This window comes from Sphingobium cloacae (genome assembly GCF_002355855.1).
GTDB classification, from domain to species: Bacteria; Pseudomonadota; Alphaproteobacteria; order Sphingomonadales; family Sphingomonadaceae; genus Sphingobium; species Sphingobium cloacae.
Map to the genome: position 1 here is coordinate 3173792 of NZ_AP017655.1, position 55607 is coordinate 3229398.

The 55607-nt window shown below is 65.4% G+C and carries 58 protein-coding genes (2 of these 58 running past the window's edge); 36 read left to right on the forward strand and 22 right to left on the reverse strand.

The annotated features are described in order from the left end of the window. The 7 genes from SCLO_RS15540 to phoB all read left to right on the forward strand — a co-directional run. A protein-coding gene (locus tag SCLO_RS15540; protein ID WP_066519625.1) for an ATP-binding protein crosses the window boundary here: on the forward strand, positions 1–997 show its 3' portion. Its footprint begins 266 nt before the window's first position; the window shows 997 of its 1263 coding nt (coding positions 267–1263); its start codon lies off the left edge, out of view; it ends in the stop codon at positions 995–997. A gap of 185 nt (positions 998–1182) precedes the next feature. Beyond that, positions 1183–2241, forward strand: a complete 1059-nt coding sequence (locus SCLO_RS15545; protein WP_066519777.1) for a substrate-binding domain-containing protein — start codon at positions 1183–1185, stop codon at positions 2239–2241. Between the two features lie 10 nt (positions 2242–2251). Further along, positions 2252–3646, forward strand: a complete 1395-nt coding sequence (pstC, locus tag SCLO_RS15550) for a phosphate ABC transporter permease subunit PstC (RefSeq protein WP_066519622.1) — start codon at positions 2252–2254, stop codon at positions 3644–3646. Next, entirely contained in the window at positions 3643–4887 is a 1245-nt protein-coding gene (gene pstA / locus SCLO_RS15555) for a phosphate ABC transporter permease PstA (RefSeq protein ID WP_066519619.1), read from the forward strand. Before pstC ends, pstA begins: the two co-directional genes overlap by 4 nt. A 5-nt stretch (positions 4888–4892) precedes the next feature. Next, positions 4893–5681, forward strand: coding sequence for a phosphate ABC transporter ATP-binding protein PstB (pstB, locus tag SCLO_RS15560; RefSeq protein ID WP_096362238.1), 789 nt, complete (start codon positions 4893–4895; stop codon positions 5679–5681). 23 nt (positions 5682–5704) lie between these two features. Beyond that, on the forward strand, positions 5705–6400 hold the full coding sequence (gene phoU / locus SCLO_RS15565; RefSeq protein ID WP_066519613.1) for a phosphate signaling complex protein PhoU: 696 nt from the start codon (positions 5705–5707) through the stop codon (positions 6398–6400). A 5-nt stretch (positions 6401–6405) separates the two neighbouring features. Further along, a complete protein-coding gene (gene phoB, locus SCLO_RS15570) occupies positions 6406–7107 on the forward strand; it encodes a phosphate regulon transcriptional regulator PhoB (protein WP_066519610.1) in 702 nt (233 codons plus the stop codon). A gap of 51 nt (positions 7108–7158) precedes the next feature. Here the strand turns inward: phoB and SCLO_RS15575 are convergent, their stop codons facing one another. The 4 genes from SCLO_RS15575 to SCLO_RS15595 form a co-directional block, all read right to left on the reverse strand. Then, positions 7159–7446, reverse strand: coding sequence for an excalibur calcium-binding domain-containing protein (locus tag SCLO_RS15575; RefSeq protein ID WP_083949137.1), 288 nt, complete (start codon positions 7444–7446; stop codon positions 7159–7161). A 77-nt stretch (positions 7447–7523) separates the two neighbouring features. Beyond that, positions 7524–8057, reverse strand: a complete 534-nt coding sequence (gene def / locus SCLO_RS15580) for a peptide deformylase (protein ID WP_066519604.1) — start codon at positions 8055–8057, stop codon at positions 7524–7526. A gap of 31 nt (positions 8058–8088) precedes the next feature. After that, positions 8089–8685, reverse strand: a complete 597-nt coding sequence (gene recR, locus SCLO_RS15585; RefSeq protein WP_066519602.1) for a recombination mediator RecR — start codon at positions 8683–8685, stop codon at positions 8089–8091. Positions 8686–9013: 328 nt separating this feature from the next. After that, positions 9014–10093: a fatty acid desaturase family protein gene (locus SCLO_RS15595; protein WP_066521053.1), complete on the reverse strand. Its 1080-nt coding sequence runs from the start codon at positions 10091–10093 to the stop codon at positions 9014–9016. A gap of 146 nt (positions 10094–10239) precedes the next feature. On the opposite strand from SCLO_RS15595, the gene SCLO_RS15600 reads away from it, so the two are divergent. The 4 genes from SCLO_RS15600 (at position 10240) to SCLO_RS15615 (ending at position 14075) form a co-directional block, all read left to right on the forward strand. Next, on the forward strand, positions 10240–11397 hold the full coding sequence (locus SCLO_RS15600; protein WP_066521050.1) for a hypothetical protein: 1158 nt from the start codon (positions 10240–10242) through the stop codon (positions 11395–11397). Positions 11398–11550: 153 nt separating this feature from the next. Continuing rightward, on the forward strand, positions 11551–12828 hold the full coding sequence (locus SCLO_RS15605) for a glycosyltransferase family 4 protein (RefSeq protein WP_231923258.1): 1278 nt from the start codon (positions 11551–11553) through the stop codon (positions 12826–12828). Between the two features lie 7 nt (positions 12829–12835). Further along, positions 12836–13369 carry a sigma-70 family RNA polymerase sigma factor gene (locus SCLO_RS15610; RefSeq protein WP_066521047.1) on the forward strand — a complete coding sequence of 178 codons (534 nt, stop codon included), beginning with the start codon at positions 12836–12838 and terminating at the stop codon, positions 13367–13369. After that, entirely contained in the window at positions 13362–14075 is a 714-nt protein-coding gene (locus SCLO_RS15615) for an anti-sigma factor family protein (protein WP_066521045.1), read from the forward strand. Before SCLO_RS15610 ends, SCLO_RS15615 begins: the two co-directional genes overlap by 8 nt. 18 nt (positions 14076–14093) lie before the next feature. Here the strand turns inward: SCLO_RS15615 and SCLO_RS15620 are convergent, their stop codons facing one another. From SCLO_RS15620 to SCLO_RS15650, 7 genes are all read right to left on the reverse strand, one after another. Next, positions 14094–14615: a DUF2239 family protein gene (locus SCLO_RS15620; protein WP_066521063.1), complete on the reverse strand. Its 522-nt coding sequence runs from the start codon at positions 14613–14615 to the stop codon at positions 14094–14096. 230 nt (positions 14616–14845) lie between these two features. Further along, positions 14846–15619, reverse strand: a complete 774-nt coding sequence (gene xth, locus SCLO_RS15625) for an exodeoxyribonuclease III (RefSeq protein ID WP_066521043.1) — start codon at positions 15617–15619, stop codon at positions 14846–14848. 50 nt (positions 15620–15669) lie between these two features. Then, a complete protein-coding gene (locus SCLO_RS15630) occupies positions 15670–15996 on the reverse strand; it encodes a HesB/IscA family protein (protein WP_066521035.1) in 327 nt (108 codons plus the stop codon). Between the two features lie 79 nt (positions 15997–16075). Next, positions 16076–16804 (reverse strand): M23 family metallopeptidase, encoded by a 729-nt coding sequence (locus SCLO_RS15635; RefSeq protein WP_066521032.1) that lies wholly within the window; start codon positions 16802–16804, stop codon positions 16076–16078. Between the two features lie 105 nt (positions 16805–16909). Beyond that, positions 16910–17719, reverse strand: a complete 810-nt coding sequence (locus tag SCLO_RS15640; protein ID WP_066521029.1) for a ferritin-like domain-containing protein — start codon at positions 17717–17719, stop codon at positions 16910–16912. Then, positions 17716–18177, reverse strand: coding sequence for a thioredoxin-dependent thiol peroxidase (gene bcp / locus SCLO_RS15645; protein WP_066521060.1), 462 nt, complete (start codon positions 18175–18177; stop codon positions 17716–17718). Before bcp ends, SCLO_RS15640 begins: the two co-directional genes overlap by 4 nt. Then, positions 18177–20867 (reverse strand): bifunctional [glutamine synthetase] adenylyltransferase/[glutamine synthetase]-adenylyl-L-tyrosine phosphorylase, encoded by a 2691-nt coding sequence (locus SCLO_RS15650; RefSeq protein WP_066521026.1) that lies wholly within the window; start codon positions 20865–20867, stop codon positions 18177–18179. Before SCLO_RS15650 ends, bcp begins: the two co-directional genes overlap by 1 nt. An 89-nt stretch (positions 20868–20956) precedes the next feature. Between SCLO_RS15650 and SCLO_RS15655 the strand changes: the two genes are divergently transcribed. Beyond that, complete coding sequence (locus SCLO_RS15655) at positions 20957–21145, forward strand: NepR family anti-sigma factor (protein ID WP_231923259.1); 189 nt, start codon at positions 20957–20959, stop codon at positions 21143–21145. A gap of 84 nt (positions 21146–21229) precedes the next feature. Next, positions 21230–21577, forward strand: a complete 348-nt coding sequence (locus SCLO_RS15660; RefSeq protein ID WP_231923260.1) for a hypothetical protein — start codon at positions 21230–21232, stop codon at positions 21575–21577. Here SCLO_RS15660 and ypfJ read toward each other — a convergent pair. Further along, positions 21574–22473 (reverse strand): KPN_02809 family neutral zinc metallopeptidase, encoded by a 900-nt coding sequence (ypfJ, locus tag SCLO_RS15665; RefSeq protein ID WP_066521019.1) that lies wholly within the window; start codon positions 22471–22473, stop codon positions 21574–21576. The two genes, SCLO_RS15660 and ypfJ, sit on opposite strands and share 4 nt — an antisense overlap. 165 nt (positions 22474–22638) lie before the next feature. On the opposite strand from ypfJ, the gene SCLO_RS15670 reads away from it, so the two are divergent. The 3 genes from SCLO_RS15670 (at position 22639) to glmS (ending at position 26600) form a co-directional block, all read left to right on the forward strand. Next, positions 22639–23832 (forward strand): DUF3734 domain-containing protein, encoded by a 1194-nt coding sequence (locus tag SCLO_RS15670; RefSeq protein ID WP_066521017.1) that lies wholly within the window; start codon positions 22639–22641, stop codon positions 23830–23832. Further along, positions 23829–24620, forward strand: a complete 792-nt coding sequence (locus SCLO_RS15675; protein WP_066521014.1) for a 3-hydroxybutyrate dehydrogenase — start codon at positions 23829–23831, stop codon at positions 24618–24620. The genes SCLO_RS15670 and SCLO_RS15675 overlap by 4 nt, the downstream gene beginning before the upstream one ends. A 156-nt stretch (positions 24621–24776) precedes the next feature. Continuing rightward, positions 24777–26600 (forward strand): glutamine--fructose-6-phosphate transaminase (isomerizing), encoded by a 1824-nt coding sequence (gene glmS / locus SCLO_RS15680; protein WP_066521012.1) that lies wholly within the window; start codon positions 24777–24779, stop codon positions 26598–26600. On the opposite strand, the gene SCLO_RS15685 is transcribed toward glmS, so the two are convergent. Beyond that, positions 26587–26850, reverse strand: a complete 264-nt coding sequence (locus SCLO_RS15685; protein ID WP_231923261.1) for a KTSC domain-containing protein — start codon at positions 26848–26850, stop codon at positions 26587–26589. The genes glmS and SCLO_RS15685 overlap by 14 nt on opposite strands. Between SCLO_RS15685 and SCLO_RS15690 the strand changes: the two genes are divergently transcribed. Continuing rightward, positions 26849–28072 (forward strand): FAD-dependent oxidoreductase, encoded by a 1224-nt coding sequence (locus SCLO_RS15690; protein WP_066521011.1) that lies wholly within the window; start codon positions 26849–26851, stop codon positions 28070–28072. The genes SCLO_RS15685 and SCLO_RS15690 overlap by 2 nt on opposite strands. On the opposite strand, the gene SCLO_RS15695 is transcribed toward SCLO_RS15690, so the two are convergent. After that, complete coding sequence (locus tag SCLO_RS15695) at positions 28069–29682, reverse strand: bifunctional GNAT family N-acetyltransferase/carbon-nitrogen hydrolase family protein (RefSeq protein WP_066521009.1); 1614 nt, start codon at positions 29680–29682, stop codon at positions 28069–28071. The genes SCLO_RS15690 and SCLO_RS15695 overlap by 4 nt on opposite strands. Positions 29683–29777: 95 nt before the next feature. Further along, positions 29778–30998, reverse strand: coding sequence for an NADP-dependent isocitrate dehydrogenase (locus tag SCLO_RS15700; RefSeq protein ID WP_066521006.1), 1221 nt, complete (start codon positions 30996–30998; stop codon positions 29778–29780). A 173-nt stretch (positions 30999–31171) separates the two neighbouring features. Here SCLO_RS15700 and SCLO_RS15705 point away from each other — a divergent pair, with 173 nt between their 5' ends. Together SCLO_RS15705 and SCLO_RS15710 are read left to right on the forward strand one after the other, a co-directional pair. Beyond that, positions 31172–31906, forward strand: a complete 735-nt coding sequence (locus SCLO_RS15705; RefSeq protein ID WP_066521004.1) for a phosphatidylserine decarboxylase — start codon at positions 31172–31174, stop codon at positions 31904–31906. 50 nt (positions 31907–31956) lie between these two features. Further along, complete coding sequence (locus tag SCLO_RS15710) at positions 31957–32679, forward strand: CDP-alcohol phosphatidyltransferase family protein (protein WP_066521056.1); 723 nt, start codon at positions 31957–31959, stop codon at positions 32677–32679. 3 nt (positions 32680–32682) lie between these two features. Here the strand turns inward: SCLO_RS15710 and SCLO_RS15715 are convergent, their stop codons facing one another. Beyond that, entirely contained in the window at positions 32683–32910 is a 228-nt protein-coding gene (locus SCLO_RS15715) for a hypothetical protein (protein WP_066521002.1), read from the reverse strand. A 247-nt stretch (positions 32911–33157) separates the two neighbouring features. Between SCLO_RS15715 and rpsB the strand changes: the two genes are divergently transcribed. Both rpsB and tsf read left to right on the forward strand, forming a co-directional pair. Beyond that, a complete protein-coding gene (rpsB, locus tag SCLO_RS15720; RefSeq protein ID WP_066521000.1) occupies positions 33158–33916 on the forward strand; it encodes a 30S ribosomal protein S2 in 759 nt (252 codons plus the stop codon). Positions 33917–34014: 98 nt separating this feature from the next. After that, positions 34015–34944, forward strand: a complete 930-nt coding sequence (gene tsf, locus SCLO_RS15725; RefSeq protein WP_066520997.1) for a translation elongation factor Ts — start codon at positions 34015–34017, stop codon at positions 34942–34944. 92 nt (positions 34945–35036) lie between these two features. On the opposite strand, the gene SCLO_RS15730 is transcribed toward tsf, so the two are convergent. Continuing rightward, the gene (locus SCLO_RS15730; protein ID WP_066522499.1) at positions 35037–36107 is read right to left on the reverse strand and encodes an IS630 family transposase; all 1071 of its coding nucleotides are present in this window, start codon (positions 36105–36107) and stop codon (positions 35037–35039) included. A gap of 137 nt (positions 36108–36244) precedes the next feature. Here SCLO_RS15730 and pyrH point away from each other — a divergent pair, with 137 nt between their 5' ends. The 10 genes from pyrH to rpmE all read left to right on the forward strand — a co-directional run bounded on the left by pyrH (position 36245) and on the right by rpmE (position 45655). After that, entirely contained in the window at positions 36245–36970 is a 726-nt protein-coding gene (gene pyrH, locus SCLO_RS15735; RefSeq protein WP_066520567.1) for a UMP kinase, read from the forward strand. A 6-nt stretch (positions 36971–36976) separates the two neighbouring features. Further along, positions 36977–37534, forward strand: a complete 558-nt coding sequence (frr, locus tag SCLO_RS15740) for a ribosome recycling factor (RefSeq protein ID WP_066520565.1) — start codon at positions 36977–36979, stop codon at positions 37532–37534. A gap of 46 nt (positions 37535–37580) precedes the next feature. Continuing rightward, positions 37581–38321, forward strand: a complete 741-nt coding sequence (uppS, locus tag SCLO_RS15745) for a polyprenyl diphosphate synthase (protein WP_066520561.1) — start codon at positions 37581–37583, stop codon at positions 38319–38321. Between the two features lie 4 nt (positions 38322–38325). Further along, on the forward strand, positions 38326–39102 hold the full coding sequence (locus SCLO_RS15750) for a phosphatidate cytidylyltransferase (protein ID WP_066520560.1): 777 nt from the start codon (positions 38326–38328) through the stop codon (positions 39100–39102). Then, the gene (locus SCLO_RS15755; RefSeq protein WP_066520558.1) at positions 39102–40259 is read left to right on the forward strand and encodes a 1-deoxy-D-xylulose-5-phosphate reductoisomerase; all 1158 of its coding nucleotides are present in this window, start codon (positions 39102–39104) and stop codon (positions 40257–40259) included. Before SCLO_RS15750 ends, SCLO_RS15755 begins: the two co-directional genes overlap by 1 nt. After that, positions 40256–41389: an RIP metalloprotease RseP gene (rseP, locus tag SCLO_RS15760; protein WP_066520557.1), complete on the forward strand. Its 1134-nt coding sequence runs from the start codon at positions 40256–40258 to the stop codon at positions 41387–41389. The genes SCLO_RS15755 and rseP overlap by 4 nt, the downstream gene beginning before the upstream one ends. A 90-nt stretch (positions 41390–41479) precedes the next feature. Then, positions 41480–44134, forward strand: coding sequence for an outer membrane protein assembly factor BamA (gene bamA / locus SCLO_RS15765; RefSeq protein ID WP_066520549.1), 2655 nt, complete (start codon positions 41480–41482; stop codon positions 44132–44134). Continuing rightward, the gene (locus SCLO_RS15770) at positions 44134–44796 is read left to right on the forward strand and encodes an OmpH family outer membrane protein (protein WP_066520547.1); all 663 of its coding nucleotides are present in this window, start codon (positions 44134–44136) and stop codon (positions 44794–44796) included. Before bamA ends, SCLO_RS15770 begins: the two co-directional genes overlap by 1 nt. 6 nt (positions 44797–44802) lie before the next feature. Then, positions 44803–45285, forward strand: coding sequence for a 3-hydroxyacyl-ACP dehydratase FabZ (gene fabZ, locus SCLO_RS15775; protein WP_066520545.1), 483 nt, complete (start codon positions 44803–44805; stop codon positions 45283–45285). A gap of 145 nt (positions 45286–45430) precedes the next feature. Then, entirely contained in the window at positions 45431–45655 is a 225-nt protein-coding gene (gene rpmE / locus SCLO_RS15780) for a 50S ribosomal protein L31 (protein ID WP_066520544.1), read from the forward strand. Between the two features lie 241 nt (positions 45656–45896). Here rpmE and polA read toward each other — a convergent pair whose 3' ends face one another. The 5 genes from polA to aroQ form a co-directional block, all read right to left on the reverse strand. Further along, positions 45897–48683: a DNA polymerase I gene (gene polA / locus SCLO_RS15785; RefSeq protein ID WP_066520542.1), complete on the reverse strand. Its 2787-nt coding sequence runs from the start codon at positions 48681–48683 to the stop codon at positions 45897–45899. Between the two features lie 152 nt (positions 48684–48835). Continuing rightward, positions 48836–49180 carry an arsenate reductase (glutaredoxin) gene (gene arsC / locus SCLO_RS15790; RefSeq protein WP_066520541.1) on the reverse strand — a complete coding sequence of 115 codons (345 nt, stop codon included), beginning with the start codon at positions 49178–49180 and terminating at the stop codon, positions 48836–48838. Beyond that, complete coding sequence (gene accC / locus SCLO_RS15795) at positions 49177–50529, reverse strand: acetyl-CoA carboxylase biotin carboxylase subunit (protein WP_066520540.1); 1353 nt, start codon at positions 50527–50529, stop codon at positions 49177–49179. The genes arsC and accC overlap by 4 nt, the downstream gene beginning before the upstream one ends. Positions 50530–50543: 14 nt before the next feature. Next, positions 50544–51029 carry an acetyl-CoA carboxylase biotin carboxyl carrier protein gene (gene accB, locus SCLO_RS15800; protein WP_066520539.1) on the reverse strand — a complete coding sequence of 162 codons (486 nt, stop codon included), beginning with the start codon at positions 51027–51029 and terminating at the stop codon, positions 50544–50546. 70 nt (positions 51030–51099) lie between these two features. Continuing rightward, positions 51100–51540 (reverse strand): type II 3-dehydroquinate dehydratase, encoded by a 441-nt coding sequence (aroQ, locus tag SCLO_RS15805; RefSeq protein WP_066520538.1) that lies wholly within the window; start codon positions 51538–51540, stop codon positions 51100–51102. A gap of 155 nt (positions 51541–51695) precedes the next feature. Between aroQ and thiS the strand changes: the two genes are divergently transcribed. The 5 genes from thiS to SCLO_RS15830 form a co-directional block, all read left to right on the forward strand. After that, complete coding sequence (gene thiS / locus SCLO_RS15810; RefSeq protein ID WP_083949176.1) at positions 51696–52700, forward strand: sulfur carrier protein ThiS; 1005 nt, start codon at positions 51696–51698, stop codon at positions 52698–52700. A gap of 80 nt (positions 52701–52780) precedes the next feature. Continuing rightward, positions 52781–53491 carry a CoA transferase subunit A gene (locus tag SCLO_RS15815; RefSeq protein WP_066520535.1) on the forward strand — a complete coding sequence of 237 codons (711 nt, stop codon included), beginning with the start codon at positions 52781–52783 and terminating at the stop codon, positions 53489–53491. After that, positions 53491–54126 (forward strand): CoA transferase subunit B, encoded by a 636-nt coding sequence (locus tag SCLO_RS15820; protein ID WP_066520532.1) that lies wholly within the window; start codon positions 53491–53493, stop codon positions 54124–54126. Before SCLO_RS15815 ends, SCLO_RS15820 begins: the two co-directional genes overlap by 1 nt. Positions 54127–54137: 11 nt before the next feature. Further along, a complete protein-coding gene (locus tag SCLO_RS15825) occupies positions 54138–54578 on the forward strand; it encodes an HIT family protein (RefSeq protein WP_066520530.1) in 441 nt (146 codons plus the stop codon). Positions 54579–54614: 36 nt separating this feature from the next. Beyond that, positions 54615–55607, forward strand: the 5' portion of a protein-coding gene (locus tag SCLO_RS15830; protein WP_066520528.1) for a glycosyltransferase family 4 protein. It continues 303 nt past the right edge of the window; 993 of the gene's 1296 nt are visible here — the first part of the coding sequence; it begins with the start codon at positions 54615–54617; its stop codon lies beyond the right edge, outside the window.

Consider the following 55607-nt stretch of genomic DNA (forward strand, 5'->3'; position numbering starts at 1 on the left):
GGAAAAGGGGCGCATCCTGCACGCCAATCGCGCCGCGCGGCTGTTGCTGGGCGCGCATATCGAAGGGGAGGACGCCCGCATCGCCATCCGCCATCCCGCCGCCGCCGAAAGATTGACCGACATGTCGGCCATGACGAAGGCGGACATGGTGGAACTGGTGGGGCTGGGCACGCGGGACCAGCGTTGGCAGATGCGGATCGCTCCGCTGGGCGCGACGGAGGAGATGCGGCGGCTGGTCCATCTGGTCGACCATAGCGGGGCCTATGCGGCGGAGCGGATGCGGGTCGATTTCGTCGCCAATGCCAGCCATGAGCTGCGCACGCCGCTCGCAGGCATATTGGGCTTCATCGAGACGCTGGTCGATCCGGAACTGGGCAAGGACGGCGAGACGCGGCAGCGCTTCCTGAAGATCATGGACGGCGAAGCGCGGCGGATGCAGCGGCTGATCGACGACCTCATATCCTTGTCGCGGATCGAGGCGGACAAATATCGCGCGCCCGACAGCGCGGTCGATCTTTCCGCGCTGGTGGCCGAAGTGGCGGGCGTGTTCCGCACCAGCCACGGGGAACGCGGGGCGGAGGTGGAGGCGCGCATCGATCCCGGCCTGCCGCCGGTGCGGGGGGACAGGGCGCAGCTTTCCCAGCTGCTCCACAACCTGATCGGCAATTCGGCCAAATATGGGCGGCCCGGCACGCCGATCCGCGTGACGCTGGGCGAAGGGCCGAGCGGGATGGCGCGGCTGACCGTGGAGGATGAGGGGGAAGGGATTCCGCCCGGCCACCTGCCGCGGCTGACGGAGCGCTTCTATCGCGTCGATTCGGGGCGCAGCCGCGCCATGGGGGGAACGGGGCTGGGACTGGCCATCGTCAAGCATATCGTGGAGCGGCATCGCGGGCGGATGGATATCGTCAGCACGGTGGGCAAGGGGACGAGCATATCGGTGCTGCTGCCCAAGGTTCCCGCTGGCGAAACCATGAACGAGATGGCGAGGGGATAGCGTTTTCCGGAAAGTCCTATCCTATCCTATTTTCGCGGGCTCCCGATGTTTTCGCGAGCTCCCGATGCCGTTGTCATGAAAATGAAACCTGCGTGTCACAAAGGCGCGATGAACCGCAGCTAGGCGCAGACCCATCGGGGGGCGGCGACCAGCGAATCGCGGCCTTTGCAATGACGGAGGTTTTCGTGAAGCATCTCGCTCTTTTCGCCGCGACGGCCGTGGCCGCGCTGACACTTTCGGGCTGCGGCGACCAGGGCGCCGGCGGCGGCGCGGGCGCCACCCGCGACCAGATCCGCGCGGTGGGTTCGTCCACCGTCTATCCCTTCGCCACGGCGGTCGCCGAGCTGTTCGTGCAGGGCAATCCGGGCATGAAGTCGCCCATCGTCGAATCGACCGGCACCGGCGGCGGCATGAAGCTGTTCTGCGCGGGCGTGGGCGCGCAATATCCCGACATCGCCGACGCGTCGCGCCGGATGAAGAAGGCCGAGTTCGAGATGTGCCAGCAGAACGGCGTCAAGGAGATCGTGGAGATCCAGGTCGGCGTCGACGGCCTTGCCTTCGCCGAATCGAAGAAGGGTCCGGGCTTCAAGCTGACGCCCAGGATCGTCTATGAGGCGCTGGCCGCCAATCCCTATGGCAAGGGCCCGAACAAGACGCAAAGCTGGAAGGATGTGGACCCCAGCCTGCCCGCCATCCCGATTTCCGTCTTCGGCCCGCCATCGACCAGCGGCACCCGCGACTCGCTCGCCGAGCTGATCCTGGAGAAGGGATGCCAGAGCGACGAGGCGATGAAGGCGCTCAAGGAAAAGAATGAGGACGAATACAAGGCCACCTGCACCCGCATCCGCGAGGACGGCAAATATGTGGATTCGGGCGAGAACGACAATCTGATCGTGCAGAAGCTGGGCGCGAATCCCAATGCGCTGGGCATTTTCGGCTTCAGCTTCCTGGAGGAGAACAAGGATACGCTGAAGGACGTGCCGATCAACGGCGTCGAGGCGACCTATGAGACGGTCTCGTCCGGCCAGTATCCGGGCGCCCGTCCGCTCTATATCTATGTCAAGAAGGCGCATATGCAGGCGGTTCCGGGCTTGCAGGCCTATCTGAACGCCTTCGCCGCGAACTGGGACCCCGATGGCGTGCTGACGAAGCGCGGCATGGTCGCATCACCCGAAGACGTGCGCAAGGCGAGCGGGGAAGCGGTGAAATCGCTGCCCACGCTGGACGGCGCGGCGCTGAAATAAGCGGACCCCCATGACCGGACCTGCAATCTTCCTGCTGCTGGCCGGCCTTGGCGCGATCGCCTGGGTCAGCGCCCGCGCCCGCGCGCTGCGGCTGCAAACCGTGGCGCGGGCGTCGGGGCGGCGCGACGCCGTGCATAGCCTGCCGGGCTATCATGGCTGGTATGTGGCGCTGTGGACGCTGATCCCGGCGGGCATCTTCCTCGCGATCTGGGCCAATGTGGCGCCCGGCCTCGTCACCCAGACGGTGCTGGCCGATCCGGCGGCGCAGAGCCTGCCCGCCGACGCCTTTTCCCGGTCCGCCCTGCTGGGCGAGGCGCGGAACATCGCGTCGGGGGCGCAGGCGGCGGCCTTCAACCCCGCCGCGCAGGCGCTGGTCGAACCCTATCGCGCGGCGATCCGCGAATATGGCATCATCGGCGTGGTGCTGGCGCTGGTGCTGGCCTTTGCGGGCGGCGCCTATGCCTTCACCCGGGTACGGCCCGATTTCCGGGCGCGCACGCGGGTCGAGCGGCTGGTGATGGCGACATTGCTGATCGCGTCGCTGCTGGCGATCGTGACCACGCTGGGCATCGTCGTGTCGCTGCTGTGGGAATCGATCCGCTTCTTTTCGATGGTGAACCCGATCGACTTCCTGTTCGGAACCAAGTGGAGCCCGCAATCGGCGGCGCTGGGCTATGGCAACAAGGATGCGTTCGGGGCGGTGCCGCTGTTCTGGGGCACGATCTTCATCGGCGCGATCATTGCCATGATCGTCGCGATCCCGCTCGGCCTGATGAGCGCCATCTATCTAACGCAATATGCGAGGCCCCAGGTCCGCAAGTGGATGAAACCCATCCTGGAGGTGCTGGCAGGCGTTCCGACCGTGGTCTACGGCTATTTCGCGGCGCTCACCATCGCGCCCGCCCTGCGCGACTTTGCCGTCGCCATCGGCATCCATGGCGCGAGTTCGGAAAGCGCGCTGGCGGCGGGGCTGGTGATGGGCGTGATGATCATTCCGTTCGTCTCCTCCATGGCGGACGACAGCATCGCCGCCGTGCCGCAATCCATGCGCGACGGCAGCCTGGCCATGGGCGCGACGACGAGCGAGACGATCCGCAAGGTGCTGATCCCCGCCGCGCTGCCCGGCGTGGTCGGCGGCGTCCTGCTGGCCGTCAGCCGCGCCATCGGCGAGACGATGATCGTGGTGATGGCGGCGGGGCTGGCGGCGAACCTGACGCTCAATCCCTTTGCCAGCGTGACGACGGTGACGACGCAGATCGTCCAGTTGCTGACCGGCGACCAGGAGTTCGACAGCGCCAAGACGCTGGCGGCCTTCGCGCTGGGGCTGGTGCTGTTCATCGTCACCCTGCTGCTCAACATCGTGGCCCTGCGGGTCGTGAAGAAATATCGCGAGGCTTACGAATGACCGTTGAACGCCTTCCCACCGACTGGAAGTCGGACGCGATGCAGAAGCGGATCGCGCGGCGCTATGCGGCCGAGCGGCGCTTCAAGTTCGCCGGCCTGTTCGCCGTGGCGCTGTCCGCCGCGTTCCTGGCCTTCCTGCTCTTCACCATGCTGGGGAACGGGTTGCGCGGGTTCACGCGGACGGAGATCGCCTTGCAGGTCGATTTCCCGGCATCGCCGCTGCTGCTCGATCCGGCCAATATCACCGATCAGGGGCTCGCCGGCGCGAACCTGCCCATGGTGACGAGCGAGGCCGCGAAGAAGGCGTTGGGGCCGGATGCCGACGCGCTGATCGCGCCGACCGCCTGGACGGCGGTCCGTAACGCGATCAAGGCCGATCCCAGGATTCTTGGCCGGACGGAGACGGTCCGCCTGCCCGCATCGACCGCCATCGACCTGGCCGCCAAGAGCAAGGGCACGCCCGAAGCCGAGGCCGCCGTGGCGCGGTTGAAGCAGCAGGGCGTGCTGTCGACGGGCTTCAACATGGGCTTCCTGACGGGGAGCGACGGCACCGATCCGACGCAGGTCGGTATCTGGGGCGCGTTCAAGGGGTCGCTGCTGACCATGCTGGTGACGCTGCTGCTGAGCTTTCCGGTGGGGGTCGCGACGGCGCTCTATCTGGAGGAATATGCGCGCAAGAACTGGATGACCGACATCATCGAGGTGTCGATCAACAATCTGGCCGCCGTGCCTTCGATCATCTTCGGCCTGCTGGGGCTGTCGATCTTCCTCAACTTCCTGCATCTGCCGCGATCGGCCGCTCTGGTGGGCGGCATGACGCTGGCGCTGATGACCATGCCGGTCATCGTCATCGCCGGGCGCAACGCGATCAAGTCCGTGCCGCCCAGCATCCGCGACGCGGCATTGGGCATCGGGGCCAGCCCCGTGCAGGTGGTGTTCCAGCATGTGCTGCCGCTGGCGCTGCCGGGCATCCTCACCGGCACGATCATCGGCATGGCGCGCGCGCTGGGCGAGACGGCGCCGCTGCTGATGATCGGGATGCGCGCCTTCATCGCGACGCCGCCGGGCGGGATATCCGATCCGGCGACGGTGCTGCCGGTGCAGATCTTCCTGTGGTCCGATGAAGTCTCCAAGGGCTTTGTCGAAAAAACCTCCGCCGCCATCATCGTGCTGCTGATATTCCTGCTCGCGATGAACGGCCTCGCCATCTACCTGCGCAACAAGTTCGAAAAACGGTGGTAAACATGATGCACGAACCGCAAACGCTGACCCCCGCCACCGAAACCAAGATGACGGCGCGCGACGTCAAGGTCTTCTATGGCGACAAGCAGGCTATCAAGGGCGTCTCCATCGACGTCGACATGGACCATGTGACCGCCTTCATCGGCCCGTCGGGCTGCGGCAAGTCCACTTTCCTGCGGACATTGAACCGCATGAACGACACGGTGGCGAGCGCCCGCGTCGAAGGCGCGATCACGCTGGACGGGGAGGACATCTATGCCCCCTCGATGGACGTGGTGCAGCTGCGCGCGCGGGTGGGGATGGTGTTCCAGAAGCCCAATCCCTTCCCCAAGTCGATCTATGAGAATATCGCCTATGGGCCGCGCATCCACGGGCTGGCGGCGGGCAAGGCCGACCTCGACGTGATCGTCGAGAAGTCGCTGCGGCGCGCGGGGCTGTGGGACGAGGTGAAGGACCGGCTGCATGACAGCGGGACGGCGCTTTCGGGGGGGCAGCAGCAGCGGCTCTGCATCGGGCGGGCCATCGCGGTGGAGCCGGAAGTGATCCTGATGGACGAGCCCTGCTCCGCGCTCGATCCCATCGCGACGGCGAAGATCGAGGAGCTGATCCACGAACTGCGCGGGCGCTACGCCATCGTGATCGTGACGCACAATATGCAGCAGGCGGCGCGCGTGTCGCAGCGGACGGCCTTCTTCCACCTGGGCGAACTGGTGGAATATGGCGTGACGTCCGACATCTTCACCAATCCGCGGCAGGAACGGACCAAGGATTACATCACCGGGCGTTATGGCTGACCGGCGCGGAAGAGAGACGAGACATGGCTGAACATACGATCAAGGCGTTCGACGAGGAAATCGACAAGCTGCGCGGCCTCATCGCCGAAATGGGCGGGCGCGCGGAAGCGGCCATCGAGAATGCGATGCTGGCGCTGCAACGGCACGACAAGGCGCTGGCCGCGCAGGTGGTCGCCGACGACAAGCGGATCGACGCCATCGAGGCGGAGGTGGAGAAGCTGGTGATCCAGGTCATTGCCCTGCGCGCCCCGATGGCGAACGACCTGCGCGACGTGATCGCCGCCTTGAAGATCGTGAGCGTGGTGGAGCGGATCGGCGACTATGCCAAGAACATCGCCAAGCGCGTGCCCTCCGTCGCCGCCAACAAGCGGACGCTGGAGCCGATCTCCCTCCTCCCTTCCATGGGGCAGGTCGCGGGCGAGATGGTGCATGATGCGCTGAACGCCTTCGCCGCGCGCGACGCCGACCTCGCCCTCGCGGTGATCGAGCGGGACACGGTGGTGGACGATTTCTACGACAGCGTGTTCCGCACGCTCGTCACCTACATGGTCGAAAATCCCAAGACGATCAGCGAATGCGCCCATCTGCTCTTCATCGCGAAGAATATCGAGCGGATCGGCGACCATGCCACCAACGTGGCCGAGATGGTCTATTACGCCGCGACCGGCCAGACCCTGCCCGACCGCGAACGCGGCGGCGCGCAGACGGCGGAGGACTGACCGGCATGGCAAGGGCCAAGATGCTGCTGGTCGAGGATGACGCTGCGCTCGCGGAACTGCTGATCTGGCATTTCAAGCGGGAGGATTTCGAGGTCGCCCATACCGTCGACGGCGAGGAAGCGCTGCTGATGGCGCAGGAGAATGTGCCGGACATCGTGCTGCTCGACTGGATGGTGGAAAGCCTGTCGGGGATCGAGGTGTGCCGCCGCCTGCGCCGCATGAACGGCACGGCCAACGTGCCCATCATCATGCTGACCGCCCGCGGCGAGGAAGAGGATCGCGTCCGGGGCCTGGAGACGGGCGCGGACGATTATGTGACCAAGCCCTTCTCCCCCCGCGAACTGGTGGCGCGGGTGGGCGCGGTGCTGCGGCGGGTGCGGCCCGCGCTGGCCGGCGAGACGCTGACCTTCGCGGATGTCGAGATGGACACGGTGGGGCACAAGGTCCGGCGCAGCGGGCAGGTGGTGCCGCTGGGGCCGACGGAGTTCCGCCTTTTGAAGCATTTCCTGGAGCATCCCGGCTGGGTCTTCTCGCGCGAGCGGCTGCTCGACAGCGTATGGGGGCAGGACAGCGACATCGAACTGCGGACCGTGGATGTGCATATCCGGCGGCTGCGCAAGGCGATCAACGGCGACGGAAAATATCAGGACATCATCCGCACGGTGCGCTCGGCGGGCTATGCGCTGGATACGGAAGGGGTCGGTTAGCTACCCTATCCATGGCAATGCAGACTGAGCGCCGTCCTGACCGCTCAATGCTTAGTGATAAGGTTCGCAAGCGATGCCGTCATCATCGCCATCCATATCGCTGCGATATCCCGGTTCACCACGATAGATAGGCGAGGTGCCTGCTGCGCGAGCATCGTTGCACCCGCCCCAACTGTCGCCGGGCTCAGGGGGCCTTGCCCGCGCCATCCCCGTGGCAACAGCAGCTTCATTGGCCTTCATTCCCATTGTCTGACGGCCATCCGCCGATAGCGCGACTGACCCGACACCTGCGGCCAACCCTATCACCATCGCTCCACCCAACAATAGACGAATATCCATAAAGCCCCGGCAAACTCCTTTGCCTGAAGCCTATGCGGTGGAAAGTTAAGTTCCGGTTGAAGGAAGGGTCCGAGCGGTCAGGCCGCCGCCTTCCGCGCCTTGTTCAGCTTCTTCATCAGCATGTCGCGTTTCAGGCGCGAAAGGTGGTCGATGAAGAGGACACCCTGCAAATGGTCCATCTCATGCTGGAGGCAGGTGGCGAGGAGGCCCTCAAGCCGTTCCTCGTGGATGCGGCCGTCGCGGTCCATCCAGCTGGCGCGGATGGAGGCGGGGCGCTCCACCTCGGCATATTGGTCGGGGACCGAGAGGCAGCCCTCATTGTAGATCGACAGGTCTTCCGAGCCTTCGAGGATTTCGGGGTTGATGAAGACCAGCGGCTTCTTGACCCCCGGCGCGCCTTCCTCGTCCGATTCGGGTTCCTGGAGGTCGATCACCAGCACGCGCTTGGGCATGCCGACCTGGATCGCGGCGAGGCCGATGCCCGGCGCATCGTACATCGTGTCGAACATGTCGTCGATCAGGCGCTGCAAATCGTCGTCGATCGCCTCCACGGGCGTCGAAATGGTACGCAGGCGCGGATCGGGCGCCTCAAGGATCGGAAGAATGGCCATGGGTCCAAAATAGTCGGATCGGCGGGCTTTTTCAAGCGACCGGACGGCGCGCGCGCAACGCCTGCGCCAATGTGCCTTCGTCGAGATAGTCCAGCTCTCCGCCGACCGGCACGCCATGGGCCAGTTGGGTGAGGCGGACGGGGAAGCGCTCCAGCCGTTCGGCGAGATAATGGGCGGTCGTCTGCCCTTCCAGCGTGGCGTTCATGGCGAGGACGACCTCATCGATGCTGCCCGCCTCCACGCGGGCGACGAGGGCGTCGATGCCGAGGTCTTCGGGGCGGATGCCTTCCAGCGCGGAGAGGCGGCCGCCCAGCACATGGAAGCGGCCGGGGAAGAGGCGCGACTTGTCGAGCGCCCAGAGGTCCGCCACATCCTCCACCACGCAGAGCGCGCGGGCGTCGCGGCGCGGATCGGCGCAGATGCCGCAGGGGTCCACCGTGTCGACATTGCCGCAGACATGGCATGTCACCAGCCGGTCGTTCACCGCGCCCAGCGCGCGCAACAGCGGTTCGAGCGCGGTTTCGCGCTTCTTGAGGAGGTGCAGCACGGCGCGGCGCGCGGAACGGGGACCAAGGCCCGGCAGGCGGGAAAGCGCCTGCGTCAGCGCATCGATCTCGGGAGAAGCCATGGAACGGAGATAAGGGCTTGCAAGTCGTGCAGACAAGAGGTTTGAGAGGCGTCCCTGGAAATGCGCGTAAAAGCGGGTTTGGGATGGCGGGTTCCGGCCAGGGGCGGACATTCCTTCATCCGTTCCGGCTGAGCGAAGTCGAAGCCTTCCACTGAGCGGAGCGAAGTGGCCTCCCTACGGTCGGCCGTGCCCTTCGACTTCGCTCAGCCCGAACGGAATGAAGAAAGCGGACCGTCGCCAATCCACCCAAAATGCGCTTCAGGCATCGCGCTCATCGCATGAAAAGGGCCGGAGCATCGCCCGGCCTTTCTCCTGTCCCGAGGATCGTTCAGCGCGCCATGGTGCTCCGGGCGATCTTGCCGACCAGCGGCAGCATCCCCCGGTAGTTGCCGCGATGATAGGGCGAATCGGTGTCCAGGGTCGCGATCAGGCGGCGGTGCGCCTGGCCCAGCGCATGATAGGGGACGCTGGGCAACAGGTGGTGCAGCGCGTGATAGCGCAGGCCCACCGGCGCCCAGATCGCCGCGAAAGGCGAGGGCGGCGGTACGTTCACCGAATCGAGATATTGCGCCGTCACGGTCATCGCCTCGCCCTCATTCTCCCAGAGATGGGCGACCAGCGTGCGAAGCTGGTTGAGGACGGTCATGCCCGAATGGACGGCCATGTAGACCAGCAGCGGCTTCCATCCCAGCAGGAACACGCTTCCGACCAGGGCCAGCGCAAAGACGCAGGCGCCCGCTTCCTGCCAGGCCCAGCGACGCGCGAAATCGCCTTCGGGCGCGCGGCGGCGATAGGCGGGGTTGATCGACAGCGCCGAATAACGCTCCCGCACCGCCCGGCGCAGCGGCGGGATGAGCAGCGACAGCGGCGTCAGCACGCCGAAACGCAGGATCAGCCCGACCGGCGCCAGCGCCGCGACGACGATGAACAGCGGGAGCGACCATGGCTTCATCAGCGCGAGCGGCAGATATTCCGGATCGTTCGCCGTGCCGTAGCGGGTGCGGGCATGGTGCTGGGTATGCACTTCCTCATACATGAAGGACGGGATCATCAGGGGAATGCCGACCAGCAGGTTCCATGCGGCATAAAAGCCCGGCAGCGCGCCTTCGCGCATATGCGTCAGTTCATGGATGAAGCTTGCCGCGCGATAGAGCGCCAGCATCGCGACGACGCCCGAAACCGCCGCCAGCGCTCCGTTGTCGAGCAGGATCGCGCCCGCCAGCGCGGCATAGCCCAGCAGCGCGGAAGCGAGGAAGTCGGGCCAGTAGATGGCGGGATTGGCGGTCGAAAGAGTGCGGGTCAATTCGGCGGCGGCGCGCAGCATCGCCGCGTCGTCCGCGATCGGCTTGCGGGCGTGCTTTTCCGCGGGGCGGTGCGCGGCGGCAAGGACGGGATCATGCACAGTCATGCGGATGTTCCTAAAGGGCAATTGCGCTGAGATCGTGGCAGCAACGTGACATATCCGCCCAGTTGCGGCTACCGCGCGACGTCCGGATTGACAATCGCCGTCCAAGCGCCGAACTGCTCCCTTCCTTTCAGCGAAAGCGGTCGGCCGTGGCATCTCATGATCTGGTGATTTCCCCCGTTTCTTCCAAGAGCGAATTGAAGGCTTTCGTCGACCTGCCGTGGCGGCTTTACGCCGACGATCCCCATTGGGTGCCGCCGCTCAAGAGCGAGGTCTACGGGATCATCACGCCGGGCAAGAATCCCTTTTTCGAACATGCCGAGGCGCAATATTTCCTCGCGCGGCGCGGGCAGAAGGTGGTCGGCCGCATTTCCGCCCATTTCGACCGGCTGGCGCTGGCCATGCCCGCCGAGCAGGGCATGGGGCCGGGCACGGGCAATTTCGGGCTGTTCGAGGCGGAAGATGCGGAGGTCGGCGCGGCCTTGATCCGCGCGGCGGAAGGCTGGCTGAAGGCGAAGGGCATGACCCGCGTGGTGGGGCCGCTCTCGCTGTCGATCTGGGAGGAGCCGGGGCTGCTGATCGAGGGATTCGATCATGCGCCGACCGTCATGATGGGGCATAACAGCCCCGCCTATCGGGGGATGATCGAGGGCGCGGGCTACAGTCCGGTCAAGCAGCTCAAGACCTATGAGCTCGACATCACGCAGGAATTTCCGCCGCTGATCCAGCGGATCGTGAGTTCCGGCGAGAAGAATGCGCGCATCCGCATCCGCAAGGTCGACAAGTCCAAATTCGACGAGGAAGCCGCGATCATCCTGCGCATCCTGAACGACGCCTGGGGGAATAATTGGGGCTTCGTGCCGATCACCGACCATGAGGTCGAGCATTTCGGCAAGCAGTTGAAGCCGATCGTGCGCGAAGACCTGATCATGATCGCCGAGCTGGAGGGGGAGCCGGTGGCGTTCATGATCACGCTCCCCGATCTCAACGAAGCGATCCGGCCGCTGAACGGCAAGCTGTTTCCGTTCGGCTGGGCCAAGCTGCTCTGGTGGCTGCGCCATCCCAGGGTCCGCACGATGCGCGTGCCCTTGATGGGCGTGGTGCAGAGGTTGCAGGCATCGCGCCTCGCCAGCCAGCTCGCCTTCATGATGATCGAATATATCCGCCGCAACGCGATCGCGCATTATGGCGCGAGCCGGGGCGAGATCGGCTGGGTGCTGGACGACAATCAGGGCATGAACGCGATCGCCGACGCCATCGAAAGCCGGGTGAACAAGGTCTATCAGATTTACGAAAAAGGGTTGTGACGGCTGATTTCGGGCGGGAGCGGGCATTCCATCTCCGTTCGGGCTGAGCCCTTCGACTTCGCTCAGGGTGAACGGAATGAGGAAAGCGGACTGTCCGCTATCCACCCGAGCCACCCGTGCAAAGCTTCATGACCGGAGGAACCGGGGGAATAAATGCCGCGCGCCAGCCATATGCGGGGCATGACGACCCCTTATGCCGACATCTATGCCGACATGCGTTCCTTCCATCGTTCCGGCTGCGCCGTCGCCCTTCGCGGGGCGCTGGGGCGGCCGTTGCGGGTGGCGCTGTTCTCGGGCAATTATGATTGCGTGCGTGATGGGGCCAATCAGGCGCTCAACAGGCTCGTCGCCTATCTGCTGGACAGGGTGGGCGCGCAGGTCCGCATCTATTCCCCCACAGCGCCGCGCAAGGCGTTCGCATCCGTCGGAGACATCCATTCGGTGCGCTCGCTCAGCATACCGGGCAGGCCGGAATATCGGCTCGCGCTGGGGCTGACCCGGGCCGCGCGCCATGATCTGGACGCCTTCGCGCCGGATGTGATCCATCTTTCAGCGCCCGATCTGCTGGGACGGCAGGTGCAGAAATATGCGCGGCGTCAGGGCATTCCGGTGGTCGCCAGCCTGCATACGCGGTTCGAAACCTATCTCGACTATTACCGGCTCGGCCTGTTGCGGCCCACGGTCATGCGCTATCTGGACCGCTTCTATGGCGAGAGCGACCGGATATTGGCGCCGACCCCGCCGATCGCGCAGGACATGGCGGCGCGCTTCGGCGACGGGAAGGTGACGATCTGGGGCCGGGGAGTCGACCCCGGCTCGTTCCGGCCGGGCCTGCGCGATGAAGGATTCCGGTCCGCCCGCGGCTATGCGCCGGAGGATGTGGTGCCGCTGTTCTTCGGGCGGCTGGTGCTGGAGAAGGGGCTGGGCGTTTTCGCCGGGGCCGTCGCGGAAATCCGCGCGCGGGGCCACGCCGTGCGGCCTCTGATCGTCGGGGAAGGACCGGCGCGCGGCTGGCTGGCGGAGCAGATGCCCAACGCCACCTTCATGGGCCATCTGGCGGGCGAGGCGTTGGGACGGGCCGTGGCGAGCGCCGACCTGCTGATCAATCCCAGCGTCACCGAAGCCTTCGGCAACGTCAATCTGGAGGCGATGGCGTCGGGCCTCTGCGTGGTTTCCGCCGATGTGCCCAGCGCGTCCGCGCTCATCGATCATGGCCGGACCGGATTGCTGGTCCCCGCCGCGCAGGTCAATGGCTATGTGGAGGCCGCCATCAGCCTGATGACGGACCCGGACAGGCGGCGCGCGATCGGAAGCGCTGCGGCGGAGGCGGCGGCGCGCCACCGCTGGGAGGATGTGCTGGAGGATGTCGCGGGCGCTTATTGCCATGTCCTTCACATCCCGCTTGCCGTGCCGGTGGAACAGGCGGCATGAAGGGCCCATGAGGAACAGGAGAAGCGACCATCCCGAAATGGCCGACGATCTGCGGGCCATGCGGCGCTATGCGCGGTCGCTGACCCGTGACGATCAGGATGCCGACGATGTGGTGCAGGACGCGCTGGTCCGCGCCATCGAACGGAGCGCGACCTATCAGCCCGAACGCCGCCGCCGCCCCTGGCTGCTCGCCATCGTCCACAATGTCTTCCTCTCGGCCAAGCGGCGCGAGGCGGCGGAGGCGCGGCGGGACAGCCGCTTTGCCGAGACGATGGTGGACCGGGTCGAGCCGGCGCAGGAGGAACATGCGCGGCTGGCGGAAATCGCCCGCGACTTCGCCGCGCTGCCGGAGGCGCACCGCGCGGTGCTGCACCTGATCGCGGTGGAAGGCCTCAGCTATCAGGAAGCGGCGGACGCGCTGGGGGTGCCGCTGGGCACGGTGATGTCGCGGCTCTGGCGGGCGCGGGCGGCGCTGCGGCAGGGCAGGGGAAGGCAGGACGGCTCGCCCGGCCTGCGGCTGGTTGGAGGACAGGATGGCTGACGATCCCACCGATCCGGAGATCAACGCCTATGTCGACGGTCAACTCGACCTGCCGCGGCGGTTCGCGGTGGAAACGCATCTGTCCCGGCATCCGGGGCGCGCGGCGCAGGTGATGGACGACCTGAGCGTCCGCAGCGCGCTCGCCCTGCTGATGCATGACGCCCGTCCCGTGGAGAGCGGGGAAGGCCGGACGAACGCGCGCCGCAGGCCGCTGTGGCGCCGCGCCATGCCGCTCGGCGCATCGGTCGCCGGGATCGCGGCGGCGGCGGCCGGCTTCATCGCCGCGACCGACAACCCGCCGGGCTATGTGAATTATGCCGTCACGTCCCACCGGATCGCCATGATGCGGGCGGTCATGGCGTCGCAGAACGAAACCCCGCATTTCGATTCGCAGGAGATCGCGCTGCGCACGCAGATCGCGATGCCCAAATTCCCGCAGGACTGGCATGTGACCGACGTGCAGCTTTTCCCCACGGACAAGGGCCCCGCCCTGCTGGTCGCGGTAAGGACCGATGGAGGCCAGACGCTTTCCGTCTTCGCCGTGCGGGAAAAGACCGACGCGCCCGAACGCCCCGATGCCATCCGCGAAGGCGAGCAGTCCGTCGCCTATTGGCGGCGCGGCGAGATGTCCTATGCCCTGACCGGCGAGGAGGAGCCCGGCGCGATCGACGCGACGGCCGAGGCGCTGGCGCGTCATTGGTCCTGACGAACGGGGCGGGGCTGCTCAGGCGCTGAACGCCGCCTCCGCCAGCGCCGCGCCATGGTCGCGGATGGCGCGGGGCCATGAGGCGCATTCGGTTTCGAACGCCTGCCGGTCCCTGGCATAGAGCGCGCGCATCGCCGCCTCATAGCCGGGCCGGTCGCCCGCCATCACGGTGAGGAAATGATAGGCCGCGTCCATGGCGGCGCGGGGCGACGGCCTGTCGACGCCGTCCTTGCGCGCCGTTTCCACCAGCCGCCGCAACGTGGCGGAGGCGCCGCCCGGTTGCGACGCCAGCCAGTCCCAGTGGCGGGGGAGCAGGGTCACTTCGCGCGGCTGCACACCCAGTTTCGGGCGGCCGCGCCCCCTGGGAGGCTCGACGGACGGGCCGCGCAGGTCGATGTCCACCTGCCGTCCGGTAGCATCGTCGAACAGCAGGATGTTCTGCGCGTTCTCGCCCATGGCGTTGAGCGCGGCGCGGATTTCCTCCTCTTCGCCGGTCGCGATCCATGTGTCGCCCGCAAAGGCCGTGAATGTGCGTGTCATGCCGAAAATCTCCTTCGGCACGCTATTTATTATCCGGGTTTAATTGAGTCAATATGATCCGGGTAAAATTATGTGATGGAGCAGGTTGATTAGGAGGTTGTCCCTGAGACCTTAGCTATGCTCCTGCCTTCAGGAGCATGATGCACTTGCTGATCGAAGTCGAAGGGCTCAGCCCGAACGGGGTGAGGGAATGGCAACAACGGGCCGAAAACCGCTATCTCCTCACCCGATCAGCCGCGCAACTCCACCCAGGTCGGGGCGTGGTCGCTGGCTTTTTCCCGGCCGCGGAATTCCTTGTCCACCTGCGCGTCGATCAGGCGATCGGCGGCGGCGGGGCTGAGCAGCAGATGGTCGATGCGGAAACCCGCGTCGCGGGGCCAGGCGTTCATCTGATAGTCCCAATAGGTCCACACGCCTCCGTCGGGATGGCGGCTGAGAATCGCGTCTGTCCATCCGTCGCCCAGCAGGCGGCGATAGGCGGCGCGGCTTTCCGGCTGCATCAGGGCGTCGTCGGCCATGGCCTTCACGGAATAGACGTCGCGGTCGCGGGGAATGACATTATAGTCGCCCGCGAGGATGGCGGGCACTTCCTCCGCCCAGATTTGCGCGGCGCGATCGCGCAGGCGCTTCATCCAGCGCAGCTTATAGTCGAATTTCGGGCCGGGCTGCGGATTGCCGTTGGGCAGGTAGAGGCTGGCGACCCGAACGCCCTTCACATCGGCTTCGATATAGCGGCTATGTTCGTCTTCCGGTTCGCCTTCCAGGCCGCGCCGGACCTCCACGGGTTTTTCCCCGCGCGCGAGGATCGCGACGCCGTTGAACCCCTTCTGACCGTGCCAGATGGCGCCATAGCCCGCGTCCTCGATGTCCTTGGCCGGGAAGGTCTCGTCGGAGGTCTTGATCTCCTGGAGGCAGGCGATGTCGGGCCGCGTTTCGTCCAGCCACTCCAGCAGGCGCGGCAGGCGCGCCTTGATCCCGTTGATGTTGAATGTGGCGATGCGCATGGGCGTGACTCCTCGCCAGCCTCCCTAGAGAGAAGGGACGCGCTTGGCTATCAGATCGAGAAACTGGTGCCGCAGCCGCAACCGGCGGTGGCGTTGGGATTGGTCACCTTGAACGCCGCGCCGCCAAGATCCGATACGAAATCGACCGCCGAACCGCGCACCAGGTCGATGCTGACATCGTCGACGACCAGCGTCACGCCGTCCCGCTCGGCCGTCACGTCGCCGGTCTCCACCATATCGGCGAGGCCGAAGCGATACTGGAAGCCGGAACAGCCGCCGCCTTCCACCGCAAGGCGCAGGATGGCGGGCTTGCCCTGTTTCGCGGCAATGGCGGCCACGCGGGCGGCGGCGGAAGACGTGAGATCGATGTCGGCCATGGGGTGTAGATAGGATCAAGCAAAAGGCCCGGCAAGTCGGGAGACGCCGGGCCTTGGGAAAGGGTCTGCGAAAGCGCGATCAGTCGGCCGCTTTTTCCTGCGCCTTGGTCGGGCCGCCCATGGCGATGGGAGGCTTGGTGTTCATCGCGATCAGATAGTCGGGACCGGCGACGAAGGGGATGGGATTGATGGCCTGTCCGTCGACGCGGACTTCATAATGGAGATGGCTGCCGGTCGAGCGGCCGGTCGAACCCATGAGGCCGATGACCTGGCCGCGCCGCACATAGCTGTTCGCGGCGACCAGCAGCTTCGACATATGGCCGTAGCGGGTTTCCATGCCCTGCCCGTGCGAGATCTGGACGAGATTGCCGTAACCGCTGGCCCAGCCGGACCGGCTGACGATACCGTCGGCGGTCGCATAGATCGGCGTGCCGATCGGACCGGGGATATCGATGCCCTTGTGCATCCGCGCGCGGCTGTTGAACGGATCGGAACGGACGCCGAAATTGGAGGTCAGCGACAGCTTCTCGACGGGACGGCCGGAGGGGATGTAGGCGGTGGACTTGGCATTGCCGTCCATCCGCTCGAGGCTGGCGAAGATGTTGGAGAAACCGACATCCGACGGGCCGAGCGGGCTGGTGTTGATTTCCGATGCGTCGCCATAGGGATCGTCATCGTTCGACGATGCGTGAGCCGGGGCGGCGGCGCACAGCGCGCCTGCGATGCCAGCTCCTCCCAGAAATTTCACTGCCCTGGCGGCAGATTGGAACAAACGCGATCCACGATCATTATTTGAACGAATTGACATGCCGACCCCGACTTTTCCCGGAGGCTTATTTGCCTCTCGGCCCTCTCCGTTTGATTTCAAGCGAACTCAATCACCCCGCGACGGATGCACAGTGCCCATCCCGGCTCATGTTGCAAGCGCGTCATAAAAATCCCGCGTTAAACCGGCTTGCCGCCGCGCCGAGTCGTTGAACGGTGGCTTAACGGGGCCACGAAAATGCCTTTTCACAAGGATTTGGTAATGATGGGCGGGGGATAACCCCATTCCTTCCGTCGTGGCGCAAAACCATTTCGTCCCGGCGGCGACATGGCGAATCTCATCTGTCATGATTCGCCCCAACATGCGCGCCGACGCAGAATCGCCGACGCTTTCGAAGCGTTCGATGGTGGCGGGGGTGATGTCGAGCGCGCGGGCTTCGAGCACCATGGGCACGATCGCGAGCCGGGCGAGGGCGTCGCCCGCCGTTTCGGTCGCCGCCTGCCACAGGCCGTCATGGGCCGGAAGCGCGCCATAGAAGCTGCCCATCTGCCGCAGCCGCCGGTCGAGCAGGGCGAAATGCATCGCTTCTTCCGCGCCAATCCGCATCCAGTCGCTTGTGAAGTCCGTCGGGAACGGCCCGCCGAAGCGGCCGATCAGGTCGAAGGCGAGGTCGATGGCGACGAATTCGATATGGGCGAGGGCATGGAGCATCGCGATCCGCGCGCGCTCAGACCCGATCTTTCCGCGCCGGGGCATTTTGTTGGGCGGGAGCAATTCGGGTGCGTCCGGGCGCGCGGGCCGGTCCGGCATGGGCGTGTCGAAGCGGTGCGTCAGCCTGCCGAGCCGCCATGCCCGCGCCACGGCCCGCGCCGCCATCAGCTTGCCGCGCGGATCGGGCGTCAGCAGCACATGGGCGCAGGCCGCGCCCACGCTGTCGATGGCGGCGGGCAGGATCAAAGCGCCTTCGCGGCCTCCAGCACCTCGGCGGCGTGGCCCTTCACCTTCACCTTGGGCCAGACGCGGGCGATCCTGCCGTCCGCGCCGATCAGGAAGGTGGACCGTTCGATCCCCATATATTTGCGGCCATAGAGCGATTTTTCGACCCATGTGCCGAAGGCTTCGCAGGCCGCGCCCGGCTCATCGGAGGCGAGGGTGACGGTCAGGCCATATTTGTCGGCGAACTTCCTGAGCTTGGCGGGCTTGTCCTTGGAAATGCCCACGATGGGCACGCCGAGCTTGCTGAAATCCGCGCCCAATTCGGTGAAATCCTTCGCCTCGCTGGTGCAGCCGGGCGTGTCCGCCTTGGGATAGAAATAGACGACCGCGGGCTTGCCCCGGTAGCGGGCGAGCGTGAAATCCGCGCCGTCCGCGTCCTTGAGCGCCACGTCGGGCGCGCTGTCGCCTTGTTCCAGCATCATGGCTTCTCCTCATATGGCGCGGCGAGCGCCTCCCATGCGTCGCGGACGCTTTGCCGCGCATGGGCGTAGCTGTCCAGCAGCGCGTCCCAGCTTTCCATGCCGCAGGCGCGCGCGACCAGCGCCCGGCTCGCCTCGCGCGGTTCGGTCGATTGGGGCGAGACGAGCCGCGACACGACCAGATAGCGGGTGATGAGGTCATGCGCGCCGATCAGGTCGCGGGGCAGATGCCCGGCCTCCACCAGTTCCGCGAGCGCCTTGCCCAGATCGGGGTTGAACGCCATGCCGTAGCGGAATTGCGAGATGTGGATCAGGAATTCGAGGTCCACAAGGCCGCCGGGCACCAGCTTCACGTCCATCTCGCCGACGGGGGGTTTATGCTTCGCGATGTCGGTGCGCATCTTCACCGCATGGCGCGCCAGATCGTCGAAATCGCGGGGGCGCTCCAGCGTTTCGGCGAGGATGGCGTTAAGCGCCGCCCGCGCTTGCGGCGACCCGAAGACGGGCCGCGCGCGGGTGAGGGCCAGATGCTCCCAATCCCACGCATCCTCCCGCTGATATTTGGCGAAGCTGTCGAGACTGACCGCCAGCAACCCCTGCGCGCCCGAAGGCCGCAGCCGCGTGTCCACCTCGTAAAGCGGGCCGGCGGCGGTGGCGACGGAAAGGGCGTTGGTGATCCGCTGACCCAGGCGATTGAAATATTGCGTCGCGCCCAGAGGCTTGGGACCGTCCGATTCCGCCATGAAATCGCCGGTGAAAAGATAGACGAGATCGAGGTCCGACGCATGGGTCAGCACGCCGCCGCCCATGCGGCCCAGCGCCAGGATGACCAGTTCGCCGCCCGGCACCTTGCCATGCTGTGCCTCGAACGCCGCGACGGTGGCCGCGCCCAGCGCGTCGATGGCGGCCTCCGCCACGCGGGCATAGCCGCGCCCGACCTCCAGCGGATCGCTGCCCCGCACGATCTGCGCGCCCAGCGCGAAGCGTCGGTCGTTAACACGCTGGCGCACCCGGTCGAGCAGGGTCTGGTAATCCTCGCCCGGTTCCAGATGCGCGAATTGCGCCGCCAATATGGCCGGTGGCGGCGGCGGATCGAAGGCGGTCGAATCGATGAGGCCGTCGAGCAGTTCCGCCCGCCGCCCGAGCGCGTCGGCGAGCGTGGGCGCGTGACTCAATATCTCCGCCAGCAATTCGACGAGGGCGGGGCGCGCGGCCAGCAGCTTGAAGAAGTTGATCGCGCTCGGCAGCCGCCCGATCATGTCGTCCAGCCGGTTGAGCGCCCGGTCCGGGTCCGGCGCCAGCGCCAGCGCGCGCATCAGGCCGGGCAGCAGTTCCTCCAGCGCCTCGCGCGCCGGGGCGCTGCGGAGCGCGCGGACGGTGCCGCCGCGCCAGCGGGTGACGCGGGCGAAGGGCGTTTCGACATCGGCAAAGCCCATTTCGGCAAGTTGCGCCTTCAACCGCTCCTCGTCATGGGACAGGCCCGCATCCTCCTGTTCCGGGGTCAGCCGGTCGTAATTGCGTCCGACCCACTCGACGTCCGGGCGCAGCAGGTCCAGCAGGGCTTCGCCGTTGGCAACGCCATGCAGCCGCGCCACATTGTCGAGCGCATCGGCCTGTTTGGGCAATTCATGGGTCTGGCGGTCCTCCACCATCTGCAACCGATGCTCGATGGTGCGGAAGAGGACATAGGCCTGATCCAGCCGCGCCGAGACTTCCGGATCGAACACGCCCTCCTGCGCCAGCGCCGCCAGCGCCTCCCGCGTGTTGCCGGACCGCAGCGCCGGATTGCGGCCGCCATGGATCAATTGATGCACCTGCGCGAAAAACTCCACCTCGCGGATGCCGCCGCGCCCGCGCTTGAGGTCATAGCCCGGACCGAAAGCCTGTCCCTGCGCATAATGGTCGCGGATGCGGCGCGAAATGTCGGTGATCGCGTCGATGGCCCCGAAATCGAGGCTCCGCCGCCAGACGAAGGGGCGGATCGCCTGCATGAAATAATCGCCCAGCGCGATGTCGCCCGCCGCCGGGCGCGCGCGGATGAAGGCGGCCTGTTCCCACCCCAGCGCGGTCGATTCATAATAGCCGATGGCCGCGTCCACCGGCAGCGCGATGGGCGTGGCTTCAGGCGAGGGACGCAGGCGCAGGTCGACGCGGAAGACATAGCCGTCGCCGTCGCGCGCCGTCAGCAATTCGCTTATCCGCCGCCCGATGCGGACGGCGGCGTCGGCCACATCCTCCCGCTCGCCATGGGGCAGGGTGGCGGGATCGTAGAGCAGGATCGGGTCGATGTCCGACGAGTAGTTCAGTTCCCGGCTGCCATGCTTGCCCAGCGCCAGCACGACGAAGCCGCGCGGCTCCGCATCGGGATAGCGTTCGGCCATGGCGGTGCGGAGCGTTTCCTCCAGCGCTTCGTCGGCGAAGTCGGACAGGGTGCGGGTCACCCGGTCGAGGCCCCATGCGCCCGACAGGTCCGCCGCCGCCGTCACCAGCGCCAATGCGCCGCGCCGCCGCCGCAGCGACCGGGCGATGTTGTCGTCGCCCTCCGCCACGGCGCGCGCCGCCGTCATGGCCGCGTCGAAATCGCCGGTCGCCAGCACTTCCGTCACCGCCGGAAAACGGTCCAGCAGGCGCGCCAGAAAGGGTGAATGCGCCCGGATGCGTGCCTGTGTCTCCGCCCAGTCTGTCACCATTCCGTCTCCCTTGGGCATGGCCTATCGCTTCGCCTTGCGACGAAATCCAGAAACTTTTGCGCACCCTGTCCGTTCTTAACCGCATGGACATGCATCGCAAAACGGCTGGCAGAACGGTGACGGACCTTGACGCAAGGTGCGGCCGGATCGTGACTGTCGCCCCTCCGTCTCCGGGCGAGGGGATCGGCAGGGCCTTGCATTCCGCCTATCGTTCCATCGTGCGGGAAGGTGTTCCGGACGATATGATGGCGCTCCTCGCGAAGCTTGATCGCCGTTAGGGCCGTAAGGCGTTTGGGGCCGCATCGCAGCGCTTTGTTTACCATTTTCCCCTAGCGTCCTGCGTTGCAGCTTTCGCGGGAAAGATGGTCGCATGGTCTATCATGGTCTATAAGGCATTTGCCGCCGCCACGCTGGTTTTGGCGCTTCTGGTCGGGGTGATGGCGGATCGCTTCGTGCCTGTCCGCGCGCCGGAGGGTGTCGCCGCTCCCATGCCCATGCCCATGTCCTTGCCGGTCGCGGAGGTCGCGACCGCCGCCTATGCCGACCCTTCCGAGGAGGATGCCGTGCCGCCGCCGGACATGCCGGCCGAAATGCCCGCTTTCGGACAGCCCATGATCGGCGCGGACACGCCCAGCCTCAGCCCCGGCCATGGCCTGCCCGAAGCCCCCGTTTCATCCATCGAAGCCGTGGAAGCCGAAAACGCGGGTTAAGCGCCCCGGCGGAAGGTGTCGCACTGGGCCGGATCGCCGCTGTCGAGGCCGCGCCGGAGCCATTCCATCCGCTGCGCGCTGCTCCCATGGGTGAAGCTTTCCGGCACCGGCCTTCGCCCGGCCGCCTTTTGCAACGTGTCGTCGCCGATGGACTGGGCCGCCTTCATGCCTTCTTCCAGATCGCCCGCTTCCATGAGGCCGGTGCGCTTGGCCCATATGCCGGCATAGCAGTCCGCCTGCAACTCGACGCGGACCTGCAACGCATTGCCTTCCGCCTCGCTGACGGCGCGCTGGCGCTGGTTCACCTGGCCCAGCGTGCCTTCCAGATCCTGCACATGATGGCCGACCTCATGCGCGATGACATAGGCCTGCGCGAAATCGCCCGGCGCGCCGAAACGGTCGCGCAACTCCGTGAAGAAATCCGTGTCCAGATAGACCTTCTGGTCGTTGGGGCAGTAGAATGGCCCCATCGCGCTCTGCGCCGCGCCGCAGCCCGACGTGCCGCTCTGCTTGTAGAAGGAGAGGATGGTGGGCTTGTAGGTCTGGCCGGATTCCTGGAAGACCTGGCCCCAGACGCGCTCGGTCGATCCCAGCACCTTGAGCGACCAGTGCTGGATGTCGGTCAGCTTGGCGGGATCGCTGCTGGCGGGCGCGCCCTGCTGCTGGGGGGCGATACCGCCACCGCCGCCGCCCAGCAGATTGAGCGGGTTGACCCCCATCACCGCCAGAATGATGAGCACCACGACGATACCGCCGCATCCGAAGCGGCTGCCGATCAGGGGCAGCAGCATGCCGAGCCCGCCGCCCAGTCCACCGCCGCCCAGGCCTCCAAAACCGCCTGAGCGGCCGTCCTGCACCTCGAAATTGGAGCTTTCCCGTTCGTCGTCCAGCCGCATCGCGTCCTCGTTCCCTGTGCGCTTGTTCCTGCCCACGCGCCCCTACGCCTAGTCGATTCGGGGAAGGGTGGGAACTGTCATGAAGGCCGTGAGGGGAAATCCGCTTCGATTCTGACAGGAGATTAAGTTGGAATGCCGCCTGCAAAAACTATATTGCACTGCGACATGGCCGACATCGAACCAGAAACCGCACACTCGCGCCCCCGGCGCCGCGCCGCGCCCCTGCCGCTTCCCCGGCAGGTCGCCTTGCTTTTGCAGGGAGGCGGGGCGCTCGGCTCCTTCCAGGCGGGCGTCTATGAACGGCTCGACGAGCTGGGAATCGACGTGACATGGGTCGCGGGCATCTCCATCGGCGCGGTCAACGCCGCGATCATCGCGGGCAATCCGCCGCATCGCCGGATGAGTCGCCTCAAGAAATTCTGGCGCACCGTGTCGGGGGGGATGCCCAATGTCATCCTGCCGGAAATCGACCATATCCGCGAGTTCGCGCATCTGATGGCGGCGGGCACGGTCGCGGCCTTCGGCGTGCCGGGCATGTTCCGCCCGCGCCTGTGGCCCGCGCCGCTGATGCCCGAGGGGACGGTGGGCGCGATCAGCTTCTATGACAGCGCGCCCTTGAAGGACCTGCTGGATGCCTGCGTCGATTGGGATCTGCTGAACGACGGGCCGGTGCGCCTGTCGGTCGGCGCGGTGGACGTGGAAAGCGGCAATTTCGCCTATTGGGACACGCGCGGCCCCGGCGGCAATTCGACCCGCATCGACGCGCGGCACATCATGGCGTCGGGCGCTCTGCCGCCCGGCCTGCCGCCGGTCGAGATCGACGGGCGCTGGTATTGGGATGGCGGCATCGTGTCCAACACGCCGCTCGCCCATGTGCTCGACCACCAGACGGACGACATGCTGGTGTTTCAGGTGGACCTGTTCCCCGCCGCCGGGCCGATGCCGCGGCAGATGACGGATGTCTATTCCCGCACCAAGGACATCCAATATTCCAGCCGCACCCGGCAGGTCACGGACCAGTATCTGCGCCTGCGCCGGGAACATGGCGCGATTCTCGCCCTGCTCGACAAGCTGCCGCCCGAATTGCGGGACGATCCCGACGCGCAGCGCCTGCGCAGCATGATGGACGGCGGATCGGTCAACATCGTCCACCTCATCTATCGCAGCCGCAACTGGGAAAGCGGGGCGAAGGACTTCGAATTTTCCCGCTCGACCCTGCTCGACCACTGGAGCCAGGGGCGCGAGGCGGTGGAGGAAGTGATGCACAAGGGCGACCTGATCGCCCGCAACATATTGGACGGCAAGAGCGCGACCTTCGACCTCGACGCCCCCGATCACCTCAAGGAGAAAAAGGCATGAGCAAGTCCCTTTCCGGCAAGACCGCCCTGATCACCGGCTCCACTTCGGGCATCGGACTGGCCTATGCCAAGGCGCTGGCGGGCGAGGGCGCGAATGTCGTCATCAACGGCTTTGGCGACGCGGACGCGATCGAGAAGGAACGGCAGGGGCTGGAGGCGCTGTCCGGCGCGAAGGCGATCTATTCCGGCCATGACCTGACCAAGGTCGACCAGATCGAGGCGATGATGAAGGAAGCGGCGGATGCCTTTGGCGGCGTCGACATCCTCATCAACAATGCCGGGATGCAGCATGTCGCGCCGGTCGAGGAGTTTCCGCTCGACAAATGGGATCTCATCATCGCGCTCAATCTCAACAGCGCCTTTCATACGACCCGGCTGGCCCTGCCTTATATGAAGGCGAAGAAATGGGGCCGCGTCATCCAGACCGCGAGCGCGCATTCGCTGGTCGCTTCGCCTTATAAGAGCGCCTATGTGACGGCCAAGCACGGCCTTGCTGGCTTCACCAAGACGGTGGCGCTGGAAACGGCGACCTTCGGCATCACCGCCAACTGCATTTCGCCCGGCTATGTCTGGACACCGCTGGTCGAGAACCAGATTCCCGACACGATGAAGGCGCGGAACATGACGCGCGAGCAGGTGATGAACGACGTTCTCCTCGCGGGTCAGCCGACCAAGCAGTTCGTGACGGTGGATCAGGTCGCGGCCATGGCGCTGTTCCTGTGCAGCGACGCCGCCGCCAACATCACCGGCGCGAATATGAGCGTCGACGGCGGCTGGACCGCGCAATAGGCGGCGGAGTCAGGAAGGCGCTCCTGCCGGTGCGGGAGCGCCTTCCTGACTAGCCCATGAAATCTTCTCCATCCCCCGCCTTCGTTAATGCCTTGGCGAAACGACCCCGCTATAGGGCGATGGACGGGCGCATTTTTTCGCGGGGCTTTCTCATCCATGTGCGGCATTATCGGGATCATCGGCAGGGACGACGTGGCGCAGCGGCTGGTGGATGGCCTCAAGCGGCTGGAATATCGCGGCTATGACAGCGCGGGCGTCGCCACCGTCCATGACGGGATGATCGACCGCCGCCGGGCCGAGGGGAAGCTGGTCAATCTGGTGAAGGAACTGGAGGAGGCGCCGCTTCCCGGCACGACCGGCATCGCGCATACCCGCTGGGCGACGCATGGCGCGCCGACCACCAGCAACGCGCATCCCCATGCGACGAAGGACGTCGCCCTCGTCCACAACGGCATCATCGAGAATTTCAAGCCGCTGCGCGAGGAACTGGAAGCGCGGGGCCGCACCTTCGACAGCCAGACCGACACGGAGGTCGTCGCCCATCTGGTGAGCGAACTGGTGGAGCAGGGGGCGTCCCCCCGAGAGGCCGTGGAAAAGGTCTTGCCCCGTCTGCATGGAGCCTTCGCGCTGGCGATCCTGTTCCGCAGCCATCCCGACATGCTGATCGGCGCGCGGCTGGGGTCGCCGCTGGTTGTGGGTTATGGCGATGGCGAAACCTATCTCGGTTCCGACGCGCTGGCGCTCGCGCCGCTGACGCAGCGCATCGCCTATCTGGAGGAGGGCGACTGGGTCATCGTGACGAAGGACGGCGCGGAGATTTTCGACAAGGACAATGTTCCGGTCGAGCGTCCCGTCACCATCTCCGGCGTGACGGGCGAGCTTATCTCCAAGGGCAATCATCGCCATTATATGCTCAAGGAGATTTACGAGCAGCCGGTGGTCGTGGCCCAGACGCTGAAATCCTATCTCCAACGGATGGAGGATCGGGTTTCGCTGCCGGTCCCCGATTTCGACCTGAGCGCCATCCGCCGCGTCACCATCGTCGCGTGCGGCACCAGCTTCTATGCGGGCATGGTCGCGAAATACTGGTTCGAGCAATTCGCCCGCGTTCCCGTCGACATCGACGTGGCGAGCGAGTTCCGTTATCGCGCGCCGGTGATGGAGGATGAGGGGCTGATGATCGTCATCAGCCAGTCGGGTGAGACGGCCGACACGCTCGCGGCGCTGCGCCATGCCCGTGTCGAAGGGCAGAAGATCGCCGCTGTCGTCAACGTGCCCACCAGTTCCATGGCGCGGGAGGCGGACCTGCTGCTCCCGACCCACGCCGGGCCGGAGATCGGCGTTGCCTCGACCAAGGCTTTCACCTGCCAGTTGGCGGTTCTGGCCGCCTTCGCCGCCAATCTCGCCCGCGCCAAGGGGCGGCTGGACGAGAAGGCGGAGAAGGAACTGGTCCGCCACCTCGCCGAAGCGCCTGCCGCGCTCAATGCCGCGCTGGCCTATGACGAATCCATCGAGTCGATGGCGCATCTGGTCGCCGGGGCGCGGGACGTGCTCTATCTGGGGCGCGGGCCGGATTATCCGCTGGCGCTGGAAGGGGCGCTCAAGCTCAAGGAAATCAGTTATATCCACGCCGAAGGCTATGCCGCGGGCGAGATGAAGCATGGTCCTATCGCGCTGATCGACGATCAGGTGCCGGTGATCGTCCTCGCGCCTAGCGGGCCGCTGTTCGAGAAGACCGTCAGCAATATGCAGGAAGTGCAGGCGCGGGGCGGCAAGGTGGTGCTGATTTCCGACTATGATGGCGTGGCGGCGGCGGGCGAGGGGTGCATCGCGACGATCACCATGCCCAAGGTCCATCCGCTCATCGCGCCGATGGTCTATGCCGTGCCGGTGCAGTTGCTCGCCTATCATGTGGCGGTGGCGAAGGGCACGGACGTCGATCAGCCGCGCAACCTTGCCAAGTCCGTCACGGTGGAGTGATCCGGCCCTGCCGCGCGAAGCGGTATCGGTCCCGGATCATGCTGTTGAAATAGCGTCCTTTTGAGGGTGCCGTGGCCAATCCTTCCGCAATATCGGCGGGCACGTCGAAATAGCTGTAGCGCTTGCCGCCGACGAACTGAACGTCCAGCCGCTGTTCGTCGGCATGATAGGCGAAGCGATGAATGGCGGTCGAGGGCATGTCCGCTATAATGCCCCGCGCACAGCGATGTTTCGCGAAGGAGAGTGCCATGGCCCATCGATTGGCGATCGTCGGGGGCGGCCCCGCAGGCATGATGGCGGGCCTGCTCTTCGCGCGGGCGGGCGTGCCGGTCACGGTGCTGGAGAAACATGGAGATTTCCTGCGCGATTTCCGTGGAGATACGGTCCATCCCTCCACGCTGGAGCTGTTCCGCGAATTGGGGTTGCGCGACCGGCTGCTGCAACGGCCGCATGACGAGGTCAGCGAGATCGGCGCGCGGATTGCCGGGCGGCATGTGCGGATCGCCGATTTCCGGCGCTTGCCGGTGGACAGCCAGTTCATCGCGATGATGCCGCAATGGGATTTCCTGGATTTCGTAGCGGGGGAAGCGGCGCGCTATCCGGATTTTGCGTTGCGGATGAACGCGGAGGCCACGGGGTTGAGTCATGATGCGGCCGGGCGGGTGAACGGGGTTGTGCTGGCGGATGGCGAAATGATCGCGGCCGATTATGTCATTGCTGCCGATGGACGCCGGTCCGTTCTGCGCGACGCGGCGGCTTTGCCTCTCCGGAATATCGGCGCGCCGATCGACATTTTCTGGTTCCGCCTGCCGAAAAGGGCGACAGGCGACAACCGCACCATGGGCGTGTTCGAGGCGGGGCGGCTGCTCGTCCAGATCGACCGGGGCGATTATTGGCAATGCGCCTATGTCTTCGCCAAGGGCGAGGCCGATGCAGTGCGGGCACGGGGGCTGGCTGCATTCCGCGCGGAGATTGCGGGGCTGGTTCCCGATTTGGGGGGAGCAGCGGACGAACTGACCGATTGGGATCAGGTGAAGCTGCTGTCGGTGTCGCTGGATCGGCTGACGCGCTGGCATCGGCCCGGCCTGCTGGCGATCGGCGATGCGGCCCACGCCATGTCGCCGGTGGGCGGCGTCGGCATCAACCTTGCCGTGCAGGATGCCGTGGCGGCGGCGAACCTGATGGCGCGGACCATGGCGGAGGGCGGCGATGTGGACGCCCTCGCCCCCAAGGTCCAGAAGCGCCGGATGCTGCCCACGCGGATCGTCCAGCGGATGCAGAAGCTGGCACATGACCGGGTGATCGGCGCGGTGCTGGACCCGCAGGCGCGGATCGATCGGCCGCCCATGCTGGTGACGCTGCTGGACCGCCATGCGGTCTTGAGGGGAATACCGGCGCGGCTGATCGGATTGGGCGTCCGGCGCGAGCATATCCGTTCGCCCGATGCGGGGAAGCGGGATCGGTCGCGTTAACCGCCGCCCGGTGCGTTGTGGCCGCCTGCCGGGACGGGGCCGCCGCTCGGCGCGTGGGCGTGGTCGGGATTGCTGTCCCAGTCGATATGATAGAGGTCGAACCGCCGGTCGCGCAGGTTGCGCACGGTGCCCTCCGCCCGCGCCCAGCTGAGGTCGGCGAGGTTCACGTCCGCCATCGTCAGCGTCTCGACATTCTCGGTCGATTCCGCCGCGATCCCGTCCCGCGCGAAGGGCAGGTCGCAGGGCGTCAAAATGGCGCTCTGGGCATATTGGATGTCCATATTGTCGACATTGGGCAGGTTGCCGACATTGCCCGACATGACGACATAGCATTGGTTCTCGATGGCGCGGGCCTGCGCGCAATAGCGCACGCGCATATAGCCCAGCCGGCTGTCGGTGCAGAAGGGGACGAAGATGATCCGCGCGCCCTGATCCACCAGCCGCCGCGCCAGTTCGGGGAACTCGCTGTCGTAGCAGATGAGGACGCCGATGGGGCCGCAGTCGGTCTGGATCACGTCCAGCGAATCCCCGCCCTTGATGTTCCACCAGAAGGCTTCGTTGGGCGTCGGGTGGATTTTCTCCTGCCGGTGCAATGATCCGTCGCGTAGGGCGACATAGGCGATGTTCTGGATATCTCCATCCTCCGCGCGCGTGGGATGCGAGCCGCCGATGATGTTGATATTATATTCCAGCGCCATCCGCTCCAGTTCCTTGGTCAGGCACGGGGTGTAGCCGGTCAGCTTGTCGATGGCCTCGATGGGGGAGAGCTTCTTCGTCTCATAGGACAGCAGCGGCAGGGTGAAGAGTTCGGGGAAGACGATGAAGTCGGAGCGGTAATCCGCCGCCACGTCCACGAAATATTCGATGTTGCGGATGAATTCGTCGAAATCCTTCACCGCGCGCGCCTGTAGCTGGCAGGTGGCGAGGCGGACGCCTTCCACGCCGCGCGGCACCCGCATTTCGGGTGCTTCGTCGGGGTCCACATAGGGATTGCGCCAGACCAGATGCGCGGCGTGGCCCGCCGACTGCTTGTCTTCGGGCAGATAGTTTTCGAGAACGCCCAGCGGTTCGAACTGGTTCTTGAGCTGGAAGCTAATGACCTGATCGCGCAGCTTTCCGGTGACGACCTTGTCCAGATAATCCGCCGGACCCTCCACCCGCCGCCGCGCACGGGCATAGCCGGGCATCCGTCCGGCGATGACGATGCCGTGCAGGTCCAACTCCTCGGCCAGTTCCTTGCGCTCGTCATAGAGGCGCTGGCCGATGCGGAGGCCGCGCAGCTTGGGATCGACCGCCATCTCATAGCCATAGAGCCACTCGCCCGCCGCGCTGTGCCGCGTGCCGAAGCCGTTGGCGGTGATCTCCTCCCAGTCATGCTTGGCGAAGGCCATGCCCTTGCTGACCCGCATGGTCGCGCAATAGCCCACGACCTTGCTGTCATAGAGCGCGACGAAGCAGCCTTTTGGAAAATTGTTGATCTGGCCCCGCAGCGTCGCCAGCGAATAGTTGGGAAGGCCGGGATAGACGCGGGCGATCAGCCGCTGGATGCCGCGCACATCGGAAGGGACGGCGGCACGGACCTCAAGGCGCTTGCGGGCTGTTTTGGTCATGTCGTCGTTCCTTCGCTTTGGCGGTCATGGAAAAGGCGGCACTGGAGTCCAGCGCCGCCTCGTTCCGTTTCCGTATTGAAAGCCTGAAAGGGCGATCAGTTCCACTTGCCCATTTCGGCTTCGAGGTTGACGCGGATCTGTTCGAAGAACTGCTCCGTCGTCATCCATGCCTGATCCGGGCCGATGAGGAGGGCGAGATCCTTGGTCATCGCGCCGTCCTCTACGGTCTTGACGCAGACCTTCTCCAGCGTCTCGGCGAAGCGGGTGACTTCGGGCGTCTCGTCGAACTTGCCGCGATAGCTGAGGCCCTGGGTCCAGGCAAAGATCGAGGCGATCGGGTTGGTGGAGGTCGCCTTGCCCTGCTGGTGCTGGCGATAATGGCGGGTGACGGTGCCGTGCGCGGCTTCGGCCTCGACGGTCTTGCCATCGGGCGAGAGCAGTACGGAGGTCATGAGACCGAGCGAGCCGAAGCCCTGCGCCACGGTGTCGGACTGCACGTCGCCGTCATAATTCTTGCAGGCCCAGACGAACTTGCCGCTCCACTTGAGGGCGGAGGCGACCATGTCGTCGATCAGGCGATGTTCGTAGCTGATGCCCTTCGCCTTGAACTGGTCGGCGAATTCGGCGTCGAACACGTCCTGGAACAGATCCTTGAAACGGCCGTCATAGGCCTTGAGGATGGTGTTCTTGGTCGACAGGTACAGCGGCCAGCCGCGGCCCAGCGCATAGTTCATGCTGGCGCGGGCGAAATCGCGGATCGAATCGTCGAGATTGTACATGCCCATGGCGACGCCGGAGCCGGGGAAGTCGAACACGTCCTTCTCGATCTTCTCGCCATTGGCGCCGTCCCATACCATACGCAGCTTGCCGGGGCCGGGGATGAGGAAGTCGGTGGCGCGATACTGGTCGCCAAACGCATGGCGGCCGATCACGATGGGATCGGTCCAGCCCGGCACCAGGCGGGGCACGTTGCGGATCACGATGGGTTCGCGGAAGACGACGCCGCCCAGGATGTTGCGGATCGTGCCGTTGGGCGACTTCCACATCTGCTTGAGGTTGAATTCCTCGACGCGCGCTTCGTCGGGGGTGATGGTGGCGCACTTCACGCCGACGCCATATTCCTGGATCGCATTGGCGGAATCGATGGTGATCTGGTCGTTCGTCTCGTCGCGCTTCTCGACGGAGAGGTCGTAATATTTGAGGTCCACGTCGAGATAGGGAAGGATCAGGCGCTCGCGAATCCATTGCCAGATGATCCGCGTCATCTCATCGCCGTCGATCTCCACGACCGGGTTCTTGACCTTGATCTTCGCCATGCGCCTGTTTCGCTTTCTTCGCTTCGGGTGGAAATTGGGACTCGCCCTAGGGAAAGCGGCGGCAATGTTCAACCCGCCCCATCGCCCTTGCGAGGCGCGATCAATGGCGCGCCGGATCGTTCGCGCGCCATAGGACGTTGTCACTGTCCCACTCTCTCCCTAAAGACAGCCTCATGGAAAATGACGAACTGACGGTCGCGCTGGGCGGCAATGTGAAATGGCGCTTCCCATCGGTGCATCCCGAGGGCATGAAATTCGGGCTGATCGCGGTGGCGATCACCGTCGTGCTGTTCCTGCTGGGCTGGGAAATCGCGGGCTGGCTGATGGTGCTGGTCACCATCTGGGTGTTCGCCTTCTTCCGCGATCCCGTGCGCGCCGTGCCGCAGGACGAGAACGCCATCGTCGCGCCCGCCGACGGTCTCGTCACGCTGATCCAGCGGGTGCCGCCGCCGCGCGAGATGGCGGGGGCGGAAGGGCTGGGCGACCAGCCGATGATCCGCGTGTCGATCTTCATGAGCGTGTTCGACGTGCACATCAACCGCACCCCTATCGGCGGGACGGTGAAGTCGGTCGTCTATATCTCCGGGAAATTCCTGAACGCCGACCTCGACAAGGCGAGCGAGGATAATGAGCGCCAGCACATACTGGTCGAGCGGCATGACGGGCTGCGCGTCGGCTTCACGCAGATCGCGGGGCTGGTGGCGCGGCGGATCGTGCCCTTCGTGAAGCCGGGCGACATGGTGGCGGCCGGGCAGCGCATCGGCCTCATCCGCTTCGGCAGCCGGGTCGATGTCTATCTGCCGGCCGGGACCGCGCCGCGCGTGGTGCTGGGCCAGCGGACGGTGGCGGGCGAGACGATCCTCGGCCAGATCGGCGACAGGCGCGTCATAAAGGGCATTCAACAGTGAGGCAGCGGCGCGCCATCCCGCGCGGATTGCGGCGGGGGATCACCCTGCGGATGGTCGCGCCCAACGCCGTCACGGCCATGGCGCTGTGCTTCGGCCTCACCGGCGTTCGCTACGGCATTTCGGGCGAATGGGAGCGGGCGGTGCTCTCCATCCTGTTCGCGGGCGTGCTGGACGGCCTGGACGGAAGGATCGCGCGGCTGCTGCGGGGAGAGAGCCGGTTCGGGGCGGAACTGGATTCGCTCTCCGACTCCATCGCCTTCGGGGTCGCGCCCGCGCTGATCCTCTATCTCTGGTCGTTGCATGCCATGCCGAAATTCGGCTGGATCTTCGCGCTCGCCCATGCGCTGTCCTGCGCGCTGCGGCTGGCGCGGTTCAACGCCAATATCGACGCGGACGAACAGCCGCACAAGTCGGCGGGTTTCCTCACGGGGGTTCCCGCGCCTGCGGGGGCGGGCATCGCCTTCATTCCCATGTATCTGTGGCTGGTGACGGGGGAACCGATCTTCCGGGAATGGTATGTGGTCGCGCCCTGGGCGGCCTTCACCGCCTTCCTGATGATTTCCAGCATCGCCACCTACAGCTGGTCGGCCCTGCGGCTGCGCAAGCGAATCAGATTGGAGGCGATCGCGCTGGCGGGCCTGCTCGCCGCCCTGCTGATCACCGATCCATGGCTGACGCTGCTGGTCCTCAGTATCGGCTATGTGCTGACCATTCCCTTCGGCATCGTCTCCTATGCCCGGATCAGGCGCCAGCAATCGGGCGTGGCTTCCTGAGCTTCACCCGGCCAAGGCGGGGACGGCGAGAAGGGAAGCGGGCCGCCGAAGCCCCGCCGAAACGCGGCGGCGGCTGATCCGAAGGCGATAGACCGGCACTTCCTGCGGGATCGGCTCGAACAGGAGGGCCGCGATCATCTTGTCGCGATAGAGCGCGAACATGCCGACGATGGTGACGGCCGCCAGCAGGAAGGACGCGAAGAAAACCACTGCCGCGATGAGGGTGAACATAGGACGCTCACTTTCTGTCTTGCCATTTGCATGGCTTGTTCCATCATGAGGGGACAAATGGCCCGAAATGGCCTTTTGTTCCGCATGTTCACCATATGTTCCAATTCGCGCGGCGCGTCAAGCCCTCTTGCGTCCGCGCGCGCGGGCCGGTAAAGGGCCGCCCATTCCACATGGGAATCGCACATATCCGGTGCTGGGGCTTCCCGGTTCCTGATTCCCAGAGGCATCAACCGGAAGGAGAAAAATTATGGCGGCTCCCGTCGTCACCATGAATCAGTTGATCGAGGCCGGCGCTCACTTCGGCCACCAGACCCACCGCTGGAACCCGCGCATGAAGCCGTATATCTTCGGCGAGCGCAACGGCATCCACATCCTCGACCTGTCGCAGACCGTGCCGCTTTTCGCGCGCGCGCTCGATTTCGTGTCGGCGTCGGTCGCCGCGGGCGGCAAGGTGCTGTTCGTCGGCACCAAGCGCCAGGCGCAGGACCCCATCGCCGAAGCGGCGCGCAAGTCGGGCCAGCATTTCGTCAACCATCGCTGGCTGGGCGGCATGCTCACCAACTGGAAGACCATCTCGGGTTCGATCAAGCGTCTGAAGACCCTGGAAGAGAAGCTGTCGGGCGACACCCACGGCTTCACCAAGAAGGAAGTCCTCCAGATGACCCGCGAGCGCGAGAAGCTGGAGCTTTCGCTGGGCGGCATCCGCGACATGAACGGCATTCCCGACGTCATGTTCGTGATCGACGCCAACAAGGAAGAACTGGCGATCAAGGAAGCCAACACGCTGGGCATCCCGGTCGTGGCGATCCTCGATTCGAACGTCTCGCCCGACGGCATCGCCTTCCCGGTTCCGGCGAATGACGACGCCAGCCGCGCGATCCGCCTTTACTGCGACGCCGTCGCCGCCGCCGCGACCAAGGGCAACCGCGGCGCGCAGGAAGCCGCCGGCATCGACATGGGCGCGCTGGACGAGCCGGAGGCCGAAGAGGTCGCCGCTCAGGCCTGATCCGCGGTCTTCGAACTGCAAAGTTGACAGGCTAGGGCGCGCTCCACCGGAACGCGCCCTGCCGCTTATTGGAACCATTTGACATTAGGAGCCGAAACATGGCCGAGATTACCGCTGCCGCCGTCAAGGAACTGCGCGACCGTTCGGGCGCGGGCATGATGGATTGCAAGAAAGCGCTCGCCGAAGCCAATGGCGACATGGAAGCCGCCGTCGACTGGCTGCGCGCCAAGGGCCTTGCCGCCGCGCAGAAGAAGTCGAGCCGCACCGCCGCCGAAGGCCTGGTGGGCGTCGCCGTCGCGGGCACCAAGGGCGTGGCCGTCGAAGTGAACAGCGAAACCGACTTCGTCGCCAAGAACGATCAGTTCCAGGATTTCGTCCGCACCGTCGCTGAAATCGCGCTGAAGAGCGGCGCGGCCGATGCCGAGGCGCTGTCGGCGCAGGCGCACCCCGCCGGTGGCACCGTCGCGGAGAAGCTGGTCGCTAACATCGCCACCATCGGCGAGAACCAGACGCTGCGCCGCGTCGCCCAGCTCGAAGTGAGCCAGGGAGTCGTCGTGTCCTATGTCCACAACGCCGCTGCGCCGGGCCTGGGCAAGATCGGCGTGCTGGTCGCGCTGGAGGGCGATGCGCCCGTCGACGTTCTGGAGCCTCTGGGCAAGCAGATCGCGATGCACATCGCCGCCGCCTTCCCGCTGGCGTTGTCGGCTGCCGACATCGACCCGGCCCTGCTGGAGCGTGAACGCGCCATCGCCGCTGAAAAGGCCGCCGAATCGGGCAAGCCCGCCGAAATCGTCGCCAAGATGGTCGACGGCGCGGTCGCGAAATATGCCAAGGAAAACGCTCTGCTGTCGCAGCTTTTCGTGATGGATAACAAGACACCCGTCGCCGATGTCGTCGCCAAGGCGGCGAAGGACGCGGGCAAGTCGATCACGCTCAAAAGCTATGTCCGCTTCCAGCTCGGCGAAGGCATCGAGAAGGAAACGAGCGACTTCGCGGCCGAGGTGGCCGCGGCCGCTGGCGTCGCCTGATCGCTGGACCTGATCTGACAGGCCGTTCCGTTCGGGCGACATCGGGAGGCCCCGCTTCTCGACAAGTCCGCAGGGGAAGCTAGTGCACTGACTCAGTCGGTTGGTACAGGCAGCCGCCTGAGTTTGGCGAGAATGGTCTCGGCCGGCTTGGTCCAGACGAAGGGCTTAGGGTCGGCGTTCTGCTTTCGGATGTAAGCGCTAATGGTGTCCTGGAGGTCGACGACGGAGGTGAAGACGCCGCGCCGGATGACCCTTCGGGTGAGCGCCGAGAAGAAGTTCTCGACGGCGTTGAGCCATGAGCCCGAGGTCGGGGTGAAATGGAACACCCAGCGTGGATGATCGGCGAGCCACTCCAGGACCTTCGGATGCTTGTGGGTGGCGTAGTTGTCGAGGACGGCGTGGATCACCTTGCCGGCAGGAACGGCGCGCTCGACGGCGTTGAGGAACTTGATGAACTCCTGGTGCCTGTGCTTGGGCATGCAGCGACCGACGACTGTGCCGTGGAGGACGTCGAGCGCGGCGAACAGGGTGGTCGTGCCATTGCGTTTGTAGTCGTGCGTCATTGTTCCGCATTTGCCCGGCTTCAACGGCAGACCGGGTTGGGTTCGGTCGAGGGCCTGGATCTGGCTCTTCTCGTCGATCGAGATGACGACGGCGTGAGCCGGCGGGGCCATGTAGAGACCGACGATGTCTTCGACCTTGGCGGCGAAGGCGGGGTCGCTCGATCTCTTGAAGGTTCGCAGACGGTGGGGTTGGAGGTGATGGACCTGCCAGATGCGCTGGACGGTTCGGAGCGAGACGCCGAAGGCTTTGGCCATTGCGCGGCCGGTCCAATGGGTCACGGCACCGGGCGGTTCGGAGCAGGTCAACGCAACGATCCGTGCGACGACGGGCGCGGCGATCGGCGCCGTACCGGGCTTGCGCGTCTTGTCGCGGAGAAGACCATCGACGCCTTCCTCAGCGAAGCGCTGTTGCCAGCGCCAGACCGCAGGTCGGCTGACGCCGGCGCGGCGGGCCACTTCGAGCACCGGCAAGCGGTCGCTGGAGAGCAGCACGATCCTGGCGCGCAGCACATGCTTGAGCGGGCAGTTGCGGTCGCCGACGATTTGTTCAAGCCGAGCACGGTCGGCGGCGTTCAAGAGGATGTTGACGGTCTGGGCCATGACGGGAGAGTCGCATGTCCTAGACGATTTGTGAATCTCCCGTCTGCGTCATTGCACTAAGGACTTCACAATATGGCGCGCACTGCCTAAGGTGCGCGCCATTTCCTTGCCCGTTCATAAATGGAATATTGCCCCGCATGTCACGCCCGGCCTTCAAGCGCATCCTGCTGAAACTCTCGGGCGAAGTGCTGATGGGGCAGGGGCAGTTCGGCATCGACCCCGAAACCGTGGATCGCGTCGCGGGCGAGATCGCGGCGGCGAAGGACGCGGGGTTCGAGCTGTGCGTCGTCGTGGGCGGCGGCAATATATTCCGGGGCCTTGCGGGCGCGGCCAAGGGCTTCGACCGGGCGAGCGCCGATTATATGGGCATGCTCGCCACCGTCATGAACGCGCTGGCGGTGCAGAATGCGCTGGAAAAGATCGGTTACGACACGCGCGTCCAGTCGGCGATCCCGATGGCGTCGGTGTGCGAACCCTATATCCGGCGCAAGGCGGTGCGGCACATGGAAAAGGGCCGGATCGTCATCTTCGCGGCGGGCACGGGCAGCCCTTTCTTCACCACCGACACCACGGCGGCGCTGCGGGCGGCGGAAATGAACTGCGACGCGCTGTTCAAGGGCACCAGCGTCGACGGCATCTACAATGCCGACCCGAAGAAGGTGCCGGACGCGGCGCGTTATGACGCGATCAGCTTCGACAAGGTGCTGAACGACAACCTCAAGGTCATGGACGCCAGCGCCATTGCGCTTTGCCGCGAAAACAATATTCCCATCGTCGTCTTCAACATCCGCGAAACCGGAAACCTCGCCAAGGTATTGGCGGGGGACGGGGTCGCGACGATCGTGCAAAATCAGGAGCGCTGAAAAACCATGGCTCAATATGACAAGGCGGACCTTGAGCGCCGCATGGCGGGCGCCGTCGAATCGCTGAAGGGGGACCTGACGGGCCTTCGCACCGGACGCGCCAATATCCAGCTTCTCGATCCGGTGACGGTCGAGGTCTATGGCGCGCATATGCCCCTGAATCAGATCGCGACCGTCTCCGCGCCCGAACCGCGCATGTTGTCGGTGCAGGTGTGGGACAAGAGCAATGTCGGTCCCTGCGACAAGGCGATCCGGTCGGCGGGCCTCGGCCTCAACCCCATTGTCGACGGCCAGACGCTGCGCCTGCCGATCCCGGACCTGACCGAGGAGCGCCGCAAGGAACTGGCCAAGCTCGCCAGCAAATATGCCGAAGGCGCGCGCGTCGCCGTCCGCAACGTCCGCCGCGACGGCATGGACAATCTCAAGACCGACGAGAAGAAGGGCGAGATCAGCGAGGACGAGCGCAAGCGGCTGGAAACCGAGGTCCAGAAGCTGACCGACGCCACCATCGGGGACATAGACGCGGCCACCGCGGCCAAGGAGAAGGAAATCCTCGGCCGTTGAGCCGGGGCCCCTTGTCCCGCGTGACCTCCGCGAGCATCCTCCCCTGATGGCAAGCCAGGCCCAGCCCGATCTTCCCCAAGCTGCTCCGGCCCATGGCGCGCGCCATGTGGCGATCATCATGGACGGCAACGGCCGCTGGGCGAAGAAGCGCCTGCTGCCCCGCATCGCCGGGCACCAGGCGGGCGTGCAGGCGGTCCGCCGCATCGCGCGGGCCGCGCGGGAGCTGGGGCTGGAATGCCTGACGCTCTACGCCTTTTCCTCGGAAAACTGGAAGCGGCCGGCGAGGGAAGTCGCCGACCTGATGGCCCTGCTGCGCCATTTCATCCAGTCCGACCTGGATGAGTTCCATGCCAATGGCGTGCGGCTGCGCGTGATCGGGAATTACCGGGCGCTCGACCCTTTGCTCGTCACGCTGATCGACGGCGCGGTCGCGCGCACCGCCGCGAACAGCGGGCCGGTCATCGCCATCGCGCTCAACTATGGAGCGCAGGACGAACTGGTCCGCGTGGCGCAATTGCTGGCGCAGAAGGCCGCGACGGGCGAGATCGCGCCGGACCAGATCGGCATCGAGGATATCGACCGGGCCCTTTACACGGCGGATCTGCCGCCGCTCGACCTCCTCATCCGCACGTCGGGCGAGCAGCGGCTCAGCAATTTCATGCTGTGGCAGGCGGCCTATGCGGAACTCTATTTCACGGACGTGCTGTGGCCCGATTTCGACGGAAAGATGCTGGCGCAGGCGCTGGACACGTTCCGGACGCGCGACCGCCGCTTCGGCGGATTGTGACCGCATGACGGGCGAATTGCGGACCCGGGCGGTCGTGGGCCTGATCCTGATCGCCGTGGCGGTGGGCGCGCTGTGGTTCGGCGGTTTCCCCTTCTGGCTCCTGCTGGTGGTGGCGGGCGTGCTGATGCAGGGTGAATGGGGGCAGCTGGTCGGCGTACCCGACCAGCAGCGCAAGATGGCGATGTATGCCGTCTCCTTCCCGCTGGCGATCCTGTGTCCGCTGGCGGCGGGGGTTTCCTGGCTTGCCTTCGCCTTTGTCGCGGGCGCGTTCTTCTTCGTCTTGCTGACGGCGCGCTCGCTCGCGCTGGCCCTGGGCGTGCTTTATGTCAGCGTGCCGGTCATGGCCCTCCTTCTGCTGCGCGGACAACAGCCCGACGCGCTGGGCCTGCTGCTTGCCTTCTGGGCGCTTTCGCTGGTCTGGGCGACGGATATCGGCGCCTATTTCGCCGGGCGCGCGATCGGCGGGCCCAAGCTCGCCCCGCGCGTCAGCCCATCGAAGACATGGGCGGGCCTTGCGGGCGGCGTGCTGGCGGCGCTGGTGGTCGGGTTCCTCCTGCATCGTTTCGCGGGCCTGCCGATCCAGCTGGCGGCGGCGAGCGGCCTGCTGGCGGTGGCGGCGCAACTGGGCGACCTGCTCGAAAGCTGGATGAAGCGGCGGGCGGGCGTCAAGGACAGCAGCAACCTGTTGCCCGGCCATGGCGGCGTCATGGACCGGCTGGACGGCGTGGTCGCCGCCGCGCCGCTGGCCGCCGCGCTGTTCCTGATGATCGGCGCGGCCTGATGCGGAAGGTGTCGATTTTCGGCGCGACCGGATCGGTCGGCATGTCGACGCTGGACCTGATCCGTCGCGAGCCGGACGCTTATGAAGTCGTGGCCCTGACCGCGCATAGCGATGTGGAGGGGCTGGCGCGCCTCGCCAGGGAATGCGGCGCGGCCATGGCCGTGATCGGGCGGGAGGAACTTTACGAGCCGCTGCGGCAGGCGCTGGCGGGCTCCCCTGTACGGACGATGGCGGGCGAAGAGGCGCTGGTCGAAGCCGCGCAGGCGGGCGCGGACTGGAGCATGGCGGCGATCGTCGGCTGCGCGGGGCTGCGCCCGACGATGGCGGCGCTGCGGGCGGGCGGCACGGTGGCGCTGGCGAACAAGGAGTCGCTGGTGTCGGCGGGCCTGTTGATGATGGACGCGGCCAGGGCATCCGGCGCGACGCTGCTGCCGGTGGACAGCGAGCATAATGCGATCTTCCAGTGCCTTGCGGGCAGCGGCCTCGATGAAGTCGCGCGCATCACGCTGACGGCCAGCGGCGGTCCCTTCCGTACCTTCACCCGCGACCGGATGCGCGCCATCACGCCGGCGCAGGCCGTGGCGCATCCCAACTGGTCGATGGGCGCGAAGATCAGCGTCGACAGCGCGACGATGATGAACAAGGGCCTGGAACTGATCGAGGCGGCGCATCTCTTCCCCATCGGCACCGACCGGATAGAGATCCTCGTCCACCCCCAGTCGGTCATTCATTCGATGGTCGAGTTTCGCGACCGTTCCACGCTGGCGCAGCTGGGATCGCCGGACATGCGGATTCCCATCGCCCATGCGCTGGCCTGGCCCCGGCGGATCGCCACGCCGTGCCAGCCGCTCGATCTGGCGCGCATCGGCCGGCTCGATTTCGAGGCGCCCGACGAGGATCGCTTCCCCGCCCTGCGTCTGGCGCGGCAGGCGGTGCGGGCGGACGGAGCCGTGCCCGCCATCCTCAATGCAGCCAATGAGGTCGCCGTCGCCGCCTTCCTGGAAGGGGCGATCGGCTTCCTTGATATCGCCGCAATTGTGGAGGATGTAGTGAACCGCTATAGCGTGGCTGTGCCGCGTGGGATCGATGATGTGCTGGCGGCGGACGCCGAAGCGCGCGCGGTCGCAAGGCAGGTGATGGAAAGATTGACGGTTTGATCCAGAATCCCGGTTTCCTCTTGACCATTCTCGCTTTCGTCGCGGTCATCGGACCCCTCGTCTTCGTGCATGAGATGGGCCATTATCTGGTCGGCCGCTGGTGCGGGGTGAAGGCGGACGCCTTTTCCATCGGCTTCGGGCCGGAACTGGCCGCATGGGTGGACCGCCGTGGCACGCGCTGGCGGATCGCCGCCTTTCCGCTGGGCGGCTATGTGAAGTTCAAGGGCGACATGAACGCCGCCAGCCAGACCGATCCCAAATGGCTGGAATTGTCGGCGGCGGAACGCTCCGAAAGTTTCCCCGCCAAGCCGCTCTGGCAGCGCGCCGCGATCGTCGCTGCGGGCCCTGCGATCAATTTCCTGTTCGCGATCCTGATTCTCGCCGCCTTCGCCGTGGCCTATGGCGAAAGCCGGACGCCCGCCATCGCGGGGCAGGTCCAGCCGGGCAGCGCTGCCGCCGCCGCGGGGATCGAGGCGGGGGACCGCATCGTCTCGCTCAACGGGCGGGAGATGGGGACGTTCGACGACATCCGCCTCTATGCCCAGATCCGCCCCGGCGAGCCGGTGGCCATCCTGGTGGAGCGCGACGGCGCGCAATTCACGCGGCAGGGGCAGATCGGCGCGGTCGAGGAAAAGGACGGCTTCGGCAACAGCTTCCGCATCGGGCGGCTGGGCATCGCGCCCGGCGATCCGGTGATCGAACCGGTCAGCCTGTGGCGCGCGCCCATCGTCGCCATCGACCGGACCGGCGACATCGTGCGGACCATGGTGGAGACGCTGGGCCAGATCATCGGCGGCGGCCGTTCCGTCAAGGAACTGGGCGGGCCGCTCAAGATCGCCGAGGTATCCGGTCAGGCCGCGACGCTGGGCGTGGAGAGCTTCGTCTTCTTCATGGCGCTCATTTCAATTAATTTGGGGTTCATCAATCTGTTGCCAATCCCGATGCTGGATGGCGGCCACCTGCTGTTTTACGGGCTGGAGGCGATACAAAGGCGGCCGGTCAGCCCGCAGGTGCAGGAATGGGCCTATCGATCCGGCCTTGCGCTGCTTTTGACGGTGATGATGCTGGTGACTTTCAACGATTTGTCTTCTTTCGGGCTCTGGGAGCGTCTGTCCGACTTGATCGGTTGATCCGCATCGGGCAGGGAGACGCGATTTCATATCGTCTTTACAGACGGGAAACAGACTTTGCATTTTTTGAGGGTGGAGCGGGTGACAGCGATGATGAGCAGCAACAGGCAGCGTCCGGTCGTCGCGGCCTTGCTGGCGACGACGATGATCGCGGGGCTGTCCGCCATGCCCGCCGCCGCGCAGCAGCGCGCGCCTGCGCCCGCCGCCGCGCCCGCCGCGCCGCCTGCGGTGGCTCCCGCCGGAACCATCCGCAGCCTGAGCGTGACGGGCCAGCAGCGCCTGGAACCGGACACCGTCCTTTCCTACACCAAGCTGCGCCTCGGCGAGCCCTTCACGCAGGAATCGCTCGATCAGGCGCTACGCGACCTTTATGAGACGGAACTGTTCGCCGATGTGCAGATCCGCAACGACAATGGCGCGCTCACCGTCGAGGTGAAGGAAAATCCGGTCATCAACCGCATCGTCCTGGAAGGCAACAAGCGCCTGAAGGAAGACAAGATCCGCCCGGAAATCCGGCTCGCCCCGCGCCAGATCTACACCCGGTCGAAGGTGCGCGCCGATGTTGCCCGCATCATCGAGCTTTACCGCCGCCAGGGCCGCTTCGCCGCCACCGTCGAACCGAAGATGGTGCAACTCGACCAGAACCGCGTCGACATCGTCTTCGAGATTTCGGAAGGCCCCAAGTCCAAGGTCCGCCAGATCAACATCATCGGCAATGAGAAGTTCAGCGACGGCGAACTGCGCGGCCAGATGGTGACGAAGCAGTCGCGCTGGTTCCGCATCTTCTCGTCCGGGACCAGCTATGATCCGGACCGCCTCGCCTATGACCAGCAGAAGCTGCGCCAGTTCTACCTGACCGAAGGCTATGCCGATTTCCGCGTGACCTCCGCCGTGGCGGAGCTGACGCCCGACAAGCAGGATTTCATCATCACCTATGTGGTGGAGGAAGGCGACCGCTACAAATTCGGCGACGTGAAGGTCGAATCGGACATTCGCGACCTGTCGAGCGATTCGCTGACCCGGATGCTGCCGATGAAGAAGGGGCAGTGGTACAACGCCAAGCAGGTCGAGGATACGGTCGACACGCTGAGCGAGACGGCGGGCCTGTTCGGTTATGCCTTTGCCGACGTGCAGCCGGATTTCCAGCGCGACAAGGACACGCTGACGATGGGGATCAATTTCCGTATCGCCAACGCGCCGCGCGTCTATGTCGAGCGCGTGGACATCAACGGCAACACGCTGACGCAGGACAAGGTCGTCCGCCGCGAATTCCGCCTGGCGGAAGGGGACGCGTTCAACAGCTTCCTCGTCAAGCGTTCGAAGGACCGCATCAATTCGCTGGGCTTCTTCCAGGAAAAGCTGGAGGTCGAACAGAAGCCGGGTTCCGCGCCGGACCGCATCGTGCTGGAAACCAATGTGCAGGAAAAATCGACCGGCGAACTGTCGCTGTCGGCCGGCTTCTCCTCGCTCGAGCGCTTCATCCTCGCGGCTTCGATCACGCAGCGCAACTTCCGCGGCAAGGGACAGGAACTGCGCACCAGCGTCAACTGGTCCAACTATTCCAAGTCGATCGAACTGGGCTTCACAGAGCCCTATTTCATGGACAAGAATATCGCGCTGGGCGGGGACATCTACCGGCGCGATCTGAACAGCTTCCGCTATCTCAACAATAAAGACCGCGACACGACCTACGAACAGACGACCACCGGCTTCCAGATCCGTGCCGGCGTGCCGATCACCGAATATATGTCGCTGGCCCTGCGCTACAGCCTGAATTTCGACGACGTGACGCTGGATAAGGACACTTTCTACACGGACGGCCGGTGTGATCCCATCAAGGCCGGGCGTTACCTGTGCGACGCCATCGGCAAGCGGACGACTTCGTCCGTCGGCTATTCGCTGATCTACGATACCCGCGACAACCGCATCCGGCCCACGCGCGGCCATAATGTCGTGCTGAGCCAGGATTTCGCCGGGCTGGGAGGCAGCGTCCGCTATGTCCGATCGCGATTGAACGGGTCCAAATTCTGGCCGCTGGGCGGAGGGTTCATCTTTTCCATCTCGGCGGAGGGCGGCTACATCCATTCGCTGGAAGGCGAGCGGCGCGACGATGCCGGCAATCCGGTCGACAAGATACGCCTGACTGACCGTTTCTTCCTGGGCGAACCGCAGATTCGCGGCTTCGACATTCGCGGCATCGGCCCGCGCGTGAAGCGTTACTATCTGACCAAGAACGAAGACGGGGAATATGTCCGCAATTCGGGCAACCGCAACGTCAGCGACGACGCGCTGGGCGGCAAGGTCTATTATATGGCGCGGGCGGAGGTGGAGATTCCTCTGGGTTCCGGCGCCCGCGAAATGGGTCTGCGGCCGTCGGTCTTCGTCGATGCCGGCGCGGTCGCCGGTTTGAAGAACCCGGTCCTCGTCAACGGGAATGGCCGCTTCAACGGCTATTGCAGCGTCCAGACGGGCAGCGGCGACAATGCGACGACAACGACGCAGCCCGCCGCTGGCATTGGAACCTGCGGAAGCGTCGCGCCCGGTTCGACCGCGACCTATATCGACGGGTCGGGATTCGAGGAAGTTTATCTGGGCGATACGCTGAAGCCCCGCGTGTCCGTCGGCTTCGGCATCAACTGGAACTCGCCTTTCGGGCCGTTCCGCATCGACATCGCCAAGGCCCTGCTCAAGGAACCAGGGGACGACACCAAACTCATCACCTTCAACGTAGGGACACAATTCTGATGAAAATGATCACCAAGGCCGCCGCGCTCGCGCTTGTGCCCGTTTCCGCCCTCGCGCTTTCCGCCGTGCCCGCCGCAGCCCAGTCGAAGCAGGGCATTGCCGTGGCCGACATCCAGCGCGCCGTTGCGACCAGCAACGCCTACACCGCGGCTCGCACCCAGATCCAGACGACCTACAAGGCGCAGATCGACAGCTTCACCGCGCGCAAGAACGCCATCGACGCTGATCTGCGCGCCAAGAGCACCGCGCTCGACGCGGCGCTCAAGGCGGCGGGCGGCAAGCCCACGCCGGCGATCCAGACCCAGTATGAAGCGGCCCAGACGGCCCAGCAGAACGGCCAGGCCGAATTGCAGCGACTGGGCGAGCCGATCGCGCTCGCGAACGCCTATGTCGAAGAGCAGATTTCGGCGAAGCTGTCCGACGCGCTCAAGAATGCGATGACCAAGTCGAAGGTCGATCTGGTGCTCGGCCCCGACGCCACCGTTTCCTATCAGCCCGCCGTGGACATCACCCAGGCGGTCGTGACGGAACTCAACGCGCTGGTGCCGTCGGTCAGCATCACGCCGCCCGCCGGCTGGCGTCCGGGCGGTCAGCAGCAGCAGGGTCAGGCGCCCGCCGCCGCTGCCCCCGCCAATCCTTCGCAGCAGCCGACCTCGCGCTGATTTGCGATGACGGATCAGCCTGAAGCGGCTGCGACCGCCCTTGGCCCCATGGATGTCCGTGGGGTCATGGCGGCCTTGCCGCACCGTTACCCCATGCTGCTCGTGGACCGCGTGGTGTCGCTCGTGCCGGGCAGCGCCATCCATGCGGTGAAGGCGGTCTCGGTCAACGAGCCTTTCTTTCAGGGCCATTTCCCGACGCGTCCGATCATGCCCGGCGTGCTGATCGTGGAGGCAATGGCGCAGGCGGCGGGCGTGCTGGCGGTCGAAACCATGCAGCTCGCCAATTCAGGCAAGCTGGTCTATTTCATGAGCATCGACGGCGCCAAGTTCCGATCGCCGGTGGAGCCGGGCTGCCTGCTCGACCTGCATGTCGAGATCACGCAGGCGCGCGGCGCGATCTGCAAGTTTGCGGGCAAGGCGATGATCGAAGGCAAGCTGGCGGCGGAAGCGCATTTCGTCGCCATGATCTCCGATCCGCCCAAGGATTGAGGGTGGCGGGAAAGGCTTCGGCCTTTCCCCTTGCTTTCGGGCGGAAAGCCATGTAGCTGCGCGCCTTCAAGAGTTCTGGCGTCCATGGCGGGCGCATTTTTGGCATCCACGGCCGGTCGGAAACCGGCCACAAACGGAGCAGATCATGAAAGCCGATACGCATCCCGATTACCATTTCATCACCGTCCAGATGACCGACGGCACCACCTTCCGCACCCGCTCCACCTGGGGCAAGGAAGGCGACACGATGGCGCTCGACATCGACCCCAAGTCGCATCCGGCGTGGATCGGCGGCCAGCGTCAGCTGGACCAGGGCGGCCAGGTCGCGCGCTTCAACAAGCGTTTCGGCGGCCTGACGCTGAAGAAATAATCTCTTCCGCAAGGATGATCGAGAAGGGCGCCCGCGATGGCGCCCTTTTTATTTGCGTTACCGGTGGGCGTGGATGCGGGGAGGCAGCGCGATCCAAAATCCTCCCCGTCAGCGGAGGGGACCGCCGCGGGGCGATGCCGTGCGCTTCCACGATGTCCGCGAACTGGGCGTTTTCCGAAAGGAAGGGTGGACAAGACCGCTCCCGATGAAGACTGTCCTCCCGCCGCGCCGGCAGCGAGGATCAGTGCGCCGCGCCCCAACTCGGGCCATGGCCGATCTCGACGCCCAGCGGCACGGAGAGTTTCACCAGCGGTTCGGCGGCACGTTCCATCACGCGGCGGATGATGGGGCTGGCGCGCTCCACATCGGCTTCGGGCAGTTCGAACACCAGTTCGTCATGGACCTGGAGCAGCATCTTCACGTCATGCAGCCTCTCGGCGGCGAGAGCCGGTCCCATGCGGACCATGGCGCGCTTGATGATGTCGGCGCTGGTGCCCTGGATCGGCGCGTTGATCGCGGCGCGCTCCGCACCCTGCCGTTCATGCTGGATCGCGGCGCGGATGCGGGGGAACCATGTCTTCCGGCCGAAGAGCGTTTCGGTATAGCCGCGCTCGCGGGCCTTCTCGATCGTCTCGTTGATATAGATGCTGATGCCGGGAAAGCGTTCATAATAGCGGGATATCATGTCCTGCGCCTCGTCCGCCGTGATCTCCAGCCGCGAGGCGAGGCCCCAGCGCGAAATGCCGTAGAGGATCGCGAAGTTGATCGTCTTGGCGCGGCTGCGCGTGTCGCGGTTGACTTCCCCGAAAAGCTGCTGCGCGGTGGCGGCATGGATGTCCTCGCCGCGCGCGAAGGCGTCTTTCAGCGCGGGCACGTCCGCCATATGCGCGGCGAGGCGCAGTTCGATCTGGCTATAGTCCGCCGCCAGGATGACATGGCCCGGCTCCGCGACGAAGGCATGGCGGATCTGGCGGCCGACCTCGGTACGGATTGGGATGTTCTGGAGATTGGGGTCGGTCGATGACAGGCGGCCCGTCTGCGCGCCCGACAGCGAATAGCTGGTGTGGACGCGGATCGTATCCCTGTTGATCTGCGCCTGAAGCGCGTCGGTATAGGTGGACTTGAGCTTGGAAAGCTGCCGCCAGTCCAGCACCTTGCCCGCGATCTCCGCGCCTTGGGCCTTCAATTGTTCCAGGATGTTGACATCCGTCGAATAGGCTCCCGACTTGCCCTTGCGCCCGCCCTTGTAGCCCAGCTTGTCGAACAGGATCGCGCCCAGTTGCTGCGTCGATCCGATAGCGAAGGGTTGACCCGCCAGTTCATGGATTTCCGTCTCCAGCGCCGCGATCCCGGCGGTGAATTCGGCGGAAAGGCGGGACAGCGCCTCGCGGTCCACCTTGATTCCCTCATGCTCCATCCGCGCGATCACGGAAACGAGCGGGCGGTCGACCAGTTCGTAGATGCGGGTCGCGCCTTCATTGGCGACGCGGGTCTTGAACAGCTTCCACAGGCGCAGGGTGACGTCCGCGTCCTCGGCGGAATATTCGGTCGCCTTGTCGAGCGGCACTTCGGCGAAGCTGATCTGCTTCTTGCCGGTGCCCGCCACGTCCTTGAAACTGATGCAGCTATGATTGAGGTGCACCTTCGCTGCCTCGTCCATGCCATGTCCGGCAAGGCTCTGCCCGGCGTCGAGGTCGAAGCTCATGACGATGGTGTCGTCATAGGGCGCGATCTCGATCCCGTGGCGGCGCAGGACAGTGATGTCATATTTAAGGTTCTGGCCGACCTTGAGGATGCTGTCGTCCTCCAGCAGCGGCTTGAGTTTCGCGAGAACCAGCTCCTTGGGCAACTGTTCCGGGCGCTCGGCGAACATGTCCTGCCCCTGATGGCCGACCGGGATGTAGCAGGCTTTGGAGGGCCCGATGGCGAGGCTGACGCCCACCAGCGCGCAGGATACGCAGTCGAGCATGTCGGTTTCGGTGTCGACCGCGACCACGCCTTCCGCCGTCGCCTCCGCGATCCAGCGGTCCAGCGCTTCCTCCGTCACCACCGTTTCGTAGAGGCTACGGTCGATGGGCGGTTCCTCCTCCGCCTTGGGAGCGGGAGGCAATGCGGATTCGCTGACGGCGGCCGCAGTCGCGGCGACCGCCACGGCGGCTGCGGGCGCGCCCAGCCGGGCGAGCAGCGACTTGAAGCCGTGATGCGACAGGAATGCTTGCAAGGGCTCGGGCGGAATACCCTTGAGCGTCAGGTCGTCGAGCGGCTCGGGCAGGTCCATCGCGTCATGCAGCGTCACCAGCCTGCGCGACAGCCGCGCCATGTCGGCATGGGCGATCAGGTTCTCCTGCATCTTCGACTTCTTCATCGACGGCGCGGCTTCCAGCGCGGCGTCGAGCGAGCCATATTCGGTGATGAGCTTCGCCGCCGTCTTGGGGCCGATGCCGGGAATGCCGGGCACATTGTCCACGCTGTCGCCCATCAGCGCGAGCACGTCGCCCAGTTGGTCCGGCTGGACGCCGAACTTCCCCATCACATAGTCCGCGCCGCGCCGCTCGTTCTTCATCGTGTCGTACATGTCGACGCCGGGCTGGATGAGTTGCATCAGATCCTTGTCGGAACTGACGATGGTGACTTTCCAGCCCTGCGCTACGGCCGCCTTGGTATAGCTGGCGATGATGTCGTCTGCCTCGAACCCGTCCTCCTCGATGCAGGGGAGGGAGAAGGCGCGGGTCGCGTCGCGGATCATGGGGAATTGGGGGACCAGATCCTCCGGCGCGGGCGGGCGGTTCGCCTTGTACTGATCGTACATGTCGTTGCGGAAGGTGTGGCTGCCCTTGTCCAGCACCACGGCGAGGTGCGTGGGTCCGTCCGCATTGCCCAGCTCCGTCGCCAGCTTCCACAGCATCGTCGTATAACCATAGACCGCGCCGACCGGCTGGCCATGCTGGTTGGTGAGCGGCGGAAGCTGGTGATAGGCGCGGAAGATATAGCCGCTGCCGTCGACCAGATAGAGATGATTCTGAGACATGGGGAGGTGGATAGCGGGTTATGCCATCGCTCTCCAGTGCCGGACGGCGGGAAACCGGAAAGCGGGGCGAAGCGGAACGGCCCGATGGCCAATCCATCCGGGGATTACGCGGCGGTCAGGGACAAGGCGGCAGAGAAGGCAGCCGCCATCATTCAGAGCAGGTCGTTCGCCTTTTCCGGAGGGCGGGCGATGACCGCGCCTTTTTCCGTGATGACGATGGGCCGTTCGATCAGGATCGGATGCTTCGCCATGGCGTCCAGCACGGCGGCGTCATCGGTGGTGTCGAGGCCGATCTCCTTGACGACGCCCTCACCTTTGCGGATGGCCTCGGAAGGCGCGACGCCTGCCTTTTTCAGGATGGCCTCGATCTCCGCGCGCGATGGCGGCGTCTTGAGATATTCGACGATCTCGATCGCAAGGCCCGGCTTTTCCTCCAATATCGCCAGCGCCTGCCGCGATTTGGAGCAGCGGGGGTTATGCCAGATGGTCGCCTTCATGCTTCGTCCTGCTTCGCCAGCCAGTCTTCCAGCCATTTGATCGTATAGTCGCCATTGAGGAAATCGGGATCGCGCAGCAGCGCCTGATGCAGCGGGATGGTCGTCTTCATCCCTTCGATCACATATTCCTCCAGCGCGCGCTTCAGCCGCATGATGCAGCCTTCGCGGGTACGGCCATAGACGATCAGCTTGCCGATCATGCTGTCATAATAAGGCGGCACCTTATAGCCCTGGTAAAGGCCGCTATCGACGCGGACATGCATGCCGCCCGGCACATGATATCGGGTGACAGTGCCCGGCGAGGGCGCGAATGTGCGCGGATCTTCGGCATTGATGCGGCATTCGATGGCGTGGCCGGAAAAGACCAGATCCTTCTGCTCGACCGAGAGCGGCTTGCCTTCCGCGACGCGGATCTGTTCGCGCACGAGATCGACGCCGGTGATCATCTCGGTCACCGGATGCTCCACCTGAAGGCGGGTGTTCATCTCGATGAAGTAGAATTCGCCGTCTTCCCAGAGGAATTCGATGGTGCCCGCGCCGCGATAGCCCATGTCGGCCATCGCCTTGCGCACGACTTCGCCCATGCGGTCACGCTCGGCGGCGGAAAGGACGGGGGAGGGGGCTTCCTCCAGCACTTTCTGGTGGCGGCGCTGAAGCGAACAGTCGCGCTCGCCAAGATGAATGGCGTTGCCATTGCCGTCGCCGAAGACCTGGAATTCGATATGTCGGGGGTTGCCCAGATATTTTTCCATGTAAACGGTGTCGTCGCCGAACGCCGCCTTGGCCTCGCTGCCCGCCTGCTTCATCAGCGTTTCGAGCTGGTCTTCGCTGGGCACGACCTTCATGCCGCGCCCGCCGCCGCCCGATGCCGCCTTGATGAGCACCGGATAGCCGATCTGCGCGGCGACCGCCTTGGCTTCCTCGACGCTGGACAGCGCGCCGTCGGAGCCGGGAACGAGCGGCAGGCCCAGGGCGCCCGCCGTCTTCTTCGCCTCCACCTTGTCGCCCATGATGCGGATATGTTCGGGCTTGGGGCCGACGAAGGCGATGCCGTGCGCTTCCACGATGTCCGCGAACTGGGCGTTTTCCGAAAGGAAGCCATAGCCCGGATGAATGGCGTCGGCGCCGCTGATCTCCGCCGCCGAAATGATCGCGGCGATGTTGAGATAGCTGTCCTTCGCGGCGGGCGGCCCGATGCAGATCGCTTCGTCGGCCAGACGCACATGCATGGCGTCTGCGTCGGCGGTGGAATGGACGGCCACCGTCTTGATGCCCATTTCATGACAGGCGCGGTGGATGCGGAGCGCGATTTCGCCCCGGTTGGCGATCAACAGCTTTTCAATGGCCATGATGTCGGGCGGCCTTATTCGATGATCGCCAGCGGCTGGTCATATTCGACCGGCTGGCCGTTATCGACCAGAATGGCCTTGACCGTGCCCGATGCGGGGGCCGGGATCGCGTTCATGACCTTCATCGCCTCGACGATGAGGAGCGTGTCGCCCTGCTTCACCGTCGAACCCACGGCGGCATAGGCGGGCGCGCCCGGTTCGGCCGCCAGATAGGCGGTGCCGACGATGGGCGAGCGGATCGTCGTGCCGGAAGGCAGGGTCGCTTCGGTCGCGGCGGCGGTTGTGGTTGCGGCAGGGGCAGCGACCGGAGCGGCGATCACGGGCGCGGGGGCGGCGACATAGGCCGGAGCGGCCGCGCCGGCCTTGCGCGCGACGCGGATCTTGCGATCGCCGTCCTCCACCTCGATTTCCGTCAGGTTGGTGTCGTCGAGCAGCGCGGCCAGATCCCGCACCAGCTGCACGTCCACCTGCATCGCGCCCTTTTCCTGCTTGTCGTTCATCTCATGTCCCTGAACGTGAAATTTGTCTGTGATGCCCGCGCCTATGACCATTTGCGCCCAAGTGCAACGTTCAAAGCTCCAGCGCCGCCTCCAGAGCGAGCATGTAGGACATCGCGCCAAAGCCCGCGACCGTTCCCTTCGCAGCCATGCCGACATAGCTTTTATGACGGAACGGCTCGCGCATATGGGGGTTGGACAGGTGCACCTCGATCACCGGCACCGCGATGCCCTTGATCGCGTCATGCAGCGCGACGGACGTGTGGGTGAGGCCGCCCGGATTGAGGATGACGGCGTGCGCGCCCTCGGCATGGGCTTCCTGGAGCCAGTCGATCAGATGGCCTTCATGGTTGGACTGGCGGAAGTCGATTTCCACATGCGCGCGGTTGGCGGCGTCCTCCATGCGTTCGGCGATGTCGTCCAGCGTGTCGTAGCCGTATATCTCCGGCTCCCGCGTTCCCAGCATGTTGAGGTTCGGGCCGTTCAGCACGAAGATCTTGCGCGTGTCGGTCATGGCCGTGCCCCCCATTGTCGTTTCAAGCCTGTTGCGGGCGCAGCGCCCCTGTCCCTATATGCGCTCCCACGGCGCGGGTCCCTTGCGGGCCTTCATAGCCGTTCGCGTCCTCTCAAGTCGAGACGGGATGTAGGCGGCGGCAGGAGTTTCGAGAATTGAGCATCGACGGCACCATTTCCATTCATATCAACGGCGAGCACCGGCGCGTCCGCGCTGGGATCACGCTGGCCGAACTGGCGAGCGAGCTGGGTTTCGTGCCGGAAAAGGTGGCGGTGGAACGCAATCTGGAGGTCGTGCCGCGCTCCACCCTGGCGCGGGTGCTGGTCGAGGATGGCGACGAACTGGAGATCGTGCACTTCGTTGGCGGTGGCGATGCGGCCCCGGCGCTGGACGAGGATCGCTGGACGGTGGCGGGCAAGAGCTTTCGCTCTCGCCTGATCGTGGGCACCGGCAAGTATAAGGATTTCGAACAGAACGCGGCCGCCGTCGCGGCGTCGGGCGCGGAAATCGTGACGGTCGCGGTGCGGCGGGTGAACGTGTCCGATCCGAAGGCGCCGATGTTGACGGACTATATCGACCCCAAGAAGATCACTTATCTTCCCAACACGGCGGGCTGCTATACCGGCGAGGAGGCGATCCGCACCCTGCGGCTGGCGCGCGAGGCGGGCGGCTGGGACCTGGTGAAGCTGGAGGTGCTGGGGGAAGCGCGGACGCTCTATCCCGACATGGTGGAGACGCTGCGGGCGACCGAAATCCTTGCGAAGGAAGGCTTCAAGCCGATGGTCTACTGCGTCGACGATCCCATTGCGGCCAAGCGGCTGGAGGATGCGGGCGCGGTGGCGATCATGCCGCTGGGCGCGCCGATCGGGTCGGGCCTGGGCATCCAGAACCGCGTGACGGTCCGCCTGATCGTGGAAGGGACGTCCTTGCCTGTGCTGGTGGATGCGGGGGTGGGCACCGCTTCGGAAGCCGCCGTGGCGATGGAATTGGGCTGCACCGGAGTCCTCATGAACACCGCCATTGCAGAAGCGAAAGACCCGGTGCTGATGGCCGCCGCGATGAAAGCGGGCGTGGAGGCCGGGCGCATGGCCTATCGCGCCGGGCGCATGGGCAAGCGTCTCTATGCCGATCCTTCCAGTCCACTCGCCGGTCTTATTTGATGGATTTCGCGTTTGCAGCAAATTGACCGACTCTCTTCCTGTCCTTATGGCTTGGGCCTTGGACAGGAAGAGGACGTGCGATGGTGAACAAGCTCTACCCTGATGCTGCATCGGCGTTGGAGGGCCTTCTTTTCGACGGAATGCATTTGTGCGCGGGCGGTTTTGGCCTGTGCGGCATCCCTGAACGGCTGATCGACGCGATCCGGGATTCGGGCGTCAAGGACCTCACCATCGCCTCCAACAATGCGGGGATCGACGGCGAGGGGCTGGGCAAGCTGCTCCGCACCCGGCAGGTGAAGAAGATGATCTCCTCCTATGTCGGCGAGAACAAGGAGTTCGAACGGCAATATCTGGCAGGCGAGCTGGAGGTGGAGTTCTGCCCCCAGGGAACGCTCGCCGAACGCTGCCGCGCGGGCGGGGCGGGGATTCCGGGCTTCTATACGAAGACCGGCGTCGGAACGGCGGTCGCCGAGGGCAAGGAAGTCAAGGTCTTCGACGGGCAGGAATATATCCTGGAACGCGGCATCTTCGCGGATGTCTCCGTCATCAAGGGCTGGAAGGCGGACGAGAGCGGCAACCTCATCTTCCGCAAGACGGCACGCAACTTCAATGCGCCGATGGCGACCGCCGCGAAGATCTGCGTGGCGGAAGTGGAAGAGGTGGTGCCGGTCGGCAGCCTCGATCCCGATTGCATCCATCTGCCCGGCATTTACGTCAAGCGCATGATCGTCGGCGCGCCTTACGACAAGAAGATCGAATTCCGCACCGTTCGCCAGAGGGAGGCCGCATAATGTCGTGGACCCGCGATGAAATGGCGGCGCGCGCCGCAAAGGAATTGCAAGACGGCTTCTATGTGAATCTGGGCATCGGCATCCCGACGCTGGTGGCGAACCATATCCCCGCCGGGGTGGAAGTCACGCTCCAGTCGGAGAACGGGATGCTGGGCATCGGCCCGTTCCCCTATGAGGGGGAAGAGGACGCCGACCTCATCAATGCAGGCAAGCAGACGATCAGCGAACTGGCGCAATCCTGCTATTTCTCATCCGCCGACAGTTTCGCCATGATCCGGGGCGGGCATATCGACCTCACCGTGCTGGGTGCGATGGAAGTGGCGGAAAATGGCGATATCGCCAACTGGATGATCCCCGGCAAGATGATCAAGGGCATGGGCGGCGCCATGGATCTGGTCGCGGGCGTCAAGAAGATCATCGTCGTCATGGAGCATACGTCCAAGAATGGCGATCCCAAGTTCATTCCCGCCTGCACCCTGCCGCTGACCGGCAAGAATGTGGTGGACATGATCGTCACCGATCTCTGCGTCTTCCAGCGGCCCGACCATGACAGCCCCTTCAAGCTGATCGAACTGGCGCCGGGCGTGACGGCGGAGGAAGTCGCCGCTAAGACGACAGCGCATTATCTGAGCTGAAGGAGTGCGCGATGAGCCTCGATGGCGTTTATGACGAAGACAATCCCTTTTCCCTGATCCTTCAGGGGAAATTGCCTTCGACCCGGCTTTACGAGGATGAACATGTGCTGGCCTTCCTCGACATCCAGCCGCAGTCGAAGGGGCATGCGCTGGTCATTTCCAAATGGTCCAAGGCGCGCAACATCCTGGAGATGGAGGATGAGGCGCTCTGCCAGGTCATGACCGCGACGAAGAAGGTCGCGAAAGCGATCCGCAAGGCGCTGAACCCCGACGGCATCCATGTCGCCCAGTTCAATGGCGGGCCCGCCGGGCAGACCGTCTTCCATCTCCACGTCCATATCGTGCCGCGCTGGGAAGGCGGGCCGAGGGGTTTCAGCGTCCATGCGCAGGGCAATTTCGCCGATCCGGCCGAATTGCAGGCCCTGGCGGAGCAAATTCGCGCCCAGCTCTGACGCGCCCTCCGCCGGTTGACGAGGAATATCGCTGATATGGCACTCAAGCCCTTCATCGCGCCGGGCGCGCGCGTCGCCCTGCGCAGCAAGCCCGCCAATCCCCGGATCGCCGGCGGGCGGGGCGAGGCGGAGGTCATCCTCGACATATCGCGCCTCCTGTCGCGCAGTTTCCATCCGGCGCCCACCGGCATCGACCGGGTGGAATATGTCTATGCGCGCGAATTGCTGGAACGGATGCCGGACCGGCTGGCCTTCGCGGCGGTGCATCCGGCGGGCGGCTATTATGGACGGCTGAACGGCGGGGCGGTGCGCCAGTTCCTGGCCTTCACGGCGGCGCGCTGGCGCAATGCGCGCGATATGGACCAGAAGGAAGGGCGGGCGGCCGTCATCCGTCAGTTGATCGCCTTGCGCCCCCGTCCGGTGCCGCGGGCGACCGGCCCGCGCATCTATTTGCAGGTGTCGCCGCATCATCTGGACGATTATGGACAGGTGGGCGCAATCCTGCGCGCGGAGGGCGCGAAATTCGTGACCCTGGTGCATGACGTCATTCCGCTGAGCCACCCGGAATTCGCCCGGCCGCAGGGGGCGGAGGAGCATCGCAAGCGTCTGCGCGCGATCGATTCCTTCGCGGACGGCATCATCGGCAATAGCCAAGCGACGATCGATGCGCTGGCTCCGCATCTCACGCGTCCGCTCGATCAACGGGCCGTGCGTGTCGCGCATTTCGGTTCCGATCCGGTGGACATAGCCGACGGCGACACCCGCAAGGTGCCGGACCGGCCTTATTTCATCTATATCTCCACCATCGAACCCCGGAAGAACCATCTGCTGCTGCTCAATATCTGGCGCAGGCTGGTGGAGGAGATGGGTGACGCGGCCCCCGTGCTGGTGCTGGTGGGGCGACGCGGCTGGGAGAATGAGAATGTCGTCGACATGCTGGAGCGCGGTGAAATCCTGCGCGGGCATGTGATCGAAGCCGGGCAGGTTTCGGACAGCGAGATGCAGGCGTTGACCCGTCATGCGCGGGCC

Coding starts and splice junctions, on each gene's coding strand:
- pstC (WP_066519622.1), top strand. CDS start 2,252: ATGACCGGACCTGCAATCTTCCTGCTGCTGGCCGGCCTTGGCGCGATC.
- pstA (WP_066519619.1), top strand. CDS start 3,643: ATGACCGTTGAACGCCTTCCCACCGACTGGAAGTCGGACGCGATGCAG.
- pstB (WP_096362238.1), top strand. CDS start 4,893: ATGCACGAACCGCAAACGCTGACCCCCGCCACCGAAACCAAGATGACG.
- phoU (WP_066519613.1), top strand. CDS start 5,705: ATGGCTGAACATACGATCAAGGCGTTCGACGAGGAAATCGACAAGCTG.
- phoB (WP_066519610.1), top strand. CDS start 6,406: ATGGCAAGGGCCAAGATGCTGCTGGTCGAGGATGACGCTGCGCTCGCG.
- SCLO_RS15575 (WP_083949137.1), bottom strand. CDS start 7,446: ATGGATATTCGTCTATTGTTGGGTGGAGCGATGGTGATAGGGTTGGCC.
- def (WP_066519604.1), bottom strand. CDS start 8,057: ATGGCCATTCTTCCGATCCTTGAGGCGCCCGATCCGCGCCTGCGTACC.
- recR (WP_066519602.1), bottom strand. CDS start 8,685: ATGGCTTCTCCCGAGATCGATGCGCTGACGCAGGCGCTTTCCCGCCTG.
- SCLO_RS15595 (WP_066521053.1), bottom strand. CDS start 10,093: ATGACTGTGCATGATCCCGTCCTTGCCGCCGCGCACCGCCCCGCGGAA.
- SCLO_RS15605 (WP_231923258.1), top strand. CDS start 11,551: ATGCCGCGCGCCAGCCATATGCGGGGCATGACGACCCCTTATGCCGAC.
- SCLO_RS15610 (WP_066521047.1), top strand. CDS start 12,836: ATGAGGAACAGGAGAAGCGACCATCCCGAAATGGCCGACGATCTGCGG.
- SCLO_RS15615 (WP_066521045.1), top strand. CDS start 13,362: ATGGCTGACGATCCCACCGATCCGGAGATCAACGCCTATGTCGACGGT.
- SCLO_RS15620 (WP_066521063.1), bottom strand. CDS start 14,615: ATGACACGCACATTCACGGCCTTTGCGGGCGACACATGGATCGCGACC.
- xth (WP_066521043.1), bottom strand. CDS start 15,619: ATGCGCATCGCCACATTCAACATCAACGGGATCAAGGCGCGCCTGCCG.
- SCLO_RS15630 (WP_066521035.1), bottom strand. CDS start 15,996: ATGGCCGACATCGATCTCACGTCTTCCGCCGCCGCCCGCGTGGCCGCC.
- SCLO_RS15635 (WP_066521032.1), bottom strand. CDS start 16,804: ATGTCAATTCGTTCAAATAATGATCGTGGATCGCGTTTGTTCCAATCT.
- bcp (WP_066521060.1), bottom strand. CDS start 18,177: ATGCTGGAACAAGGCGACAGCGCGCCCGACGTGGCGCTCAAGGACGCG.
- SCLO_RS15650 (WP_066521026.1), bottom strand. CDS start 20,867: ATGGTGACAGACTGGGCGGAGACACAGGCACGCATCCGGGCGCATTCA.
- SCLO_RS15655 (WP_231923259.1), top strand. CDS start 20,957: ATGCATCGCAAAACGGCTGGCAGAACGGTGACGGACCTTGACGCAAGG.
- SCLO_RS15660 (WP_231923260.1), top strand. CDS start 21,230: ATGGTCGCATGGTCTATCATGGTCTATAAGGCATTTGCCGCCGCCACG.
- ypfJ (WP_066521019.1), bottom strand. CDS start 22,473: ATGCGGCTGGACGACGAACGGGAAAGCTCCAATTTCGAGGTGCAGGAC.
- SCLO_RS15670 (WP_066521017.1), top strand. CDS start 22,639: ATGGCCGACATCGAACCAGAAACCGCACACTCGCGCCCCCGGCGCCGC.
- SCLO_RS15675 (WP_066521014.1), top strand. CDS start 23,829: ATGAGCAAGTCCCTTTCCGGCAAGACCGCCCTGATCACCGGCTCCACT.
- glmS (WP_066521012.1), top strand. CDS start 24,777: ATGTGCGGCATTATCGGGATCATCGGCAGGGACGACGTGGCGCAGCGG.
- SCLO_RS15690 (WP_066521011.1), top strand. CDS start 26,849: ATGGCCCATCGATTGGCGATCGTCGGGGGCGGCCCCGCAGGCATGATG.
- SCLO_RS15685 (WP_231923261.1), bottom strand. CDS start 26,850: ATGGCACTCTCCTTCGCGAAACATCGCTGTGCGCGGGGCATTATAGCG.
- SCLO_RS15695 (WP_066521009.1), bottom strand. CDS start 29,682: ATGACCAAAACAGCCCGCAAGCGCCTTGAGGTCCGTGCCGCCGTCCCT.
- SCLO_RS15700 (WP_066521006.1), bottom strand. CDS start 30,998: ATGGCGAAGATCAAGGTCAAGAACCCGGTCGTGGAGATCGACGGCGAT.
- SCLO_RS15705 (WP_066521004.1), top strand. CDS start 31,172: ATGGAAAATGACGAACTGACGGTCGCGCTGGGCGGCAATGTGAAATGG.
- SCLO_RS15710 (WP_066521056.1), top strand. CDS start 31,957: ATGGTCGCGCCCAACGCCGTCACGGCCATGGCGCTGTGCTTCGGCCTC.
- SCLO_RS15715 (WP_066521002.1), bottom strand. CDS start 32,910: ATGTTCACCCTCATCGCGGCAGTGGTTTTCTTCGCGTCCTTCCTGCTG.
- rpsB (WP_066521000.1), top strand. CDS start 33,158: ATGGCGGCTCCCGTCGTCACCATGAATCAGTTGATCGAGGCCGGCGCT.
- tsf (WP_066520997.1), top strand. CDS start 34,015: ATGGCCGAGATTACCGCTGCCGCCGTCAAGGAACTGCGCGACCGTTCG.
- SCLO_RS15730 (WP_066522499.1), bottom strand. CDS start 36,107: ATGGCCCAGACCGTCAACATCCTCTTGAACGCCGCCGACCGTGCTCGG.
- pyrH (WP_066520567.1), top strand. CDS start 36,245: ATGTCACGCCCGGCCTTCAAGCGCATCCTGCTGAAACTCTCGGGCGAA.
- frr (WP_066520565.1), top strand. CDS start 36,977: ATGGCTCAATATGACAAGGCGGACCTTGAGCGCCGCATGGCGGGCGCC.
- uppS (WP_066520561.1), top strand. CDS start 37,581: ATGGCAAGCCAGGCCCAGCCCGATCTTCCCCAAGCTGCTCCGGCCCAT.
- SCLO_RS15750 (WP_066520560.1), top strand. CDS start 38,326: ATGACGGGCGAATTGCGGACCCGGGCGGTCGTGGGCCTGATCCTGATC.
- SCLO_RS15755 (WP_066520558.1), top strand. CDS start 39,102: ATGCGGAAGGTGTCGATTTTCGGCGCGACCGGATCGGTCGGCATGTCG.
- bamA (WP_066520549.1), top strand. CDS start 41,480: ATGATGAGCAGCAACAGGCAGCGTCCGGTCGTCGCGGCCTTGCTGGCG.
- SCLO_RS15770 (WP_066520547.1), top strand. CDS start 44,134: ATGAAAATGATCACCAAGGCCGCCGCGCTCGCGCTTGTGCCCGTTTCC.
- fabZ (WP_066520545.1), top strand. CDS start 44,803: ATGACGGATCAGCCTGAAGCGGCTGCGACCGCCCTTGGCCCCATGGAT.
- rpmE (WP_066520544.1), top strand. CDS start 45,431: ATGAAAGCCGATACGCATCCCGATTACCATTTCATCACCGTCCAGATG.
- polA (WP_066520542.1), bottom strand. CDS start 48,683: ATGTCTCAGAATCATCTCTATCTGGTCGACGGCAGCGGCTATATCTTC.
- arsC (WP_066520541.1), bottom strand. CDS start 49,180: ATGAAGGCGACCATCTGGCATAACCCCCGCTGCTCCAAATCGCGGCAG.
- accC (WP_066520540.1), bottom strand. CDS start 50,529: ATGGCCATTGAAAAGCTGTTGATCGCCAACCGGGGCGAAATCGCGCTC.
- accB (WP_066520539.1), bottom strand. CDS start 51,029: ATGAACGACAAGCAGGAAAAGGGCGCGATGCAGGTGGACGTGCAGCTG.
- aroQ (WP_066520538.1), bottom strand. CDS start 51,540: ATGACCGACACGCGCAAGATCTTCGTGCTGAACGGCCCGAACCTCAAC.
- SCLO_RS15815 (WP_066520535.1), top strand. CDS start 52,781: ATGGTGAACAAGCTCTACCCTGATGCTGCATCGGCGTTGGAGGGCCTT.
- SCLO_RS15820 (WP_066520532.1), top strand. CDS start 53,491: ATGTCGTGGACCCGCGATGAAATGGCGGCGCGCGCCGCAAAGGAATTG.
- SCLO_RS15825 (WP_066520530.1), top strand. CDS start 54,138: ATGAGCCTCGATGGCGTTTATGACGAAGACAATCCCTTTTCCCTGATC.